Below are 57,671 nucleotides of genomic sequence, written 5' to 3' on the forward strand. Positions count from 1 at the left end.
CGAGTTGATCGCCACGTCCACGAAGCAGCTACGGCTGGCGATGGTGCCCTGGAACGCGATGCCCGAGGACAAGCAGAAGGACGTGCTGGGCCGGGTCCGCCAGGACTGCGAGAAGGCGGCCCGGTCCGCCCTGCGCACCTACGCCAGCGAGAACCGCACCAACTTCATGGCCTCCGTGGACGGGGTGGCGTTCAAGCCCAACGGGATCAAGGTCTCCCTCACGGTCGGCAAGAACGAGTACGCCCACCTGCTGGCCGACATGGCCGGCGACGAGGTGTTGATCGTCCTGCCCGAGAACTTCGACATGTACTCCGGCACCGGCTCGGCCATGCGCACCGACCCCGACCAGCGCGAACTGTTCGAGGCGGAGGCTTGAGCCATGGCCGGGAAAACCCTCTACACCGCCGGTTACGGCGCGGGCTGGACGCCCGAGACGCTCGACGCGGCCATGATCGAGCGCGGTGCCGTGCTGGTCGATATTCGCCGCCTCCCCTGGTCCACCCAATCGACCGAATGGACGCGGAGCAGGCTACTCGCCCGCTTCGGCAAAATGCGCTATGCCCACTTCAAGTCATTGGGCAACCTCAGCCGCAAGGGCGACCCGATAGCCCTGGTCGATGCCGACAACGGGATACGGAGCCTCGCGGCCATCCTCAACTGGCCGGGCATCGACGCCATGGTATTGCTGTGCGGCTGCCGGGACGTGCATACCTGCCACCGCAAAGTGGTCGCCGAACTCGCCGCCGAGCGGTTAGGGGACCGCTTCGCTCTCCGCATCGAACACCTGGAACCCACCTTGGCAACGGACCCGGACCACCATCAACGCGGGAAGAATCGCCGGGAACCATAGCCCCGGCTGGACTCACGCCCCGTTTACCGCCCTACCGAACCCAACAATCCTCCATCGAAAGACCAAACGCCATGCCTGAATTCCCACCCCGCTGCCTGCGCAAGTCCCAGGCACCCGCCTACCTGGGGATGTGCCCCCAGACCTTCGACGCCCTGGTGCGCCCCCATGTCACCGAAATACCCATCGGCAACAAAGGCATCGGCTTCGACCGGCTTGAACTGGACGAATGGTTCGACCAGCATAAACGGTGCAACGGGCGGAAAACTGGCAAAGGAGAACAACCATGGGAATCAAACCCTCGCCAGGGCTCCGCAAGCGCGGCGAAGTCTGGCATATCGAAAAGATCTACCGGGGAGTCCGAATTTACGAAAGCACTGGAACAGGCGACCTCGAAGAGGCGGAAAGGCACCTCCGCCGCCGGATCGAGCAAATCCGGGAGGAATCCATCCACGGCACCCGCCGACCCCGTACCTTCGAGGAAGCCGCCACCCGGTTCCTGCTTGAAAACAAGGACCAGCGGGCCATCGACCGGGCCGGATACGCCTTGAAGCGCATCATGCCCCACCTGGGGCGAGTTAACTTGGACCAAATCCACGGGAAAAGCCTGGAACCCTACATCGAAACGAGGCGGGCGGATGGCGTAGCGGCGGGCACAATCACGCGGGAAATCACCGTCGTCCGCCGCATCCTGAGCTTGGCGTCCAGGGTGTGGCGCGACGAACAAGGCCGTCCCTGGCTGGACACCCCTCCGCTGCTGTCCAACGCCAAGGGCGCAGCCAGGAAGCCCAGGCCCATCACCTGGGACGAGCAGGCCCGGCTATTCCGGGAATTGCCCGGCTACCTGGCTGAAATGGCCCTGTTCGCGGTCAACACGGGCTGCCGGCAGGAGGAGATTTGCGCCATGCGGTGGGAATGGGAATGCGAAGTCTCGGGTACCGACCACACCGTGTTCGTGTTGCCGGGCGAGATCACCAAGAACGCGCGGGAACGGATCGTACCGCTCAACGGCGTGGCCCGATCCATCGTCGAGGCGCGGCGCGGGAAGCATCCCGAGCATGTTTTCAGCTACGGGGGACACCGCCTGGACCGCATGACCAACAAGGCGTGGTACAAGGCCAGGGAGGCCGCTGAACTGCCCAGCGTGCGCGTCCACGACCTGCGGCACACCTTCGGGATGCGCCTGCGGGCCGCTGGCGTGTCGTTCGAGGATCGCCAGGATTTGCTGGGCCACCACGCGGGCAGGATCACCACCCACTACAGCCGCGCCGAAATCGCCCGGCTCATCGAGTGCGTGGAAAGGCTGTGCGCCACGGAGGGCGAGAGGAAGCCAGAAATGGCCCTGGTCCGCCGCCGGAAGTGAATCCGGCAAAATTCCGGCAAAATAAAAGCCGGGTTTTAGGCCCGGCTTTTAAGTCTTTGATTCGGAAAGTGAATTGGTGGGCGGTATAGGATTTGAACCTATGACCCCTGCCGTGTGAAAGCAGTGCTCTACCGCTGAGCTAACCGCCCAAGCCATCGACTTGAGCGGCGTAGAATGCCAGTGTATTCCGCTCCTGTCAAGCCCAGATTATGGCAAATCCCATCCCACCCGCCCGCATTGTCCAAACACAAGCCGGGTGGCGGATCGATCCCGCCTCGCCCGATTCCACAAAATTTTCAATATTTTGGGTCAATCCCGATTTAAGGCACAATATATAGATCATCATCCATCCAACCTACAAGGAGACCACCTATGCTGAACTGGGAAGACCCTTTGGCCACCTTCGCCTCCCGGACGCCACCGCCGCCTTTCCCGGTCCCCGTAGCCGAACCCACCCCGGCCCCATACAATCCCCGCCCGGCCCCGGCGGCGGCCGGACCCGGTGGCGCGACCGGACTCGAAAGCATCGAACTAGGGGCCAAGCGCATCCAGGTGGACGACAAGCGCATCATCAATTGCCGCGCCGACCTCAACCAACTCGTGCCATTCAAGTACAAATGGGCTTGGCAGAAATACCTGGATGCCTGCGCCAACCACTGGATGCCGCAGGAAATCAACATGAACGCCGACATCGCCCTCTGGAAAAGCCAGGACAGGCTGACCCCGGACGAGCGCATGATCATCAAGCGCAACCTGGGCTTCTTCTCCACCGCCGATTCCCTGGTGGCGAACAATCTGGTGCTGGCGGTCTACCGCCACATCACCAACCCCGAATGCCGCCAATACCTGCTGCGCCAAGCCTTCGAGGAAGCCCTGCACACCCACGCCTACCAGTACGTGGTGGAATCCCTGGCGATGGACGAGGGCGAGGTCTTCAACATGTACCGGGAGCTGCCCGCCGTGGCCCGCAAGGCCGAATGGGCGTTGCCCTTCACCCGCTCCCTGGGCGATCCCCAGTTCCACACCGGCACGCCCGAAGCCGATCAGCGCCTGCTGCGCGACCTCATCGCCTTCTATGTGATCTTCGAGGGCATCTTCTTCTATGTCGGCTTCACCCAGATATTGTCGATGGGCCGCCGCAACAAGATGACCGGGACCGCCGAGCAGTTCCAGTACATCCTGCGCGACGAATCGATGCACATGAATTTCGGCATCGACGTCATCAACCAGATCAAGCTCGAAAACCCGCACTTGTGGAGCCCATCCTTCCAACAGGAGATGTTGCAAACCATCCGCGAGGCGGTCGAGATCGAAATCCAGTACGCCTACGACACGATGCCGCGCGGCGTCCTCGGGTTGAACGCGCCGATGTTCGAGGACTACCTGAAATTCATCGCCAACCGCCGCTGCGCCCAGATCGGCCTGCCCGAGCAATATCCGGGGGCCGGCAATCCCTTCCCCTGGATGAGCGAAATCCTCGACCTCAAGAAGGAAAAGAACTTCTTCGAGACTCGGGTGACCGAATACCAGACCGGCGGCGCATTGAACTGGGATTGATCCCGGCGCGACACCCTTTCCAGCGGCCCGCAGGTTCCCGGAACCCGCGGGCTTTTTCATGCGCCCTCCCGCCATGGCCCGGCCCGGACCCGGCCACCCGGCTGGGCGACAACGGGTAACACTGTCCCGGAGTTAGATCAATTTCCAAGGACCGTGCAGGTCCACGCGAACAATAATATTTGCAGGCGAAGCGCCGGAAATCGCAACATTTTCTGTGCGAACCCCCTTGCATTGAGCAATATTTTATATTTCAACCATAATTTAAACGGATTTACCCACCATAATCACGGCAATCCCGTGAAAACACGTCCTGTTTTTGATACCCTATGGGCAGAACCCGCTTGGTTCATTACTCAGTATCGACCGCGGTATCCGAAATATGGAGAACAACATGAGCAAGCTTCCTTCCTTGACCCCGGCGGCGTTATTGATATATGCCACCTTGCACGCATCCGCCACTTGGGCGGCACCCATCCAGTTCTCGGGCGATTTCACCCAGGACAATGACGAACAATTCTTCACCTTCACACTCACCAGCGCAGCCGATCTCACCCTGACCACCACCTCCTATACCACGGGCGGCTTCGCGCCTTGGCTATATCTTTGGGATTCCACCGGCACCTACGTCGGCGAATCCGCGAACGGTTCCGGCGATTCGGAGGCTTCGATCAGCTTGACCGGCCAGCGGGCCGATACCTACTACGCCGCACTGGTCCAATGGCACAACACTCCCAACTCGTTGGATTTCCCCGGCGCCCCGGCCAGCTTCGACAGCGTGTTCGATCCCGCCTTGTTCACCCATTACGGTTCCGCTCCCACCGATACCAATTACACCGCGCTTGACACCGGTTGCGATGGGGGTGGCCTCGGGGTGGCTTATTTCTACGATGCCGATCCCCTCAGCTTCTGCGCCTCGCGCACCGGCCATTGGGCGCTTGACATCGAAAGTACCGCCCTCTCGGCGACCAGCCTCTATCCCGTCCCCGAACCGGCCACCCTGGCTTTGGTATTGACTGGCCTTGCGGGCTGCGCCCCCATCGCCCGCCGCCGTGCCGCGGCGTATAAGGCTTAAAAACAAACTCCGCACAGGCCAAAACCCAATGAAACTCCAATCGACCCCTTTGCGTGCCGTGCTGGCGCTCACGGGCTTCCTGCCAACCACCGCGGTCCATGCCTTCACCGCCCCCGTGGTGGCCGATACTTTTATCCAATCCAACAATCCCACCTCCACCGGCGGGACGGGCACCCTCCTCAAAGTGATCGCCTCGGGCGGCATCGTTAACAAAACGCTGCTCCGCTTCGACCTGTCCGGGCTGCCCGCCACCCTCACCTCCGCCGACATTGCCAAAGCCACCTTGGTACTGTTCGCCAACAACGCCACCACTTCCGGCCCGCTCGTGGTCGAACCGATCACCAGTTCCTGGAACGAAGCCACGGCGACCTACACCACCGCGCCCACCGTCGGTTCGGCCATCGGCACCACCACCAACCCCTCGACCAATGGCTATGTCACCTTGGACGTGACCGCCGAGGTCGGCAACTGGGTCGATGGCGTCGCCAACGACGGCCTGATGATCGAACCGGGCGCGGCCACCATGGGCGTCACCCTCGACAGCAAGGAAAGCACCGGCACCAGCCACCCGGCTTATATCGAAATCGCCCTGAAAAGCGGCGGTGTGACCAGCGTTGGTGCCACCGCCCCGCTCTCCGCCACCGGCTCCACCACCCCGACCATCGCCCTGACCGGGATCGTGGACGATACCCATGTGTCCGACAGCTTGACCCTCACCGGAGGCAGCATCGATAGCGTCGTGATCGGCGGCAGTGCCCAAGCGGCGGGCCATTTCACCACCTTGACCGCGACCGGCGGCTTCCTCAACGACGTCACCATCGGCAACGCCACCCCGGCGGCGGGCAGTTTCACCAGCCTGACGGCCAGCAGCGGCTTCCTCAACGGCGTCATCATCGGCGGCAGCACCCAAGCGGCCGGCAGCTTTACCACGCTGACCGCGACCGGCGGCTTCCTCAACGGCGTCACCATCGGCGGCAGTACCCAAGCGGCCGGCAGCTTTACCACGCTGACCGCGACCGGCGGCTTCCTCAACGGCGTCACCATCGGCAACGCCACCCCGGCGGCGGGCAGCTTCTCCAGCCTGGGCGTTGGCACCACCACGCCGGATGCCAGCGCCGCGTTGGAGATCGCCTCCACCACCAAGGGTCTCTTGCCCCCGCGCATGACCACTGCCCAGCGTACCGCCATCGCCACCCCGGCCACCGGCCTGGTGGTGTACGACACCGATCTGTCGGCGCTCCAACTCTATAACGGCTCGGCCTGGGCCGGACTCGGCGGCACCAGCGGTGTGACCAGTATCAACGTCAGTTCCCCCCTCACCAAAACCGGCAGCAGTACCGCCCCGACCATCGGCCTCGGCACCGTGGGCGTCACCAACGGCGGCACCGGCGCGACCAGCCTCACCGGCTATGTCAAGGGCAACGGCAGTGGGGCCATGACCGCCACCACCTCAATCTCCGGCTCCGATGTCAGCGGCAACATCTCCGGCAATGCCGCCAATGTCACCGGCACCGTCGCCGTCACCCACGGCGGTACCGGCGCGACCAGCCTCACCGGCTATGTCAAAGGCAACGGCAGCGGGGCCATGACCGCCGCCGCCTCAATCCCCGGCTCCGATGTCAGCGGCAACATCTCCGGCAACGCCGCCAATGTCACCGGCACCGTCGCCGTCACCAACGGCGGTACCGGGGCCAACACGGCGGCGGGAGCCAGGAGCAACCTCGGCCTGGGCAACGTGGCGACCCTGAATACCAATAGCTCGACCTCCCAGTTCCTGCGGGGTGATGGTTCTTGGGCGACACCGCCCAGCGGCGGTTCGTCGGCCACCTTCAGCAACCCCGGCGCCGTCTCGGCCAACGTCACCCTGGGCACCGGCATGACCGATATCGCGAGCTTCACGGTGGCCTCCAACGCCATCGTGACGATCACCTTGGCGACCACCATCAGCAACGTCGGCAGGGAAATCGCCATCACCGACAACAGCAACAACGTCATCACATCGCTCTGGATGGTGGGCACGCCGACCACGATTGACGGCAACGTTGCACTCACCGCGGTGCTGCCCTCATCCGGCACCACGACCTACAAGCTCAGGGGCTTCGCGGCCACCACCTCCAGCGTGACGGTGAGCAGCTACACCATCAGGAAAGTCGAGTTCTAAACCTCCCGCACGCACTTTGAAATCCGCCCGCCAGCCGCCGCCCTGGTGGACGCTTCTCCCTTCAACCGGCGGTAACCCTCAACTTCGGAGACATTTATGGATGGTTATATCGGACAAATCACCACTTTCGCGGGCACTTTCGCGCCACGCAATTGGCATTTTTGTGATGGAACAGTCCTACCAATACAGCAATACGCCGCGCTGTACTCCATAATAGGCACCACCTATGGTGGCGATGGCAGGAGCAACTTCGCCCTGCCCGACCTGAGGGGCCGGACGATAGTCGGTGCCGGCTCTGGCCCAGGGCTGTCCCCCCGCGTCCCGGGAACCAAAAGCGGTGCGGAAACCGTCACGCTGTCCATCGCCCAAATCCCGGCCCACACCCATGCCCTGACCGCCCAGGCCAACGTCTCCATCCCCGGCACCAAGGCGTCCACCAGTGCCGGCAACCAGTCGTCCCCGGCCGGTAACATCCTGTCCGTTCCCTCGGACGGTGGCGGCCTCGGCGTCCAACCCTATGCCCCGACCGCCACCGCCAACACCACGATGGGCGATTCCGCCAGCGCCACCGCCAGCTTCAGCAACGCGCCCACCACCGCCACCGGCGGCGGCGGCTCCCACGACAATATGCAACCCTACTTGGCCTTGAACTACATTATCTGCCTCACCGGCCTGTATCCAGCCCGGTCATAAGCCTGCCGCGGCCCATCCCAGAGTAGCGATGGGCGGGTGGTTTCCACCCGCCCATCCGCGGCTTCTCCCATAGCCATCGCCGGAAACCCATGCCCGACACCGCGGCCATCCTCGACGCCTTGCGCCACACCCTCCAACAAGACCCCGCCTTGCAAGACCGGCTGTTCGCCCTCGAAGACCCCGACGCATTCGCGGCGGCGCTGGCGCGGCTGGGCGGGGACACCGGCCAACCCATCGCCGTGGACGCGCTGCTGGAGGCGATGCGGCAAGGAAGGCGCGAATGGATCGAAAGGGACATGCCATGGTGAGTCCGCAAGACCCGCTGCGCGGCTGGATTCCGTTCTATCTCAAGCACGACCAGGTGCATTGGGGCTATATGGGGCGGGAACGCTTCGTCGAACCCTTCTGCCTGGACACCCTGCACAAACTGGCCGGGCGGCCTTTCAACCGGCTACTGCGCCAGCGCACCGGCCTGGAGACCTTACTGGAACGGGCGGCAAGCCATCCCGGCCTGCCGGTGCGCGGCTTGGTCTTCCATATGAGCCGTTGCGGTTCCACCCTCGCCGCCCAATCCCTGGCGACCCTGGACGATGCGGTCGTGCTGTCGGAGCCGCCGATCCTCGACACCTTGCTGCAATGGTTGGCCACCTCGCCCGAATTGGACGCCGCCCACGGCCCGGCTTTGCTGCGGGGGCTATTGTCCGCCCTCGGCCAACCCCGGCGGGCGGAAGACCGCCGGTTGTTCGTGAAAACCGACGGCTGGCACATGTGCCATGGCGAACGGCTACTCGCGGCCTTCCCCGGAACACCCTGGGTTTTCCTCCACCGCGACCCGGTGGAAGTGCTGGTTTCGCAAGCCCGGATGCTGAGCGCCTTCGCCGTGCCGGGCGGTTTGGTCCACCACGGCCTGCACCCGCCGATGGAATTGCCGAGCCAACCCCTGGAACACAGCGCCTGGGTGCTGGGCCAAATCCTACGCGCCGCCAGCGCCGCCCTGGACCAATACCCAGGCGGTTTGCTGCTCGGTTACGACCAACTGCCCGACGGCCTGGATACGCGGCTGGCGGAACATTTCGGCCTGGCGTTGGATGGAGCGGCGCTCGCCGCTTGGCAAGCCGTCCGCGCCCGCGACGCCAAGCTTCCGGGACAAAGTTTCCGGCCCGATTCCGCCGACAAACAAGCCAGCGCCACCCCGGCCATCCGCGCCGCGGCGGCCCGCTGGCTGGACGCGCCCTATGCCGAATTGCTGAGGCGCAAGGCACCCGCCGCTTGAAAACCAAGCCCGGCGCGGCGGATCGCCACCTGTTCTCGCCGCATCCCGGCGACAACCGGCATTGACGTGGGGCTGGCATACGGCGCAGCCGCTGGCGACAATGCCCGCCAGCCACCCGCTTCCAGAGGATGCCCCGTATGGACGACCCCGCCCGACCCGCCACCGCCCGGCCCATCGGCCACATCGTCCAAATCCACGGCCCGGTGGTCGATATCGAATGCGACCCGCCACCGCCGCTCCATCGCGCCCTGTACGCCGTCGCCGGTCCCGAACGCCCGGTGTTCGAGGTCCATCAACACCTCGCCCGGACTTTGGTCCGGGCCATCGCCCTGGGCCGCACCGCGGGACTCCGGCGCGGCATGGCGGTCCACGACAGCGGCGGGCCGCTCGGCGTGCCGGTCGCGCCGGAAGTCCTGGGGCGCTTGCTCGATGTGTTCGGCGCACCCCTGGACGACGGCCCGCCCCTGCCCCGCCAGGAATTCCGTCCGCTCCTCGCCCCGCCGCCCGCCTTGCACGAAGCCAGCCCGGCCCGTGGCCTCCTGCCCACCGGCATCAAGGTGATCGACCTTTTATGCCCGTTCGCGCGGGGCGGCAAAACCGGCTTGTTCGGCGGGGCGGGCGTGGGGAAGACCGTGCTGATCATGGAGTTCATGCACGCCATCGTGGCGCTGCACCAAGGGGTATCGGTGTTCGCGGGCGTGGGCGAGCGCATCCGCGAGGGCCATGAACTTTGGCACGGGATGCGCGATGCCGGGGTGCTGGACCACGCCGTGCTGGTGTTCGGGCAGATGGACCAAGCGCCGGGGGTGCGCTTCCGGGTGGCGCTGGCGGCCCTGGCCTACGCCGAATACCTGCGCGACGCCCTGGGCAAGGAGGTTTTGTTCTTGCTCGACAACGCCTTCCGCTTCGTGCAGGCGGGCAGCGAGGTGTCGGGCTTGCTGGGCCGGATGCCGGCCACGGTGGGCTATCAACCCACCCTCTTGGGCGAGGTCGCCGAATTGGAGGACCGCATCGTCTCCACCCGGAATGGCGATATCACCTCGGTGCAGGCCATCTACGTGCCCGCCGACGACATGACCGACCCCGCCGTCGGGGCCATCCTGGGCCACCTCGACACCCGCGTGATCCTGTCGCGGGCGCAGGCGGCCAGGGGCATCTATCCGGCGGTCGATCCCCTGGCCTCGGCCAGCACGCTGATGGACCGGCACATCCTGGGCGACCGCCATTACGCCGTGGCCGAAGGCGTGCGGGAACACCTGGCCCGCTACCAGGAGTTGGAGGATGTCATCACCATGCTGGGAATCGAGGAATTGTCCGAACAGGACCGGCTGACCGTGCGGCGGGCGCGGCGGCTACAGCGCTATCTCAGCCAGCCGTTCCATGGCGTGGCCGGACATACCGGCATCGCCGGGGTGTCGGTGCCCTTGGAACGGACCTTGGCGGATTGCGAAGGATTTTTACGCGGCGTCTACGACGATACGCCGGAGGAAGGCTGTTATATGCGGGGGGCGATGGGTCCGGCTTGATCTGGGTGGGAATCCACACCGCGTCAAAGCCAAGCGCCAATCCACAAGCCCAAACCCAAGGCCGCGCACAAGCCCGCCGCCACCGGCATCGCGCCCAACAACAAACTCCCGCTGATGAGCAGCGAACCCCCGGCGATCCCGGCCAGGTTCCGGCGCTGGTTGCGGCGCAATTCCTCCCGCAGCCCCGCCAATTCCCGCGAACGGAACTCCACCGCCAGCTTGCCGCCCACCACGTCGGCCAGCGCCCGATGCACCAGCATCGGCATTTCCGACCAATGCTCGGCCCATTGCGGCGCTTCGGTCTGCACCTTGCGCAGGGCGGCTTTCGGTCCCATTTCCTCCTTGAACCAGCGCTCCAGGAACGGCTTGGCGGTCTGCCACAGGTCCAGATCGGGATAGAGGTCGCGCCCGAGTCCTTCGATATTCAGCAGGGTTTTTTGCAGCAGTACCAATTGCGGCTGGATTTCCATATCGAAACGCCGCGCCACCTGGAACAGCCGTAGCAACAAATGCCCATAGGAAATCTCCTTCAAGGGCTTCTCGAAAATCGGCTCGCACACGGCGCGGATGGCCGATTCGAATTCCTCCACCCGGCTGTCCTTGGGAATCCAGCCCGATTCGATGTGCATTTCCGCCACCCGCCGGTAATCCCGGTTGAAGAAGGCGCGGAAATTCTCGGCCACATAATGCTTATCCTGGTGGGAAATACTGCCAACGATACCGAAATCGACCGCGATGTATTTGGCCTCCGGCGTCACGAAGATATTACCGGGGTGCATATCGGCGTGGAAAAAGCTATCGCGCAATACCTGGGTGAAGAAAATCTCCACCCCGCGCTCGGCTAATAGCTTCAGGTCCACGCCTTCCCGCTTGAGCCGGGCCACGTCGCCGACCGGAATCCCGGCAATCCGCTCCATCACCAGCACTTCGCGGCGGGTATAGGGCCAGTGGATTTTGGGGATGTAGAGCATCTCCGAATCTTCGAAATGGCGGCGCATTTCGGCGGCGTTGGCGGCTTCCCGCACCAAATCGAGTTCGTCCAGGATGGTTTTCTCGAATTCGGCCACCACTTCCACCGGGCGCAGGCGGCGGGCTTCGGGCCAGAAGCGTCGGGCCAGTTGCGCCACTTCCCGCAGCAGGGCGATATCGGCGTGGATTTGCTGTTCGATGTCCGGGCGCAGCACCTTGACGATGACTTGGGAACCCTCGTGCAAACGGGCGGCGTGGACCTGGGCCACCGAGGCCGAGGCCAGCGGCTCCGGGTCGAATTCCGCGAACAACTCGGACACCGGCTGGCCCAGCGCCTGTTCGACGATACGCTGGGCGGCTTCTCCTGGGAATGGCGGCACCCGGTCTTGCAGTTTCACCAATTCCTCGGCCACGTCGTCGGGCAGGAGATCACGGCGGGTGGAAAGCGTCTGACCGAATTTGACGAAGATCGGACCCAGGTCTTCCAGGGTGCGGCGGATGCGCACCGCCCGCGGTAAATCCCTGGATTCGCGCCAGGCGTCCGGCGCGAGTTTGCCGAAATGGCGCAGGGGACCGAGCAAATGAGTGGCTTCGAGGACTTCGTCCAGTCCGTGGCGGACCAGCACCCGTTGGATATGCAGCAGGCGGCGGATGAGTTTGGGATGGATCACGGGGGTTTTTAGTCTGGCGTGGGGAGGGTTTCGGGGACCGCGGCTTGCGATTCCAGGCGCTTGATCCGGGCTTCGAGCCGGTCGCGGTCGGAGCGCAGCCGGTCCACGGCCTTGAAGAAGGCATCGGCTTCGGCTTGGGCCGGGAGTTCGCGGGATTCTTCCTGCCAGAATTCGGCGAGATTGGCCTCGAAGCTGGCGGCGGTGTCGCGGGTCCAGTCGCGACCCGAGCGGAACAGGTCGAACAAAGTGGCGGCGGCGACCGCGCCGGTGTGGCGGGCCAGGAGTCCTTGCCAATCGATATCCAGCTTGCGGAACAGGGCTTGGAAACGGTGGGCGGTGTCGGTGCTGCCTTGCATCGCGATTTCCTGGGCGAACAGGCTCTGCTCCGCCGAACCGCCCAGCCCCAGCTTGGCGAACGCCAGCGGCGTACCCGACAGGGTGACATCCGGCATGGTGCTGGTTTCGGTCAGGATTTGCACGCCGCTTTCGGTGGGGCAGAAATACACGGTCGCACCGAAGGGCAAAATCCGCAAGGCCACCAGCTTGCCCGCGATGGGAGCCAGCAGCCGGTGGCTGTCGGGGTCCAGCGCCAGATAGCGGGCGATGGCGGTTTCCAGGGTTCCGGCCAGGACGGAGGCCAACCAGGGATGCGGGGCCATGGCTCAGACCTTATAGCCCCGGTGGATCGCAACCACGCCCTGGGTCAGGTTGAAATATTCGCAGCGCTCGAAACCGGCCTCGACCATCATGCCTTTCAAGGTTTCCTGGTTCGGGTGCATGCGGATCGATTCGGCCAGATAGCGGTAGCTTTCTTCGTCCCCGGCCACCAATTTGCCGATCAAGGGCAGCAACTTGAAAGAATAAAGATCGTAGGTTTTTTTGAACAACGCCCCTTGTGCCTCGGAGAATTCCAGCACGATCAAGCGGCCACCCGGTTTCAGCACGCGGTGCATGGATTTCAGGGCTTCATCCTTGTGGGTGACGTTGCGTAGGCCGAAGGCGATGCACACGCAATCGAAGGCGTTATCGGGGAACGGCAACTTTTCGGCGTCGATCTGGGCATAATCGACGCCCTCGGCCACGCCGTCGTCGATGAGGCGGTCACGCCCCCGCTTGAGCATCTCGGCGTTGATGTCGGACAGGATCACCCGGCCCTTGTCGCCGACCCGCTCGCGGAACAGGGCGGTCATGTCGCCGGTGCCGCCCGCGAGGTCCAGCACCTTTTCGCCGTAGCGCACATGGCTGAGCTGGAGGGCGATGCGTTTCCAGATGCGGTGGATGCCCATCGACATCAGGTCGTTCATCAGGTCGTATTTGCCCGCGACCGAATCGAACACGGAGCGGACGAGCTTGGCTTTTTCGTTGGTGGGGACTTCGCGGAAGCCGAAATGGGTGGTTGGGTCGGTCATGTTTATCTCTGATAACTGGGGCTATTTTTGATTCGGATTCGGAAGGGATAAAACTTAAAATTTAGCGCTACCTACGCCCACGATATTCAATTGTCCCGCTACTAATACCAAGGTCGGCGCGGACTGCGTTTAGGAGGGTTATTGCCAGCGAACGAATTTCATGCCAAGAAGGATTTTTGTTGTCATATATTATGTCAAGCAGTAAATCGATCAGTGCATCGAACCGGTCCATAACCTCTTGATGGGCAAGCATGGCTAGATAACCATATACTTGGAGTCGTTGCATTAAAAAGCGTTCGATAACTTCTTTCTGAACGATTTTTTCAGGGTTTATTGATGCTTGCTCAATTTCATGAAGAAAGTTGGATATTAGGTCTATCGATAATCTGTATATATTAATTTTGTCGTTATGGTGTTTTAAGTGCGTTTCTTTTTCTATGGTTAGCCAATGATCTATCTGAGCCAACTTGCTATCGGTTTGTATTTTTAAGTTCGCCTTGATTGATTCAAGCTCTTTTTCATGTTTCGCTCGTTCTTCTGCAAGAAGCTTGCTTGCCCAAAATTTGCCGAGCCAAGAAGATAAACCAAATAAAACAACGGCAGCACCTCCTAGAGACGTAATTATTGCTGCGGCAACTTCAAAAATATCGACTGGTCTCATGGATGAATTCCGAGAGAGAACTGGAATTAAGTGGCCTCCTGCTCAAACCGAACCACTTCCACATCAAGCCGCTCCCGTACCACATGTCGCCCTATTAGCAGCACATCGACGGCATCCAAAGCTTTGGCGTGGAAATACCGCTTGCCACATTCGCTGAAAATTTCAGTTTAATTCTTAGATTGCGGTTGAGTTTGTCGCTCGCGATTAATCAGCTTAGCAAGATGTTTTTTCTCACTTTCCTTAATCGCGGCCAATATGCGGTTCAAATCATTACCGTGTTTGGCAGCGTGGGCGATTCTAAAGCTGCGAATTTCCTCGACAATAGGATCATCTTTCATTGATTAACTCCTCTGGGGAACAGAGTATTGGGCTTTTATAATCGAACTGCCTGATTATTTTGGCGATTTTATCCCTGGTGTTGGCGTTATTAATGTGTTTGAAGTTCCAAGTCAGCAAAAAATCAATGTTTTGCACGGCGGCAATGGCGATGTGCAGCGCGTCTTCTGTGCTGGAGGCGGGAACCGCCTGTGCTGAAAGTAGTACTTCAGCTAGGGCTTTGGCTCTCTCTGTGGCCTCCAATATGGGTATATTCTCTACGATGGCTAAACGGTTATTTGCGGCGACGGTATCCCCGGATGCAATTTCCTGCAAGACCAATTCCGAAATAAATGTTTCGAACGAACTTTTATACTCATTCCACCATTCAATGGTAATGGCTTGTCTCGCTGCGACCACAATATCCCTACTTGGCCGGGCGGTGATATAACTGATGACCGAGGATTCTATATAAACCGATTGCATCACGGCCAGATTGAAAGTTTTGGGTTATTAAACCAATTAAATTCCAGTGGCCGCCAGCTTCGCCAAATACTCATCCCACAACTGCGCCTTATTTGCTCCCAGGTGATAAAGATATTCCCAGGTATAAATCCCGCTATTATGGCCGTCGCTGAAGGTCGGGCACACCGCGTAATTCCCCACCGGGCGGATTTCGGTAATCCCCACCGCCTGCTTGCCGACCTGCAATATCTCCTGCCCTGGGCCATGGCCCTGCACCTCGGCGGACGGCGAATAGACCCGCAAGAATTCGCAAGGCAATTCGAAACGGGCACCATCCTCGAAGCTAATTTCAAGGAAGCGGGATTTCTGGTGCAGTTTGATATCGGTGGGAATGGGAGCATTCATAAGGGACTTCCGGTGTGGCGGGCGGAGCGCGGAAAACCCATTTCCCGCGCCCAGCGGTTACAGGATATAGCGGCTCAAGTCTTCATCCTTGGCGAGTTCGCCCAAATGTTCTTCGACATATTTGGCGTCGATCTTCACGGTTTGGCCGGAATGGTCGGGCGCGTCGTAGGAGACGGTTTCCAACAGCCGTTCCAGCACGGTGTGCAGCCTCCTGGCACCGATGTTCTCGGTGCGCTCGTTGACTTCCCAGCTAATCTGGGCCAAGCGCTCGATGCCTTCGGCGGTGAATTCCAGCGTGACGCCCTCGGTTTGCAGCAGGGCCGAATATTGCTCGGTCAACGAGGCGTTGGGTTCGGTCAGGATACGCACGAAGTCGCCGACCTCCAGCGCGCTCAATTCCACCCGGATCGGGAAGCGGCCCTGCATTTCCGGGATCAGGTCCGAGGGCTTCGACAGATGGAACGCGCCCGAAGCGATAAACAGGATATGGTCGGTCTTGACCATGCCGTATTTGGTGCTGACGGTGCAGCCTTCAACCAGGGGCAGCAAATCGCGCTGCACGCCTTCGCGGGAGACATCGGGACCGCCGCTGTAGTCGCCGCGCTTGCAAATCTTGTCGATCTCGTCGAGGAACACGATGCCGTTCTGCTCGACCGACTCCACCGCCCGCAGCTTGATGTCCTCTTCGTTGATCATCTTGGCCGATTCCTCCTCCTGCAACACCTTGAAGGCGTCCTTGACCCGCAGCTTGCGGGTGCGGGTGCGGCCCGTGTTCATGCTTTGGAACAGGCTTTGCAGTTGGCTGCTCATTTCCTCCATGCCGGGCGGGGCCATGATTTCCACGCCGATGGAAGAATTGATCTCGATGTCGATTTCCTTCTCGTCCAACTCGCCATTGCGGAGTTTCTGGCGGAGCTTCTGCCGGGTCGGGGATTCGGCGCTGGCCTCGTCGCCGTTCCAGCCGGTCGCGCCGGGCAGCAGCACGTTGAGGATGCGTTCCTCGGCGGCTTGCTCGGCTCGTGATTGCACCTTGTTCATCTCGGTCTGGCGGGTCAGCTTGACCGCCGCGTCGATCAGGTCGCGGATGATGGATTCGACATCGCGGCCCACATAGCCCACCTCGGTGAACTTGGTGGCCTCGACCTTGATGAAGGGCGCGTTGGCGAGCTTGGCGAGACGGCGGGCGATTTCGGTTTTGCCGACGCCGGTGGGGCCGATCATCAGGATGTTCTTGGGGGTGATTTCTTCGCGCAAGGCGTCGTCCACCTGGGTGCGCCGCCAGCGGTTGCGCAGGGCGATGGCGACGGCGCGTTTGGCGGCGGCTTGGCCGACGATGTGCTTGTCCAGCTCGTGGACGATTTCTCGCGGGGTCATGGGGGTCATGGTTATTCTTGCAAGTCCGATTGCAGGTCGAGTTCTTCGATGGTGAGGTTGCGGTTGGTATAGATGCAGATGTCGGCGGCGATGTTCAGCGAGCGCTCGACGATGTCGCGGGCGTCGAGTTCGGTGTTCTCGTACAGGGCGCGGGCGGCAGCCTGGGCGAAGGGACCGCCGGAACCGATGGCGATCAAGCCGTTCTCGGGTTCGATCACGTCGCCGTTGCCGGAGATGATCAGCGAAGCCTTGCTGTCGGCGATGGCAAGCAAAGCTTCGAGACGGCGCAACATGCGGTCGGTGCGCCAGTCCTTGACCAATTCGACGGCGGCTTTGGTGAGATTGCCGCGCTGTTTTTCCAACTGCCCCTCGAAGCGCTCGAACAGGGTGAAGGCGTCGGCGGTGGCCCCGGCGAAGCCCGCCAGCACCCTGCCATGATAGAGGCGGCGGACCTTGCGGGCGTTGCCCTTCATGACCGTGTTGCCGAGGGTGACTTGACCGTCGCCGCCGATCACCACCTTATCGCCGCGGCGGACCGAGACGATGGTTGTTCCGTGAAATGTTTCCACGCTGTTTTCCATTAGAGAGCAAAGCGGCGATTGTACATGATTGGCCGGGGTTCAGCCTGGCCGGAGCCGGGCGATGTCCTCGGGGGCGGGGCCGGTTTTGGCGGCGATGGGAGCGTCGTCGAGCAGGCCGGATTTTCGGCCCGTAAGCCTTGCTACCCGCCCTGCCGGGCAGCTTTTGCCTCCGCTCGAACCTATCCGCCGCCGGGCCCCTAATTCCCGCCGACGAACAAATACCCCAGTAAAACCAGCCCCAGCACGGCCACCAGCAGGTTGGAAGCCATCCCGAGGCCGACCCGGTAGCCTTTGGGGATTTCCACCGGCTTCAGGCTCTTCAGGACCGTGCGGTATTGCAGGGTCGACCCCAGGCCGATCACGGCCCCGGCCAGGATAAAGACGATCCCCACCCAGAACGATATGCCCCGCGACCAAGGCCCGGTGTGGTCGCCCGCCACCAGCCGCATGAATAAACCGAAACGCTCGATGACGAAGCCGAACGCCATCCAGGCCAGGCTGGTGCGGTTCCAAGCCAGCAGGGTCCGCTCGGCGGCGAAGAAAACGCGGGGATCGTTCAGGTCGGACATGGGGTTCTCCAATCGGTGGATGGGCCGGGATGGCGGGGATGGCAGCGGCCCCGGCTGTGGTTTGTTAAACCAACTATGCTTGTTGCCAGCAGCACCCCCTCCCCATCGCGCACAGAATAAACCCATAAGGCACCGTCCCACGGCCCCACGGAATACCCCTATGCTCCCGCTCCGCGCCACCTGGAAACCCGGGCTCGCCGCCGCGTTGCTGGCCTTGCCCGCCGCCACCTCCGCCGATACGCCGACCTGGAGTTTCAAGGGGTTCGGCACACTCAGCGTCAGCGGCACCGACACCGACCTCATCCAGTTCCGCCGCGACACCACCCAGGGCAATGGCGTCACCCGCACCTGGGGCGTGGACCCGGATTCCCGGCTCGGCCTACAACTCGACGTGGATTTCGGCCCCTCCTGGCGGGCCGGGATACAATGGGTGGCCCGCAACCATGCCGGACAGTTCATCGAGCAGAACCTGGACTGGGCCTTCCTACGCTGGAGCCCGGAGGAAAACCTCGACTTCCGGGTCGGACGGCTGGGCTTCGATGTGTTCATGCTGTCCGACTACCGCAACGTCGGCTATGCCTATCCCTGGATGCGCCCGCCGCACGAGTTCTATGCCAGCCTCCCGACCTATCACTTCGACGGCATCGACCTGTCCCACAAAACCCCGCTCGGCGGCGGCTACCTGACCGCGAAGAGCTTCGTGGGCTATGCGTCCTATACCGTGCCCAGCTTTTTGTTCGACCTGGACCTGGGCGCGGTCATCGTGGGCGGCAGCCTCGGCTACGAGAGCGGCGACTGGCGGGCGCGGCTCGGCTACAACTACGCCAAGACCAAGACCGACCTGCCGATCCAACCGCTCTACGCCGCGCTGGACAATCCCTGGGTGAACACGGTCTGGCCGGGTGCCAACACCTATCCCGGCATGATTTCGCCCCAGAACAGGGACCTGCATTATATTTCCGCCGGCCTGGCCTACGACGACGGCGGGTGGCTGGCGCAACTGGAGGCGTCCTACACCGACTCCCAAGTGGTCAGTTTTCCTTCGGTGGCCAGTGGCTACCTGAGCCTGGGACGGCGGGCCGGTCCCGTCACGTTCTACACCCTGCTGGGCATTTCCGAGACCCTCCGCCACACGGCGACCCTCCCCCGGCCCTGGCTGGCGACGCCCGCGGTCGATCTGCTCTGGCGCGCGGCGGACAGCCTCATCAACGCCAATAGCGTGGACGAAAAATCGGTGTCCCTGGGACTGCGCTGGGATGTCTACGAAAACATCGACCTGAAAGCGCAATGGAGCCATTACTGGCTGGGACAGAACGGCGCCCAGCTCTGGGTGGAACCCGAGTTATCCGCTCCCACGCCCGGACAGGTCGATGTCTGGTCGCTGGGCGTGGACTTCGTGTTCTAGCCATGAAGGCCCCACTCGCCGCCCTGCTCGCCCTGGCCCTGGCGCCGACGGCTTCCGCCGAGCTGGCGGTCATCGCCAACCGCAAGAACGAACTCGCCCCCCTGGCCACGGAGGAGGTCCAGGATGTCTTCCTGGGCCGGACCCGCACCTTCCCCAACCATAGGTTCGCCCTGCCCTTCGACCAATCCTCCCCGCTCCGGGGCGAGTTCTATCAGAAGCTCACCGGCCGCCCCCTGGCCCAGATCGACGCCTATTGGGCCAGGATCGTGTTTTCCGGGCAAGGCTCGCCCCCGCCCAAACTGCCGGACGACGCGGCGATGTTGCAGATGGTGCGGGAAAACGAGGACGCCATCGGATACATTGATAAAATCCACACAGATAACACGATCAGGGTGCTGTTGATACTGCCTTAATGAATACCTCGACGCGACAACAACATTTGCATCTCAAGCTGGCGCGCGCGGTGTTTTGGACCGCCCTGTTATTGGCCTTGCTAACCTCGGTGGCGCTGTTCATGGCCGAATTCCAATGGGCCAGCGAAAAAACCGAAACCCGGCTCAACCAATTGCTGGACACGGTGGAAACCACCGCCGCCGTCGCCGCCTATTCCGGCAACTCCGCCATCGGCGCGGATGTGCTGGACGGCCTGCTGCGCAACGATATCGTCCACGAGGCCCGGTTGCTCAACGACCGCGGCCTCGACCTCCACCGGCTGCGCGAGACCGGCCATGCCAGGGTTCCCCCCGGTCCCGTCTTGGTGCGCGACCTGCATTCGCCCTTCGGCGAGCGCGAAGTGGTGGGGCGGCTGCTGGTGTTCCCGGAAGCCCGCGTCAACCTGCGGGAAGCCCGCCACGCCGCCCAGGTCGGGGCGCTGACTTCCTCCGTGCTGATCGGGCTGACCGCCTTGCTGGTGCTGGGCTTGGTGCGGTCTTCGCTGTCCTTGCCGCTGTCGGGGGTATCCGGTGCCTTGCACGCCATCCGGGCCGGGGAACAGGAGCGCCTGAAACCCTTGCCCCACCACCGCGACGACGAACTCGGCCAACTGGTGAACGATATCAATGGCCTGTTGGCGACCCTGGAGGAGAAATTCGCCGCCGAGCGGCTACTGCGGAAAGAAGTCCAGGTGGTGGAACGGCGGCTACGCGAGGTGTTCGAGAACACCAGCGCCGGTATCTTCCTACTGGACGGGCAAGGCCACCTGTGCATGGCCAACCCCACCCTCGGACGGGTGCTGGGCCTGCCGGGGCTGTCGCCGGAATCCCTGGTCGGGCAGGATTTCCCGGCCCTGGCCTTCGCCGACCCGGAGCAATTCCACCACCTTTTCCATCAGGCCGGGAGCCATTCCACCGCCATGGACCTCAAGCTCAGGCACCACGACGCGGGACCGGCCTGGGTACATTGCCTGCTGTCGCGCCAGACCGACGGCCAAGGCGAAACCCGTTACGAGGGCGTGGTGTACGACATCACCGAGCGCCGTGCCCTGGAACTCCGCACCCAACACGAGGCCGATCACGACCTCCTCACCGGCTTGTTGCGCCGCCACGCCGCCGAGCGCGAATTGCGGCGGCGGCTGGACGCCTCCTCCCACCAACCCCAGGCCGTGCTACTGCTGGACCTGGACCATTTCAAGGCGGTCAACGACACCCACGGCCACGCCGCCGGCGACCGCGTGTTACTGGAAACCGCCCAGCGCTTCAAGTCCTGCGTGCGCTCGGGCGATATCGTGGGCCGGCTGGGCGGCGACGAATTCCTGATCGCGCTGCTGGATTGCGCCTCGTTGGACCAAGCCCGGCGGGTCGCCCACGAGATCGTGGACCGGGTGGTACAGCCCATCGCGCTGGACCAGGGCATCGGCGTCACCATAGGCATCAGCATCGGCATCGCCCTCTCCCACGGCCAGGGGTTGGAGGATTTGCTGAGGGCGGCGGACCTCGCCATGTACGAGGTCAAGCGCTGGGGCCGCAACGGCTACGCCAGCCCGCTGCCCGAAGGCGCGATCCGGGTGGAACGGCGCGACACGGCGGGCGCATGGACCCAGGCCGACACCCTCCCGGCACCGAAATCCCCGGACGTATCCCAGGAATCCATCTCCGTGTGACAGGCTTGGTCGTTTTATGAAAGAATTGGGTATTTAATCCACAGCGGAGACCATGAAATGCGCGTGATCCTTCTGGGCAGCCCCGGTTCAGGAAAAGGCACACAGGCCAAGGCCATCACCGAGAAATACCACATCCCCCAAATCTCCACCGGCGATATGCTACGCGCCGCGGTACGCGAAGGAACGCCCCTGGGCCTGGCCGCGAAGCAGGTCATGGACGCCGGGCAATTGGTATCCGACGACATCATCCTGGGAATCATCAAAGAACGCATCGTCCAGCCCGACTGCGCCAACGGCTTCCTGCTGGATGGTTTTCCCCGTACCATCGCCCAAGCCGAGGGTCTCGAAGCCCTGGGCGTCGGCATCGACCGCGTGGTGGAGATCGTGGTGGACGACGAGGAAATCGTCGGCCGCATCACCGGCCGCCGGGTCCACCCCGGCTCGGGCCGCATCTACCATGTGACATTCCATCCGCCCCAGGCCGAGGGACTCGACGATATCACCGGCGAACCCTTGATCCAGCGCGACGACGACAAAGAAGACACCGTCCGCAAACGCCTGGACATCTACCACACCCAGACCCAGCCCCTGGTCGATTACTACCGCGCCCAGGCCACGGCGGGCGGGCTGAAGTTCGCCAGCATGGACGGCGTCGGCAGCGTGGACACCATCACCGCACGGCTGTTTCTCGCCCTGGAATAAGGACCGTTCCCCAGGCCGGGACCGACCCCCGGCCTGCCACCGCACGGCTCCAAGATTCGCCAAGAAATCGCGCCGCGCATCCTTCCCAACCCCTAACCTCGAGCATCCAGCGCCCATGGCCGGCAAAACCCTTTTCGACAAGTTATGGGACAGCCACTTGGTCTGTTCCGAAGCGGACGGTTCCGCCCTGATCTACATCGACCGCCAATTGATCCACGAAGTCACCTCGGCCCAGGCTTTCGAGGGCATGCGGCTCGCGGGACGCAAGCCCTGGCGGACGGCGGCCAACCTCGCGACCGCCGACCACAACGTGCCCACGGCGGGCCGCGCCCAGGGCATCGCCGATCCGGTCTCCCGCCTGCAAGTGGAAACCCTGGACAACAATTGCGCCGAGTTCGGCATCACCGAATTCGACATGGCCGACCCGCGCCAGGGCGTGGTGCATGTGATGGGGCCGGAACAGGGCGCGACCCTGCCCGGCATGACCATCGTCTGCGGCGATTCCCACACCGCGACCCATGGCGCGTTCGGGGCGCTGGCCTTCGGCATCGGCACTTCCGAAGTGGAGCATGTGCTGGCGACCCAGTGTTTGGTGCAATCCAAGGCCAAGAACATGCTGGTCACGGTCGAGGGCGAAGTCGGCCCCGGCGTCACCGCCAAGGATATCGTCCTCGCCATCATTGGCCGGATCGGCACGGCGGGCGGCACCGGCTACAGCATCGAATTCGCCGGTTCGGCGATCCGGGCGCTGTCGATGGAAGGCCGCATGACCGTGTGCAATATGGCCATCGAGGCTGGTGCCCGCGCCGGTCTGGTGGCGGCGGATGCCACCACCTTCGCCTATCTGCAAGGCCGTCCCTACGCCCCGAGCGGCGAACTGTGGGAACAAGCCGTGGCTGCTTGGGGCGAATTACACAGCGATGCCGACGCGGTGTTCGACGCCGTGATCGAAATCGACGCCGCCGCCATCCAGCCGCAAGTGACCTGGGGCACCTCCCCGGAAATGGTGCTGCCGGTCGATGCCTGCGTGCCCAATCCCGAAGCCGAAACCGACGCGGTCAAGCGCGAGAGCATGAAACGCGCCCTGGCCTATATGGATTTGCAGCCCGGCACGCCGCTAACCCAAATCCCGGTGGATAAAGTCTTCATCGGCTCCTGCACCAATGGCCGCATCGAGGATTTCCGCGCCGCCGCCGCCGTGGTCAAGGGCCGCCAGCGGGCCGCGAACGTGAAATTGGCGCTGGCGGTGCCGGGCTCGGGTCCGGTCAAACGGCAGGCCGAAGCAGAAGGCTTGGACCAGATTTTCATCGAGGCCGGTTTTGAATGGCGCGACCCCGGTTGCTCCATGTGCCTCGCCATGAACGCCGACCGGCTGGAACCGGGCGAACGCTGCGCCTCCACCTCCAACCGCAATTTCGAGGGCCGTCAAGGCTACGGGGGCCGCACCCATCTGGTCAGCCCGGCCATGGCCGCCGCCGCCGCGGTGTTCGGCCATTTCGTGGATGTCCGCACGCTCCCGGCGGACGCCCTGTAAAGCCCCATCACGAGGAAACCGATGAAAGCCTTCCACCGCATCAGTTCCAGGGTCGTGCCCCTGGACCGCGCCAATATCGACACCGACGCGATCATCCCCAAGCAATTCCTGAAATCGATCCGCCGCACCGGCTTCGGCCCGTTCCTGTTCGACGAATGGCGCTATCTGGACCGGGGCGAACCCGAGATGGATTGCACCCACCGCCCCTTGAACCCGGATTTCGTGCTGAACCAGCCCTGCTATTACGGGGCGCAAATCCTCCTCACCCGCGAGAACTTCGGCTGCGGTTCCTCCCGCGAACACGCGCCCTGGGCCTTGGACAACTACGGTTTCCGGGTCATCATCGCGCCCAGCTTCGCCGATATCTTCTACAACAACTGCTTCAAGAACGGCCTGCTGCCCATCGTGCTGGCCACGGCGGCGGTGGACCGTTTATTCGCGGAACTGACACCCGGCGATAACCTCACGGTCGATTTGGAGAGCCAGACTATTACCGATAAGTACGGCGAAAAATTCCATTTCGAGATCGACCCTTCCCGCAAGCACCGTTTGCTGAAAGGCTTGGACGATATCGGCCTGACCCTGCAACGCGCCGACCTGATCCGGGCCTATGAAGCCCAACGCCGGGCCGAAGCGCCCTGGCTGTTCCCGGACGCGGCCTGAAGCCCCAGCGGCGGACGGGGTTCCCCCCAGCCCGCCACCGCCGCCCCCATGGGCGGCAACGCCCACCCGAAGAAAATCACCATTACCCACAGCACCCATGACCCAAAAAATCGCAGTATTGCCGGGCGACGGCATTGGACCCGAAATCGTCGCCGAAGCCCTCAAAGTCATCGACTGCCTGAACCAGGATTTCGGCCTCGCCCTCGAAACCGAAGCGGCCTTGATCGGCGGCGCGGCCTACGATGTCCACGGCACGCCCTTCCCCGAGGCCACCCTGGCCCTGGCCCGCGCCGCCGATTCGGTGCTGCTGGGCGCGGTCGGCGGCCCGAAATGGGAACCGCTGAATTATGCGCTGCGCCCGGAACGCGGCTTGTTGGGTCTCCGCGCCGAACTGGAACTGTTCGCCAACCTGCGCCCGGCCCTCTTGTATCCGCAATTGGAAGCGGCGTCCACCCTGCGCCCGGAAGTGGTCTCGGGCCTTGATATCGTCATCATCCGCGAACTGACCGGCGGCATTTATTTCGGCCAGCCGCGCGGTCGCCGCGTCAATGACAAGGGCGAGCGCGAAGGTTTCAACACCTTGATCTACAGCGAATCGGAAATCCGCCGCATCGCCCACATCGGTTTCCAAACCGCCCAGAAGCGCAATAAGCGCCTGTGTTCGGTGGATAAGGCCAATGTGCTGGAATGCACCGAGCTGTGGCGCGAAATTATGATCGAAGTCGGCCAGGAATACCCCGACGTGGCCCTGTCCCACATGTACGTGGATAACGCCGCCATGCAGTTGGTCCGCGCCCCCAAGCAATTCGACGTGATGGTGACTGACAACATGTTCGGCGACATCCTGTCCGACTGCGCCGCGATGCTGACCGGCTCCATCGGCATGTTGCCCTCGGCCTCGCTGGACAAGAACGGCAAAGGCATGTACGAACCGATCCACGGTTCCGCGCCCGATATTTCCGGCAAGGGTGTCGCCAACCCCATCGCCACCGTGCTGTCCCTGGCGATGATGCTGCGCTATAGCTTCGACGACGCCGCTTCCGCCGACCGCATCGAACAAGCCGTCACCGCCGCCCTGGACGCAGGCTACCGCACCGCCGATATCCACTCGGAAGGCACCCGCAAGGTCGGCACCGCCGAAATGGGCGATGCCATCGTCGCGGCCCTGCGGGCGTCCCGCTGATCGACCCTTTTCAGGAGGCTCCCATGAGCAAAACCTACAATGTCGCCGTCCTGGGCGCGACCGGCGCGGTCGGCGAAGCCCTGTTCTCCATCCTGGAAGAACGCGATTTCCCCGTGGGCGAGGTCTACGCCCTCGCCAGCGAGCGCTCGGCGGGCAAGCAGGTGGAATTCAAAGGCCAAACCCTGACCGTGCGGGACGTGGCCGGTTTCGATTTCTCGCTGGCCGATATCGGGCTGTTCTCGGCGGGCGCGTCGGTCTCGGAACTCTACGCACCCAAGGCGGCGGCGGCGGGCTGCGTGGTGATCGACAACACCTCGCAATTCCGCTACGACGACGACATCCCCCTGGTGGTGCCGGAAGTCAACCCGGCAGCCATCGCCCAGTACAAAACCCGCGGCATCATCGCCAACCCCAATTGCTCGACCATCCAAATGCTGGTGGCCCTGAAACCCATCCACGACGCGGTGGGCATCGAGCGCATCAACGTCTGCACCTATCAAGCGGTGTCGGGCACCGGCAAGGAAGCCATCGAGGAACTGGCGGCGCAGACGGCGGCCCTGCTCAACGGCAAGCCGATCAGCCCCGAGGTCTACCCCAAGCAAATCGCCTTCAACGTGCTGCCGCAGATCGACGTGTTCCTAGCCAACGGCTACACCAAGGAAGAAATGAAAATGGTCTGGGAAACCCGCAAGATCATGGGTGACGACCGCATCCAGGTGAATCCCACCGCAGTGCGGGTGCCGGTGTTCTACGGCCACTCGGAAGCAGTGCATATCGAGACCCGCGAAAAAATCACCGCCGAGCGGGCGCTGGAACTTTTGCGAAGTGCGGAAGGCGTCACAGTTTTGGACGAACGCAAACCGGGAGGATACCCGACGGCGGTCACCGAAGCCGCCGGGAAAGACCCCGTCTACGTGGGCCGGGTGCGCGAGGATATCTCCCACCCCAGGGGTTTGAACCTCTGGGTAGTGGCGGATAATGTCCGCAAAGGGGCCGCGCTCAATAGCGTCCAAATTGCCGAAATTTTGGCAAAAACTTACATCTAGTCTAATCTTTTCAGGGCTGTGGGCCCGAATCGGGCCTAGGGCGGGCGCTGCCAGCGATTGGAAATAAGGAGCCAAACAGTGCATAAAATCTCGAGAACCGTGGCGTTGATAGGTCTGTTAAGTCCGATGGGGGTCAACGCGCTAGGTATTGGCGATATCCATTTGCACTCCGCTCTGGACCAAGCGCTGGTCGCAGAAATCCCGTTGGTACTGTCCGGCAATGATACGCTTGCCGATGTCAAGGTCAGCCTCGCCTCGCCCGAAGCTTTCGCCAAGGCGGGGTTGGACCGCCAATATTTCCTCACCAAGCTGCGCTTCACGCCCACCCAAACCGCCAACGGCAATTACATCATCCAAGTCAGCTCCCGCGAGGCCATCACCGAACCCTTCATGGATTTCCTGGTCGAGGTCAACTGGCCGCAAGGGCGTTTGCTGCGCGAGTTCACCGTACTGCTGGACCCGCCCTCCAGCCTGCAAGAACGGGTCGCGGCCGAAATAGACTCCCCGGCCATGCAACGCCCCGGTCCCCGCACCTACGAACGGGTCGCCGAAATCCGCCGCGCTGGCGAATCCGCGCCCCGGCCCGCCCGACCCGCGCCCCGCCCCGCCGCCGCCCCGCCGCCCCCGCCCAGCGCAGACCAGCTCACCGACCAAGCCTATGGCCCGGTGCGCCGCGACGAAACCCTATGGAGCATCGCCCGCGCCCTGAACCAAGACCCCGGCGTCTCCCAGGAACAAATGATGCTGGCCCTGTTCCGAGCCAATCCGCAAGCCTTCTCCGGCTACCGTATGAACGGGCTCAAGGCCGGCGCGGTGCTGCGCCTGCCCAACCGCGATTTCATCGCCCGGCTCGCACCCGGCCAAGCCCGCTCCGAATTCGCCCGCCAGCAAGCCCAGGGTAGCGGAACATCGGCCTACGACACCGGCGGTCCCCAGCTCAAGCTCACCCCGCCACCCGAGGCCCGGCCCAGGAACCCGGGCGGGCTTCCCGGCGGCGACACCCCCGCCAGCCGGGCCAAGAGCGAACAGGCGCTGGAAGTCGCCGAATCCGCCAAGCAGGAAACCGAAGACCTAAGATCGCAACTGGCCCAGCTCCGGCAGCAACTCGGCGATATCCAACGCCTGCTGACCTTCAAGGATGAGCAAATCGCCAGCCTACAGGCCCAGCGCGGCGCACCGGCCACGCCGCCGCCCAAGGCCACCGGCGCGGAAACCCCGGTCCAGCCAGCGCCAGTCTCCAAACCCGAACCCGCCACCACCGCGAATCCGCCGTCGACCGCCAAACCCGAGCCCACCGCCACCGCGCCCACACCGCCACCGGCAGCGGTGCAACCGCCGCCCAAGCCCAGTGTACCCCCGGTCGCCAAACCCACCGCGCCCGCCAAACCGGCCACGCCCCCGGCTCCGGTCCACGTGGCGGAAACCCCGTTCGACTTCAGCCCCTACCTTTACGGGGGTGCCGCCCTGGGCCTGGTCGGCTTCGGTGCCATGCTGCTCATCCGCTGGCGCAACGCCAAGATCGCGGCCACCGAGAGCATCCTGCTTGCCGCCGAACGCGAAGGCAATCCACAACACACCCCGCTCCCCACCCTCAAGGCGCTGGAAGAAACCCCGGAACCGGTCATCACCACCAAGAGTTCGTTCCTCAGCGAATTCACCCCCAGCGATTTCGACGCGCTAGGCAGCGAGACCGACGAGGTCGATCCGGTGTCGGAAGCCGATGTCTACCTCGCCTATGGCCGCTACAAGCAGGCCGAGGAACTGATCCGCCACGCCATACAGCAGCATCCCGACCGCGACGAGTGCAAGCTCAAGCTGCTGGAAATCTACTACGCCACCGAAAACCGCGCGGCCTTCGAGAACTATGCCCGCGAACTCAAGGGCCAGCGCAAACACCAGCAAGAGAATTTCTGGAGCAAGGTCGAGGAAATGGGCCGCGAACTCCTGGCCAACAGCGACCTGTTCAAAGCCGCCCCCCCAACTCCTTCCCGCAGCATAGGAGGGGCCGACCCCGCCAAATCCTCGGTCCCCGCGTCCAGCCCGCTTGGCTCCCTGGACCTGTCCGACGAGTTGATCGACGATCTGAAGCGCTTCGAAATCGAATTCATGGAAGACGGGCCGGAGGCCGGGGACGACGCCGAACTTGGCTTCCTCTCCCTGGACGGGCTGGACACCGACGACACCGCGGCGACGCCAACCCCCGCCCGCGCCGCCGAAGCGAAAACCCCCGCGCCCGCCGCCAAAGAGCCGGAACAAGCCCTGTTCGACGCCCTGGAATTCGACCTCGATTTCCTGAAGGCGGCGGACGCCGAACCCGAGGCCACCCCGCGGCGGGACACCGGGTCGATGGAGGAACTGGAGAACCTGATCCCCTTTAGCCTCGATCTGGAACCCGCCTCCGAACCGGAAGAATCCCTGCTGGCGGACAACGGTCCCGCCGACAAAACCATCGACGACATCCTACGCGAACTCACCGGCCAGATCGGCCAGGAACCGGCGGCAACCTCCGAGGCCGGTCCGGCGGCGGAGCGCACCCCGCTGGGCCGCTTCGATTTCGACCTGGACCTGTTGGAACCCGCGCCCGCCATCGACGAGATCGAAGCATTCCAAGCCCCCGCCCCGACCGACCTCGAACCCGAACTCCAGGCACAGGAAGAAGATTTGTTCGCCGGATTGACCGACATGGATCAATTCGAGACCAAGCTGGATTTGGCCAAAGCCTACGCCGACATGGAGGACGAGGATTCGGCCAGGGAAATCCTCCTGGAAGTCGCCACCCACGGCAACGACCGCCAAAAAGCCGAAGCCACCGCGTTGCTGGACAAACTGGACGGTCACAACGCCAACCTTTCCCTCGCGGGGCAACAGGGCAGGCGGGTATAGCCATCGCCCGTGGGCGGTCCGGGAGCGCCCCCTAAAACAAATCCTTGATTCCCGCTTCCCCGCCCGCCGCCTCCGGCACCCCGCCACCGCAGGCGGACGACCGCCCCGGTACCGAACCGGCCACGAAGGGGAAACGCGCAGCCCCAGGGCAACCTTCGTCGGTACGCCCCCCGGTTTCCCGGTCAATCCAGGCCCATTCCAGATTATCCGGCGGGTCCAAGGCCAGGGGTTCGTGGCTGACGGCCCCAAGGGTCGCGGCCCAAACCTTCAAAGCCCCTTGCGCCCCGGTCAATTGGGCCGGTTGGTTATCGTCCCGTCCCACCCACACCACGCCCAGATAATCCCCCGTGAACCCGGCGAACCAGCTATCGCGCAGTTCGTTGGTGGTGCCGGTCTTGCCCGCCGCGTCCAGGGTGGACGGCAGGTAGGCATAGGCCGGCCGGCCCGTGCCCTCGCGCAACACCGACCGCAAGGCAATATCGACCAGATAGACCGAAGTGGCGTCCAGCGATTGCTTCACGCTCAAGCCGTAGCGGCGCAGGGTCTTGCCATCCTGGGCCACCACCGCCTGGATGGCCCGCAGCGGGGTGATGAACCCCTCGCTGGCCAGGGTCTGGTACATCCCCGCCACCTCGAACGGCGTCAGCGCCAGGGTGCCCAGCAACAAGGCCGGTACCTGATCGACCGGCTTGTCCACCCCTAATTTACGCAGGGTCTTCACCGTGTTGCCGACCCCGAGGCTCATCCCCAGCCGGATGGTAGCGAGGTTGTAGGAATGCGCCAAGGCCCGGTACAAGGGCACCGCGCCATGCTCGCGGTTATCGTAGTTCTTGGGCAGCCAGACCGGGCTGCCGGGGCTTTTGACCCGGACGGCGCTGTCCTGCAAGGGCGTGGTCAGGGTGTATTTGCGGGGGCTGGCCAGGGCGGTCAGATACACCACCGGCTTGTACAAGGAACCGATCTGGCGCTCGGCGTCCAAGGCCCGGTTGAAACCCGCCGCCCCCGGATCGCGCCCCCCCATCAGGGCCGCGATTTCGCCATTGGCGCGGCGGGTGACGATGGCGGCGGTTTCCAATTGGGTGGAACGGGTCTGGATGTCCAGCTTCTTGAGGATGGCGGTGGTGGCTTGCTCCAGATGGCGCTGCACGTTCACATCCAGGGTAGTGAAGATGCGCAAGCCCTCCGAGGTCAGGTCTTCGGGCCGGTATTCCCGCTGCAATTGGCGGCGTACCAAATCCAGGAACGCCGGATAGCGGCTGATGGCCTGGTGTGGATTCTGGATCACGTCCAAGGGCCGTGCCTGGGCGGTCGCGGCCTGCTTGGCGTTGATATAACCCTGCTCCACCATCTCGTCCAACACCAGATCGCGGCGCTTGTGGGTCTTGTCGGGGGATTTGAAAGGATCGTAGACCGAAGGGCCGCGCACCAGTGCCACCAGCAAAGCCACATGGTGCAACTCCAATTCGTCCAGCGAGCGGCTGAAGTAATAGCGGCTGGCCAGCCCGAAGCCATGGATGGCGCGGGCCCCGTCCTGGCCCAGGTAGATTTCGTTGAGATAGGCTTCGAGGATTTCCTCCTTGGAATAGCGGGCCTCCAGGATCAAGGCCATGAAGATTTCGTTGAGCTTGCGCCACCAAGTGCGTTCGGAGGTGAGGAAGAAATTCTTCACCAACTGCTGGGTCAGGGTGCTGCCGCCCTGGACGAGGGCACCCGCCCGGATATCGGCGACGATGGCCCTGAGAATGCCCCGCGCCGACACGCCATGATGTTGGTAGAACTCGCGGTCCTCGGTCGAGAACAGGGCTTTCAGCAACAAATCGGGGGCTTGCCTGAGCTTGATGAGTACCCGGTCCTCCTTGAGGGCCGGATAGAAACTGCCGATCTGGATCGGCTCCATCCGCAGCAAGGGCAAGGACTGGCCGCGCTCCATGTCCATCAATTCCGCCACCCCGCCCCCGGCGAAGCGTACCCGGACTTCCCGCGCAGGCTCGGCCTTGTCCCAAAACCTGAATTCGCGGGTTTTGAGGACGATGCCGTCGCGGACACGGTAATACGCGCCTTGCGAGGACAGTCCGGCATCTTCGCGGTATTTCAGCTCATCCAGCAGCCAGAGCAATTGCGCCGCATCCCAATGCGCCCCCGCGTACAACTCGGCGGGGTCGGCGTAGACCCGCGCCGGCAAGGCCCAGCGCTTGCCCTCGAATTGCTCGCGCACCGTGTAGTCGAGATAGGCGATATAGGCCATGAAACCGGCGATGAGGAAGGGCGCGGCCAGGATGAGGAGGCGGCGGAAGCCACCCGACGGGCGGCGGCGGGCGGGTCGCACGGGGCGTCTGGGACGACCCCGGCCTGGAGGGCGTGTGGGGGTGGGCATCGCGGTGGGGTAATCCGTCCGGGGCGGGCTGGGGAGATGACGGATATTCTACATGGCGCGGGCGGTGGGCTTGGGGATGGCGGGACGGATCGCACCCGCCCGCCCTACCGGGTTACAGCGCGGCCATCGCGATATCGGCCAGCAATTTGGCATGTTCCGGCCCATCGTTCAGGGCCGGGATCATCCGATAACTTTCCCCGCCCGCCTGCATGAACACCTCTTTGTTGGTGATGGCGATTTCCTCCAGGGTTTCGAGGCAATCCACCGCGAAGCCGGGACAGACCACATCCACCGCCTTCACGCCCCGCGATGGCAGTTCCTTCAGCACTTCCACGCAATAGGGCTGCAACCACTTCGCAGGCCCGAAGCGCGATTGGAACACCAGTTGCCAAGCGCCCTCCTGCAAGCCCAGGCGCTCCACGATCAAGCGCGTGGTGGTCTGGCAATGCTGGTCATAAGGATCGCCCAGTTCGCGGCTGCGCTCCGGCAAGCCATGGAAGGAAAACAGCAGGAAACCGCTGCGCCCGTGTTCCCGCCAATGGCGTTCGATGCTGTCCGCCACCGCCGCGATATAGCGCGGATGGTCGTGGTAATCGCGCACGAAGCGTAGTTCCGGCACCGCCCGCCAGCGCTTGAAGGTGTCGGCCACGGCGTCGAACGCGGTGGCCGTGGTGGACGCGGCGTATTGCGGATACAAGGGCAAGACCAGGAAACGCTCGCAGCCCTGGGCGCGGAGCGCCTCCAACTGCCCGGCGATGGACGGCTGGCCGTAGCGCATGGCGAGTTCGACCACCACCTCCGCGCCCAGCCGTTCGGCCAATTCCCGCCGCACCGCGTCGGTCAACTTGCGGCTATACACCAGCAGCGGCGAGCCTTCCGGGGTCCAGATCGACGCATAGGCATGGGCCGATTTGCGCGGCCTGACCCGCAGGATGATCCCGTGCAAGATCAGCCACCAAACCGGCCTGGGGATTTCCACCACGCGGGGGTCCATCAGGAACTCGGCCAGATATTTCCTTACGGCGGCGGGGGTCGGCGCGGCCGGCGTCCCCAGGTTGACGAGCAGCACGGCGCACCGGCGGCCCTGGATGTTGTCGCTAGCCGTCATTGGCGTGGCCCCGGCGTCAGCGGCTGATGAGGTTGAGGAATTCGGAACGGGTGCTGATTTCCTTGCGGAACAGCCCCAGCATGGAGGAAGTGGTCATCACCGAATTCTGCTTCTCGACGCCGCGCATCATCATGCACAGATGCTTGGCCTCGATCACCACCGCCACGCCCTTGGGATCGACGGCGGTTTGCAGGGCGGTGGCGATCTGCTTGGTGAGACGCTCCTGGATTTGCAGGCGGCGGGCGTACATCTCGACGATGCGGGCGATCTTGGACAGCCCCACCACCTTGCCCCTGGGCAAGTAGGCGACGTGGCATTTGCCGATGAAGGGCAAGAGATGATGTTCGCACAGGGAATAAAGCTCGATGTCTTTGACGATCACCATGTCCTCGGTGTCGGCCTCGAAGATCGCGTTGTTCAATACCTTGTCGAGGTCCATGTGATAGCCGCTGTTGAGGTAGCGGAACGCGGCGGCGGCGCGTTTGGGCGTATCGACCAGACCCTCGCGGGTCACGTCCTCGCCCAGTTCCTGGATGATCTGGGAAAACAGGTTTTCCATGGCGGCATTTTGCATTATTTATCACCTTGATAAGGGGTGGGTCAGTATAACGTGGGCGGTCGGGATCGTGTTGGCGGACGGTTCTGGGACCGTCCAAACCAAAGAACCCTCCCGGCCTCAATCGAGGCCGAAAGCCCCATCGCTCTTATCCGCGCCCAGCTCGACGCCTTGGGCATCCTTGAGGACCACCCGGACCTTGGCCCGGTCGCTGGGTTTGGACAGGGTCGGCACGGTCCAAGCGAAACTGCCGGTGTTATCGTAGACATCGGCGATCTTCTTCCAGTTATCCTGGCCGTTGCGGGAATAGAACAGCGAAACCTTGGCCACCGGCCTGTGGGTGGCCTGGGTGGTCCAGGCGATGGTTTGGACCTGGCCCGCACCCCATTGCTCGCCGCCATTGGGCGCGGTCAGCTTCAGCACCTCGATCATGGGACGGCCATCGGACAGGTCGTGGCCCAAGGGCTTGCCATTGAAATAGCCGACCACCCTCAACCGGACGTGCTGGTTGCCGAGGGTGGCCGGGACCGTCCAGGGATAGGAATCGCCTTCCACATCCTTGGCGATCCGGGTCCAGGTGATGGCCCCGTCCTGCGAATAGAACAGGGAAAACTTGAGCGTATCCCCGTTCCGCGCCCCCTGGACCTGCCATTGGAGGGTGTATGCCGAACCCGCCGCCAGGGTTTCGCCGCCATTGGGGGACAACAGGACCAGCGTGCCGGGATAGCTGATCTTGACCGCGGTTTGGGCCGACACCTTGGCCAGGGTCGAGCCGCCGTTATCCCAGCTCAGGGTGGCGGTGTTGACGGGCTTGCCCAATCCGGCCGCGGTCGCCGTCACAGTGACATTGACCACCGCCCCGGCCTTGATTTCGCCCAGTTCGCATTGGGCGGTATTGGACTCGACCGCGCAGGAACCGGCGTCGCTGGTGGCGGAAACCAAGGTCAGGCTGGCGGGCAGTTTGTCTTTCAAGGTGGCGGTCTTGGCGCTGGCGCTGCCTTTGTTGGTGACGCGCAGGGTATAGGTCACGGTCTCGCCGACCTCGGCGCGGAGGGGCTGGGCCGTCATGCCCAAGCTGAGCTTGGCGCTGGCCGGGGCCAGCGGCACCAGCGTCCCGAAGATGGCGGATTTGCCGGAACTGGTCCCGGCCCAGACCGCGTAGGCATCGCCCGCGGCGGGACGGACAATCAGCGCGGGCCGGCTGGTGGTGGTGTCGGCGGAAATGAAAAAGCCCGCGCCCACGGCGGCCAAGCCCGCCTTGAACAAGCGCCCCCGGATGAACCCGACCTTGGCGGAGGCGGAATTATTGACGCCCCAGGCCACGAGGTAATTGCCGGTCACGGGAGAATACACCGGGCGCGGAGCCAAGGCGGCGGGGGCGAGTTTGACATTGCCGCCCTTCAAACCGCCGCTATCGCCGAGCAATTGACCGTAGGCGGCGGCGGGCAGCGTACTGTCGCGGGCATCGGTCCAGGTCACCAGGAATTGGTTGGTCTGGCTGTTGAAAGCCACACCGGGCGTGGTCTGCGCCCCGGCGGCGGTGGCGAGGGCGATCTGGGTGCCGGAACTGCCATCGGCGGCGATCATGAAGCCGAGGATATCCGACACGCTGCCGCTGGCGGCTTCGTAGGCCAGCAAGAAGCGCCGCGAGGACGGGCTGAAAGCCAAGGCTGGATTCTTGGCCCCGGACGGGGCGAACACCGCCGATTGTCCCAAGGCCGCACCCGCGCCATCGAAGAATTGCCCAATGATGCCCTGGTCGCTGGTCCAGACCATTAGATAATCATCCGCCACCGGATCGTAGGCGACGCGGACACTGCCCTGTCCGCTGCCGGATGAAAGGGTGATTTCATCGCCCAACAGCAAGCCCTCGGCGCTGACGCGCTGGGCGTAGAGGCCGGGTTCGGCGCTACCGTCGTAAGCGCGGTCGTACACCACCAGGAATTCGCCGCGCTTGCTGTTATAGGCCACGGCGGGACGGCTGCCACCCAAGGTCGGGGCGCTCAACACCCGGTCGGAAATCAGGAACACCGTGCCCACCGGCTGGCCCGAAGCATCGATGCGGCGGCCCACCACCTGGTCATACGCCCCGCTCTCGATGGCGCTGGACGGGGTGGTGTCGTACCAAACCGCCAATAATTCCCCGTTGCCGGTATTGACCGCCACCACCGGCAAGGATTCGACGCCGGGACCGACGGCCAGGGTCGTCACCGCCCCGGCGGGATGCCACAGGCACCACAGCAGCCATAAACACCACACCAAAACGCCGGGCCAAGCCCGCATCCCGCGCCGGTTCATAGCGACCTCCCGCTAGTTCTTGTTCAGATTGAGCAAGGCATATTCCAAGCTGTCGGACATGGCCCGCCAACTGGCTTCGATGATATTGGGGCTGGCCCCCACCGTACTCCAGCGCCGCGCCCCGTCCTTGGTGTCGATCAAAACCCGCACCACGGCATCGGTGCCGGTCTCGCTGTCGAGGATGCGGACCTTGTAGTCGTCCAGCCGCACCGGGTCCAAATCCGGGTAGACCTCGCGCAACGCTTTCCGCAGCGCGGTATCGAGGGCGCTGACCGGACCCATGCCCTCGGCGGCGGTATGGATGACCTGTTCGCCCACCCGCACCTTGACCATGGCGTCGGTCAGAATCCCCCGGCCCTGGCGATGCTCGACCATCACCACGAAATCGATCAACTCGAACGGCGGCTCATACGTCGGCTGCAAACGGTGCATCATCACATCGACCGAACCTTCCGCGCTCTCGAAGGAAAAGCCCTGCGCCTCCAGTTCCTTGATCTGGTTCAGCATTTCGCCGGCCTGCTCGCCGCTGCAATCGAGGCCCAGCTTCTGCGAGCGCTCCAACAAGTTGCCGCGCCCGGACAATTCCGAAATCACCGTGCGGCGCTGGTTGCCGACCAAGGCCGGATCGATGATTTGATACGAGGCGGGATTGCGCAGCATGGCGGCGGCGTGGACCCCGCCCTTATGGGCGAAGGCGCTGCTGCCCACATAGGGCAGATGCTTTTCCGGCGGCAGGTTGGCGACCTCGGCCACGTAGCGCGACAACTCGGTCAAGCGGGCCAGATTCGCGGGCGGCAGGACCGACTTGCCCATGCGCAATTGCAGATCGGGGATGATGGAACACAGGTTGGCGTTGCCGACCCGTTCGCCATAGCCGTTGATGGTGCCCTGGACATGCACCGCCCCCGCCCGCACCGCCGCCAGGGCGTTGGCGACCGCGCAGCCGCTGTCCTCGTGGGTGTGGATGCCGATGGGCGTGGAAAGCTCGGCCCGCACGGCGCGGATGGCGTCTTCAATCTCCCAGGGCAGGGTGCCGCCATTGGTGTCGCACAGCACCAGCACATCGGCCCCCGCCTCCGCCGCCGCCCGCAAGGTGGCCAACGCATAGCCGGGATTGGCCCGATAGCCATCGAAGAAATGCTCGGCATCGTAGACCACCTCGCGGCCATGGGCCTTCATGAAGGCCACGCTCTTCTGGATCATGGCGAGGTTTTCTTCCAGCGTCGTGACCAACACATCGGTCACTTGCAAATCCCAGCTTTTGCCGAACAAGGTGATGACCGGGGTTCCGGCGGCGAGCAGGGTTTGCAGGTTGGTGTCGTCCTGCGGCTCGGTGTTCTTGCGGAGGGTGGAACCGAAGGCGGCGATCTTGGCGTGCTTGAGCCCCAGCGACTTGACCCGCTCGAAAAACGCCGCGTCCTTGGGATTGGAACCCGGCCAGCCGCCTTCGATGTAATGCACGCCAAAGGCGTCGAGTTGCTGGGCCAGCTTCAGCTTGTCCTCGACCGAGTAGGAGATGCCTTCGCGCTGGGAGCCATCGCGGAGGGTGGTGTCGTAGATGAAAACATCGGGGGTCATGGCAGTTCCGGTAATAATCGTGCTGGGGATGGGTCGGCCCGCCGGGGCCGGGGCTTGTGCTCTGGGCGCAAAGCGTAACCGATAGGCTATCGGACTAGCTAAAGTCCCAATTGATTTCATTCTGTCCGGGGCATCTCGCAATTCCTAAAAAATCAGTGACTTATATCGTCTCAACTTGTCCTGCCCGCTACAGCTAGCTCTGTTAATCTCATAGTATCATGCACTATAGCAGGCACTACGGTACGGGGGCGGTATGGGCGCATTTTCGGATCGGAGCATCAAAGCTCTGGTGGTCACAGGACAGAATTACCGAAAGCATGAAGGTGGAAGCGATCCGGGGTTCGGTATCCAGGTTACAGCCCAGGGCACTAAAACATTCTTCTATCAGTACACCCACCAAGGCAAGCGCCGTTTCCTCCGCTTAGGCATCTATCCCGATACCTCCCTGGCCGAAGCTCGGAAAAAGGCCAGGGCGGCTTACGCCTTGGTCAATCAAGGTATTGATCCCCAAGAGGAGGCCCAAAGCAAGGCCCAGGCCGCTCGGCGGCTAGGCACCGTCCGGCAGATGCAAGAAGCTTATATTGCCCATCTTGAATCCAAAGGTACCCGCTCGGTGGGAGAGATCAAGCGGGCCTTGGATAAAGACGCCCTCCCACTGATTGGCGATTGCCCAGCTTGCGATGTCGCCGCGGAGCATATCAAGCAAGTCCTTTACCGCCTTATCAGCCGGGATGCCGAGGTTGGCGCGAACCGGTTGCGGTCCTACCTGCATAGCCTGTTCACCTTCGGCATCCAACACGACAATGATCCACGCAGCGTCGGTGCGACGGTGCTGTTTGGCCTCAACATCAACCCGGTTGACGCGGTACCCCGCAATGCGGCGGCGGAATCGGTGGGCGAGCGCGTGTTGTCCTGGGAAGAAATCCGCATCGTCTGGAACGCCACTACATTACACCTGCCACAACGTTTGGCTGTAAGGTTGTTGCTGGCGACCGGCGGGCAGCGCCCTGGTGAAGTCACCCGCGCCCATTGGTCGGAATTCGACCTGGATGCCCGCGTATGGTGGCTACCGGCGGCACGGGCGAAAAACAAGCATGATCACGGCATCCCTTTGACGCCGCTGGCTTTGTCGGTGCTGGAGGAAATTCGGCAGGTTTATCCCTGCGTGGAATATATATTTCCGGCGCGGAACAGCCCAGAGGGCAAGAAACCTTGGAGCGCAAGCACTCTACCCCAAGGAGTGCAGGAATTCTGCCGGGCATCCGGGATGGAGCCATGGGTACCCAAGGATATCCGGCGCACAGTGAAAACCCGCATGGGAGAGGTGGGTATCCCGAAGCTCTACCGGGACATGGTACAGAACCATATCCAGAACGATGTTTCGACCCGGCATTACGACCGCTACGACTATTTGCCCGAGAAGCGGGCGGCGCTGGAAAAGTGGTGTGCCCGGCTTGAGGAGGAAGTTAAAACATCACCACCGTCACCGTCACCGAATCCAACGCCGGGGCCTCGCCCCTGACCTCCCCGGCCTGGACGAAGGTGTTCGCTCCGACCCGACCATGGCCCCCTCCTCCCCGCTATTCCCCGCCTCCCGGCTACCATGGTTTGCTATTGGCGGCGCTGGAAGGCCGCGTTACCCTGGTCGCCAACGTGCCCCTCGTCATCGAGCACGAGGCGACCTGCCTGTGGAAGGAACACGCCCTCGCCGCCGGCCGGGCGAGGCGGAAGTCCGGCAATTCCTGGACGGCGTCGCGGTGCTGGTCGAACCCGTGGGAACCTATTTCTTATGGCGTCCACGTTTGCGCGACCCGGCGGATGAAATGGTCCTGGAAGCGGCGGTCAATGGCCGGGCGGACGCCATCGTGACCTTCAACCAGCGCGATTATGGCCGGACACCCGGCGAATTCGGCATCGAAGCGCTTAAACCCTCCGATGCCTTGAGAAGGCTAACCCCATGAGCAACGTCAACACCTACCCACTCCGGTTGCCCACCTCGGTCAAGGCGGCCGCCGAAAAACTCGCCAGGGAAGATGGCGTCAGCCTGAACCAATTCGTCGCCACCGCCATCGCCGAAAAACTGGCGGCGACACGGCGGCGTTTTTCGCGGAACGGAAGGAGCGGGCCGATTTGGCGGCATTCCGGGCCATCCTGACCCGGCAGGGCGGCGATCCCCCCCAGGGAAGGCGACGAGTTTGCCTGAACCTGTGCAGGGTGGCGCAACGCGCCAGCCCCGCCCCGATTACGCTGCGCTAACCTACAAGCCCTGTTCCCCGATCCCTTCCCGGCCCCTTGGGCGGGCCGCAGCCACAAACCGCCATCCCCCGCCAAATCGGGGTTTGAGCGCAGGATTCAGGCCCGTTCCCAATCTTCGCCAAGAAATCGATACATAATCCCAACTGGACAGGCCGGGTAGCCGCATTGCCGGGCATGGATGGTGAATTTCATGTGGCGCTGACGAGGGCAATCTCCATAGAATTCGGCCAAGAACTCCAACAACATCAATCCACATTCACCGCCATGAACACATCCGCTTCCGATCAGAGCATTGTTTGGCTGCACCTGTCCGATTTGCACTTAAAGGACATTAAATCCGCCGGGGTTTACCGAACCCAACTTGAAACCGACTTGCTCAACGAGCTGAACGTGCCCAGGTTGGACTATTTAGTCATTTCAGGGGATATAGGCGATTATGCCGAGAAAGCGGAGTATGCCGCCGCTTTCGACTTGGTCGATGGACTCATGAAGCGGTTTGGACTCACGCACGATCAATTGGTAATCGTACCGGGAAATCATGACTTGAATTGGAAGTTGTCGGAAAAATCTTATGCATTTATACCAAAAAGCAAAACTCCAGACCCCTTGCTCAAGGAATATTTACCAGCCGGTGAAGCAGGCTCCCTCAAGCGGAGCGAACCCAAGTATCAAAAACGCTTTTCTGTTTTCAATGACCACTTTTATAAAAAGCTCCTTGCCTTGGACTATCCATTGCAATATGAGGAGCAATTTGCTTGGATTGAACAGCCCGAACACCGGTTGTTATTCGTTGGGTTCAATTCCGCATGGGAAATAGACCATCATTACAAGCAAAGATCGGGCATTAACCCTCAAGCTTTGGCGCAAGCGATTAACCGCCTACATGATGGTAATTACGCTGGCTGGCTAAAAATCGCCGTATGGCATCATCCCGTCACCGGCCCCGAAGCCATGGAAGACGCTTTCCTGCAACAATTAACCACCAATGGTTTTCAGGTATGTATGCATGGGCATATCCACAAAGCCCAGGAAAATTTTTACAAGTATGATGACGCCCGAGGAATCCATATTATCGGTGCAGGTACTTTCGGGGCACCCGCCAAGGATCAAGTTCCTGGCATCCCCCTGCAATATAACCTGATAAAATTTGATCCTTATTCCGCTACGCTTACGGTTTATACCCGCAAAAAGGAAGAACCTAACGGCGCGTGGTCAGCGGATGCCCGTTGGGGAGATAAGAACGCCCCTAAATCCTGGTACAACTTTAAAGTTCCGAGATATAAAAGCGGCGACCAGATCAACCACGGACCTGGGCCAGCGCCCAATCCAGGCACGGTATGCGACGCCATCCGGTCGGAAATCAGGGAAGCCATCAAGAAACTACTCGGCAAACCCGCCTTGCAAGAAGTCCGCAAGGCTTTGATAAACGCGCAAGCGGAACCTCGCCTTGATCCAGAGGCTTGGCTGGTTCCCTGCGGGGCGGGGCCGTTTCCCATCGAGGAGAAAATCGACACCCTGCACGATGCCGTCCGCGATGGCCTGCAAGCTGTGAAGGAAGGACAGCCGCATCTTCTGAAACCCGCCCGCGATGATGCCAAGGAAGCCCTGGAAAGGCTGCTGGTCCTGGCGGTGCCCGACGCCTGGGCGCAGATCGGAACCCAACACCTCGGGAGCGGACAGCGCAAAGTGGATATCCCGGAAAAGCTGCCGCTCTGGGCGGAAGTGGCCCAAGGGCGGGTCAATGGGAACTGTCCGCAGTTGGCGCTGAAGGAAGACGGCATCGGGGTATTCGCGCCCAACCACCTGGACCACGACGAACTGGAGCGGGGACTGACCCACCAGGACGCGCTGGTGGAAACCCTGCGCTTGATCTGGCTCAAGGTCCAGAAGTGCGAGCCGCCCACCGATCTGAACTGGCAGCGGCAATTGTCGAAGACCCTGGTGCGTAGGGCCAAGGACGGGGAGCGCTACCACATCACCATACCGCACGACCGCTATGCGGCCATTTCCGCCAATCCCGTCTGGGCCGAGAAGTTGGGCGACACCCTGGCCCATTTCGGTATTTTCGTATACGCCACGGGCGTGGGCGATCCGGTTCTGATCGTGCCGGAGGACGACTTGCTGGTCGCCATCCGCGAATATCTCCGCTTGCTGAGGAAATACGAATGACCCTGCACTCCTACCCCGAGAAACTCGACCTCCCCAAACTCGGCTCCTGGCCCGAATCCGTCCACCAGTTCGAGCCGGACGCCATCCACGCCTTGCAGGCAGCGGAAGCGGCGGGCCGCCCCTTGCTGGTCCGGGGCGAACCGGGCATGGGCAAGAGCCAGTTGGCGCGGGCGGCGGCGGTGGCGACCGGGCGCTTGTTCCTGGCGGTGGTGGTCAACGCCCGCACCGAATGCCAGGACTTGCAATGGCGGTTCGATGCGGTGGCGCGGCTGGGCGAGGCGCAAATCCTCGCGGGCGCGGACGGCAGCGAGCGGCTGTCCCGCTTGCAGCCTGCACGCTTCCTCGGCCCCGGCCCGTTGTGGTGGGCGCTGGATTTCGAGTCGGCCTTGGCGCAGTGGCAGCAATGCCACAACCCCGCCGAGCCGATTCCCGAGCAACCCAAGGATTGGACCCCGGCAAAGGGCAGCGTGGTATTGATCGACGAGATCGACAAGGCCGATTCCGACCTGCCCAACAGCCTGCTGGAAACCCTGGGCAACGGCGATTTCAGCGTGCCCTACCTGGGCGGGTCGGTGCGCCGGGCGTCCTTGGTGCCGCCGCCCTTGGTGGTCATCACCACCAACGAGGAACGGGAACTGCCCGCCGCCTTCCTGCGCCGCTGCTTGGTGTTGCCCTTGTCCCTGCCGGAGGACGTGGCCGGTTTCCTGTGCGGGCGGGGCGCGGCGCATTTCCCGGAGGACCATCGGGACGAGAACCAGCGCAGTACCAAAGCCGTCCGGGAAGCCGCCGCCCGGCTCTTGATCGAAGACCGGCAAACGGCCCTCGACCAGGGCTGGCCGCCGCCCGGTCAGGCCGAATATCTGGACCTGCTGCGGGCGGTGTGCGCGATGAAGCCGGGGGATGAGGCCGGACAACTCGGATTGCTCGACATCCTGCGGCGTTTCGTGCTGAGGAAATCCCCCGGCCAGGGGCTTTGACATGCGGCCCCAGATTGGCCGGGCGGATTTGCTGCGTTGCCTGCACGGCCAAGACCCGGAAGCCTTGGACGCGCTGGCGGCGGCGGTGGGTTATGAACCTCGCGTCGTTATCGAACCGAAGCCTGTCTTGGCGACTATGAATCTCACCCTCGACGATTTCGTAGTCAAAGTCGAGACAACCATCACGCCACCTCCCGCCCGGACACCCCAAGCCCAATTCCTCCGCCCCCTCAGCCGTCGCCGCCTGACGGCGGAGGAAGCCGTCCACGAAGTGCCGTCCTGGTACGAGGAGGCCGAACCTTTCGCCGAAGACGATCCCGAAATCTCCGCGCCCAAGGGTGCCCGTCCGCCGCGCCCGCCGCCCTTGATGCCCTGGCCGAGGCTGTGGCCGTTCCTCAAACTGGCGCTGGGGGAGGTCTTGGAATCGCACCGCCCGGACCTGCCCAAGCTGGTGGACGCGGTGTCCCAAGGGCGTTGGCTGCGGCGCTTGCCGCGCCAGCGCTGGGCGGGCTGGGCGCGGGATTGCCAGTTGCTCATCGACTTCGCCGAGCCGTTGCGGCCCTTCTGGGGCGATTTCAACGAGTTAAAGGCGCGGCTGCCGGTACTGCGCGGACGGGCGGGATTGGGGGTGGCGGCTTTCCCGGAAGGCGACCCGCTGGGGCCGTGCTGGCTGGACGGGGCGCAGGGCTGGGAACGGGAGCGCGATTACCGCTTGCCGCCGCCCGGTACGCCGGTGCTGGTGTTGAGCGACCTGGGCGGCTACGACGCCACCGGGCAGCGCCGCCGCCGTTGGTTGCGCTTCGGGCTGCGGTTGAAGGCGGCGGGCTGCCGTCCGGTGGCGCTGATGCCCTGCCCGCCGCACCGCTGGGATGCCGAGCTGGCCCGGCTGTTCCGGCCCGCTGGCTGGGATCGCAACGCCCGCCCGCCGCGCCGTCTGGGCCGGTTGCCGCCGTTGGTCGGGGGTGGCGATGCCGACGCCGTGGAGCGCTTGCTAGGCCTGTTGTCGCCCGCCATCCGGGTGGAACCGGCCTTGTTGCGCTGTGCCCGCTGGCTGCTCCCGGCGGGACAGGCCGATGTGGGCGCTGAGGCGGAGGCGTGGAACCATCCCGACGCGCACGCCACCCTGGCGGCGTTCTACTACGAGCCGGGCACGGCGGCCCGCCACCGGGAGCGCTTCCGGGCCGAACCGGAGCCGCTCCGGTCGGGCATGGCGCGGCTGATCCGGGAGCATCATGTCCATTTATCCCCGGCTATCGCCTTGGAGGAGGCGCGGGTTTTGGCGCTGTTGTTGGAGCGGGCAGCATTGGAACCGGATGAAGCGGAACCAGCGCGGCGGTTCGTGGAGCGCTTGGCGAAGACTTGCGGCGTGGATTCGGGCGGACTGGGCGGTTCGGCGCGTAGCTGGATCGCCCGCGTGGGCGAGCGGGAACAGCCCGCCGAGTTTTGGGCGCGGACTCCTGGGCTGGAAGCCGGTTGGGTGCTGGCCCACCGGGAGCGGCTGCTACGCGGCGAAATCCAGCCTCCGCCGGGATTACAGCCTTTGCGGGTTTCCTGGGCATTGGGTGGCGCGGGAAAACCGGAAGCCTGGGCCTTGTGGCAGCGGGGTCCGGCCCTGATTGCCAAACCCAGCGGGGTAAATGCGCAAGGCTCTTTAATAGCCACCTTGGAAACCGGCGTGTCCCTTTTGCTGGTTTCCGATCCGGGGGAACCCGACGCGCCCGAACGTCCCGTTCCCCTGGCCGGGCCGATTCCGCTCGTTGAATTGCCCGACCGTTTCCGGCTACGCACCGACCGGGAGGAATGGGAGTTCGATCTGGTGACCAAACCGGATTGGGCGAGAAAAATGGGCCGGGATCGGCAAGGGTTATGGGTGGAAGTCGAAACAGCACCGGAAATCTTGCGCCTGTATTGGCGTCCACCGGGGACGAAAGCGGGTGAAAGTGGCCGGAGCAAGGGAACTTGGGGCTGTTTCTCGGCGTTAGGCAGGGACGAATATGGCCTTTATGCCGACCTAAAAGTCGACTCCGTGGAGTATGCGAATGTTAATACGCCGGTTAACGAACCACTTGCCACGTTCAAAGAAATCATCCAGCGCTTCCGGTGGATCGCGCCGGGCACTTTCCTGATGGGATCGCCCGAGGATGAACCAGAGCGAAGGGAAAACGAAAGCCCGCGCCACGCGGTGACGCTAACGCGGGGTTTCTGGCTGGCGGACACGGCCTGCCCGCAAGCGCTATGGGAGGCGGTGATGGGCAACAACCCCAGCCGTTTCCAAGACCCCGAGCGCCCGGTGGAACAAGTGACCTGGCACGACGCGCAAGCGTTCCTGCGCAAGCTGGAAGGACTGCTGCCGGGCGTGCGAGCGGACCTGCCGACGGAGGCGGAATGGGAATATGCCTGCCGGGCCGGAACGGAGACGGCGCTTTACAGCGGGCCTATCGAGATATTGGGCGAGAACAATGCCCCGGCGCTGGACCCGATCGCGTGGTACGGGGGGAATAGCGGGGTGGGATTCGACCTCGCCAACGGTTACGGCTCGACGGGCTGGCCGGGAAAGCAATATCCCGACTCTCCATCTGGGACGCATCCGGTGAGGCGGAAGCGGGCGAATCCATGGGGCCTGTACGACATGCTGGGGAATGTCTGGGAATGGTGCGCGGACGGGCCGCGCGATTATGGCACCGAACCCGTGGTGGATACTATCGGCCCGCAGGAGGCAGAGCGGGCGCGCGCCGTGCGCGGCGGCTCCTGGCTCGGCAACGCCAGGTGGCTGCGCTCCGCCTACCGCTACGCCTTCGACCCCGGCCGCGCCTTCGACTCCCTGGGCTTCCGCCCGTGCCTGAGGTCCATCAAGCCCGGCTAGGCCGGTCCGGCGGGACGCCGGGCGGGTTGCCCGGAGGGCAAGGGGATTTTCCGCCCTCCCGGAGGGACGGAGGGAGGGCGGCGGGCGCGGAGCGCCCGCCGCGCCAAACTTCACTTTCGTACCATAATGGGGTGCAAACCCCTGCCCCGGCTCAATCCCCTTTCCCCGCCAGCCGCCGCACGCACAAATTCACAATCTCGGGAATCATGCCCACCGGCACCAGTTGGCCCACGGCGGCACTCATGTCCTTGGGGTTGTGCGGGTCGAGGACGGTGGCGGACTCGGGCAGGGGCGTCACCCGGACCGGCCCGCCGAACGAGACCAGATAGCGGCGCTCGTGCAGGGCGTAGACGCACAGGCCATCGGCGATCTTGTCGCGGAGTTCGCCGAGCTTGGGCAGGGGTTGGCCGCTGCGGGCGGCGTCGAGGCAGGCTTGGATGAACTGGTTGACCGCCGCCACCGCCTCGATGCCGTAGTCGAAGTCGGTGAAAATCCGCTCGCTGATCCGGGCGGCGGGTTCGGGCGGGGGTGGCAGGGCTGCGGCGGCGTGGGCCTTGCGCTCGCATTCGATGAAATAACAGCGCACTTCATGGCCCTTGTCGTTCCGCTCCATCATGCCGATATGCTTGGCGGTTTCGAGGGTGAGGTGATAGTCGATGCGATGCTTCGTTCCGCTGGGAAGCTGCTCCCCCGTTTGGGTGAGCAGGTAGTCCTGATCCTGGATAAAGCCGCCATCCTTCAGACGCTTCTTGATCCAGGTGGAAAAGTCGCGGGCGACTTCCAGGAAGCCATAAAGATCACGGGCATTGACGAGTTGGACGGGCTGTCCGTTGAGTTCGCCGGTGAAAACCGGCACGAGATTTTGATCGTTCATGGTCTTACGATTCCTTACGAGGGAATTGGCGCACTACGAATGTAGGGCGTCGGGAGCTCGTAACCGTCGTAAGGCGGCGGGCGTATTTCGGGCGTACCCGTGTTGTATTAGCCGCACTCCCGGCATAGAAACCGGAGTTCAGCCCGGATTTCGGGCGTAAAAATACCGCAGACTGACGGGCGCGGCGATCCGCTTACGATAAAGGTGTTACGAGCACCTGCCCGGAAGCATAGCGACCCCCTGGAATTTTTGTCAAACCCCAACCCACGCAGGAGACCCGACCATGGCCCCACCCTCCCCGCTGTTCCCCGATCCCTTCCCGGCCCCTTGGGCGGACGAATGGTTTGAGGACGAATACGGCCTGGGGATGGTGCTGGCGCTGGGCGAGGCGCGGCAGTGCTTCCGGTGGATTCCACCGGGGCGGTTTTTGATGGGGTCGCCGGAGGATGAGCCGGAGCGGTTTGATAACGAAACCCAGCATGTTGTCATCCTTTCACGGGGATATTGGCTAGCGGATACAAGTTGCACTCAAAACCTATGGCAGGCAGTGGTTGGCAGCAACAATAGTCGCTTTAGAAATGATTTTACTAAACCCGTAGAAAGAGTTAGCTGGGAAGAAGTTAAAACTTTTATTTCTAAACTGAACCAGATCGTACCAAATTTAGTGGCACGCTTGCCAACCGAATCAGAATGGGAATATGCCTGCCGCGCTGGAACAAGCACATCATTTACGTTCGGTAATAATATTACTCCAGAAGAAGTTAACTATAACGGGAAATTCCCCTATGCGGGTGGAGGAGAAGGAATGTTTCGAGATAAAACCGTACCAGTAAAGTCTTTACCCCCAAATATATGGGGACTTTATGAAATGCACGGCAACATTTGGGAATGGTGCGCGGATTGGTATAGCAATTATCCCAATGGCGAGATAATTGATCCTTTTGGTCCCCCTCAAGGAACCCATCGTACACTGCGCGGTGGCTCTTGGATTGATGATGGCGGCCATGCGCGTTCTGCCTGCCGGGGTAAAAACCTTCCCGGCGATCACAGCGATCTTATTGGTTTCCGGCTGGCCCTAGGTTGAAATTCATCTAAGCCCACATAGCCCATGTAGCTCCGATTAGCGCAGCGTAATCGGAGGCGAGCCCAGGATGGGCACATACCCATGCCCACCCCTTCCGAACATTGCGACGGGCCGGGAATACCGGCCCGCCCGGCTAAAACACCACCACCGTCACCGAATCCAACGCCGGGGCTTCCCCCCTGACCTCCCCGGCTTGGATAAAAGCGTTCGCCCCAACCCCCACGCCCTGTCCCCGCACCCGCAACACCGCCCCGCCCGGCAGCTCCACCGTGCTGGTCCCATCGGCGTTGTGGAACAACACCTTCCCCACCCACAGCGGCGCTTGCGGCGCCAGCAGGGTTTTCAACTGGACGAACGGGTTAGCCGACATAGTGGCGCTCCAGGGTCACGGTCTGGTGGATGATTAGCCCGCCGTCGCCCTGCCATTGCGCGGCCACCGAGAAGGCCGTCACCAGCCCCTTCCAGGCGGGCGAGTCCGCGACCTGGACCAGCTGCCCCGGCGCGAGGATGCCGATCTCCGGGAACACGGCCAGGGCGGCGTTATAGCTTTCCTGGTTGCCGGTGTCGGCCAGGATCGCTTCGCCCCGCGCCCGATTGGCCCCGACCTGGGTGATGAGCGGATCGACCACCATCGGCGCGAGGTTGGCCCCGTCCGTGCCGTCGCGCTTCACCCAAGCCAACACGCCGTGGTTCTGGCCGGACACGTAGACCGCATTGTAGCCGGGCTTTTCGGTCCAGTCCGAACCCAGCGATTCGATGACATCGGGCGGCAGGATGATATCCGGCGGGGCGGTGTCCCAGTGCCAGGGCAGGACGGCGTAGCGCGGCAGGGCGCGCAGGATCATGGCCGAGCGGTCGGTTTGCAGGAAGCCGCCGCCGGCTTCGACCAGACGCTTGATGGCGTCGATGGGCGCGGCCTGGGCGAGGCTGTACGCCCCCGGCGGGATCAACCAGTCCACCATTTGCCAATCCAAGGCCCAGCCGGTGCCGTCCAGTTCCCCGGCGGCGAGGGCCTGGGCGTAGGCGGCTCCGGCGTTGGTGCGGGTGGCGAGCGGGGCGTAGGGCGCGGCCAGGACGGCGGAGGTCGAGACGGCCTCGAAGCCGAGCGAGTCCTGGCCGAACTGGCGGGCGGGCCGCACCGATTTGACCAGGGCGCGGAACACCACGCCGTTCAGGCCGATTTCGATCTCGACCGGCCCGCCCGCTTGCGCGAGTTTGTCCCGCTCGGACGGGAACGATTGCCCCGAGAACCGCAGCGACCAGGAATCCCGGTCGCCGCCGATGGCGAGGGACTGGCACTGGATCGGCGCGTCGTCCGACACGCGCTTGACGTAGGCGGTATTGGCCACGGCGTAGAACTCCAAGGTCGGCAGGCGCAGCGCCGGTTTGCGGCGGCGGAAAACCAGATGGGTATGCCCATCGGCGCGGTCGGCGCGGTCGAAGACCAGGTGCCAACCGCCCCGCCAGGGTGGGCGCGCGGGCACGCCGGGGGCGGCGGGCACCGGGGCGACGTAGACCGGCCGATGGCCCCGCCCGAACCAAAAGTCGAGGGCGTCGGCCAGTGCGTGGCCCGGATCGAGGCGGAGGGCAACGCCGATATCGATGGGCAGCCCGTCCGTGCGGACGATGCGGGCCAAAGCCTCCACCCGGACGCCGCGCCGCCAGGCCGCGCCCCATCCCCGCAGGGCGCGCGTTTTGGTGGCGTACACGAACGCCGTCATTTGCCGGAGGCGTTGGGTGATGTCCAGGACGATGCGCGGGGACGCTTGGCATCGCACGCCCGGGCCGACACCGTGGAGGATGCCCCGCGCCATGGCATCGGCCCGGCCTATTATCAGCCCGGTGGTGCCGACCCGCCCCCGGCCCGGATCGAGGGCCAGATCGACGGCGTGGAGGGCGTGGGTACCCAGGGGTGCCCCGGCGCGGGCGGCGCGGACGGCAGGCAGGCCGCGCCCCCAGGCGCAGGACGCCCCGGCCACCAAGCCGCGCTTGATGGCCGGGGTGTGCAGGGTGTTGAACGGGACCGAGTTGAGAGGGGCGAGGCCGATCATGTGGGACACCCGCTCACAGCAGCCGGGTAGCCTTCAACGCGCCACCCTTGGCAAGCACGGTGCCGGTGCCCGAGAGAGCGGCCTGTAGGGTGATGATCAACGGAGTATCGTAGGTTTCATTAGGCACGGACCCCCCTATGAGGGCATTACAGGTGAGTAGCCGATATTCACCAACTGATTGGGTATTCGACGCCAACGAACTCATCCAAAGAGCCCCACGCACTATCGTATTTGCGGTAGTGCTGGTCGGGACAATAAACTCGATGCCCTTGAGGTTCGCGCTTATGGAGTAAGGAAGGGATATATTGAGCTTGAACAGGCATTTTTGGTTGGCCGAACTAGGGCTAAACCATAAAAGCGCCTGCGCTTCATAGCCGAACGAGCCTCCAATAGCCGCCTGTGGTAAAGATAAGGTGGCTCCGGGAATATCGGCGAACACGCCACCTGCGCCACCAGACCAATCGGGGTGGAATGCCGCTGTTCCGGTCCCACCGACGACGTTCAAACCGCCCCCCGATCCGCCAGCGCCCGCGGGAACCGCGTTCCACTCCGCCCCGTCCCAATAAACCGGCGCGGCCAGCGTGGAACTCCAGGCCCAGCACTGGCCGGCGCCGGGGTTGGGCGTAGTGGCCCCGTCCGCCACCGCCAGGACCGGCAGGCTTAAAAGCTGCCCCTGGACCTTCATCCGATGATGACCGCGTTGAGCTGGTTCGAGGTCGGCGCGACGGCGAACTTCAAGCGCACCGTGTTCACGTCCGGCATTTGCACTTCGCAGTCCCAGACATCGTAGGGGCTGCCGTTGCGGTAGACCGCGACCTGCACGTCCCGCGTCCCGTAGTTGTGGGTGAAATCGTACTGGGTGTTGCTGCCGTCCCCGAACGTCGCGGTGAACTTCCGCTTGGCCCAGGCCGACCCGGCCAGGGTGGCGGGTGTCACCGCCTTGTTGGCGTCGGTGCCGGTGTTGACCTCGGTCTGGGTGGCGAGTTGGACGGTGCCGGACGAGGATGTGGTAGCGGCGGATGCCCCGGTGCCGAAGGCGGTCCAGGTGACGGCATCGGTGCCCAGTGTCGCGAGGGTGGTGGTCTGGCGGAAGGCCTTCCCGGCGTCCGTCCCGTTCTGCACGGCCACGACCGCGTTGGTCAATTCGGCGGCGCTGTTGGCGTCGGAGGCGCGGGTCATGGCGCTGGACGCGCCGTTCCAGAGGTAGAGGCCGTTCTCGCTGGCGGTGGTCTGGAACCGCAGCAGCACCGAACCCAGCGCCCGGCTGCCCGAGGCCGGGGTCTGGCCGTCAATCGTCGCGCCGGGGCTGGACAGATTGACGTTGCCCTGGGCGGCCACGAACACCGATTCCTTGTTCTTCAAGCCCTCGATGGCGGCGTTGAGGTCGGCCAGGCGGGCCGGTTCGTCGGTGTTGGCCGGGGCCGGGAGGTTGCGGAGGCGGGAGGCCGATCCGAAATCCAGATCGCAGGCGACTGATCTTGCCATGTTCTACTCGCAGCGGGCCGTGCCCGCGAAAGGGGTGGAGAAGTGGATATAAAGCAGGTCGGTGGAGGCGTTGACCACTTCCGCCTCGATTGCCGCGCCGCCCTCGTCGAACACGGTCACGGACGGCCAATAGCCCAGGTTGTGGGCCACGGTCCAGGGGGTGGCGGGCGTGGCCTGGGTGTGGACATGGACATGGGGCGCGGCGGCCGCGGCGATGAGTTGGAGGATGTCCTCCATCATCCGGCGGCAGGGCATGGCCGCGACCGCGCTGCCCGCGTTCCAGTCGCCGGGGATGGATTCACAGGCGAAGGTATTGCCGGTCCGGCCGAGCAGTTGGATATCCACATTGCGGGCGTTCGAGCCGATGCGGACATAGAGATAGTCGCCGCTCTCGAACGCCGGAACCTGGGAGGCGTCCGCCACCGAAAAATGCGTATCGCCGTCCTGGACATCGTGCAGCAGCGTGGTCAGGAAGTTGTCGACGAAGATTTGCCGGGCCATCACACCTCCGCGTAGACCCAATCCGACACCACCGCGTTGTAGACGGCGGCGCGGTCGTCGGCCAGCAGCAGGAAAGGGATATCGGTGCGGAGGTCCGGGAAGGCGTAGGCTCCGGTCGCGGGATCGGCGATGGCGCTGCGCACCACCCGCAGCGAGCGCCGGTCCAGCAGCGACACCCGCCGGGCGATGGGCCGCTCGGGCGTGCCGTCCGGGTCGATGACGGCCAGGGTGTCGGCGATATGGCCCGGCCCGCCGTAGTCGAAGTCCAGCGCGGTCCACCGCCCGGAGGCCCGCGCCACCGCCGCGCCCTGCGGGGCCGCGCCCGCCCGGTTGATGGCGATCCCGCCCCAACTCGATCCGTCGATCAGCGCCATCACGGCCCCCATGGCCCGTCGATATCCAAGCCCACCGGATAGGCCTGCGACCCATAGCCGCACCCCACCAACAGGATGCGCCGCCCCGGCAGGTGGGGCATGTTCTGGAGGATGTCCAGGTGGCTGCGGTTCTGGCAGTTCACCAAGTCCCACAGCCCCGGCATGAAGCCGCGCACCGGCGTCCCGGTGTTGGTGGTCCCTTCCGAAATGGCGATCGGCCCCCAGGCGTCGTTGGCGTTGTCCACCGGGTTCGGGTCCGGGTAGGTGCCGCCGCCGAGCATGCTTTCGAAGGCCATGCCGGTCTTTTGGAACGGCATCGCGCTGCCGACCTGGGCGTAGCCGCGTTGCAGGTATTGCCCTACTTGGCTGGCCCCGGATTTAAAGTGGAACCCGTGGTTGTAGCCGGGCCATAGCACGGTGTTAACGGTACTGCCGGTGATGATACCGGGAAAGGCGTCCGCCGCCCGCCGGGTGAGGCACGCGCCCGCATAGAACGGGTCGTGCTGGGTCGGATAGCTGGAATACCACGCGATAAACAGGTACAGCCCGCCCGCCCAGAACACCAGGACGAACGGGCGGTCGTCGTCGCCACTGCTGTTGGTCTTGCGCCAGATCAGGCCGGGTCCGCCGACCTGGAGGGTGGTGGGACACAGCCCGATCATGGTGCCGAATTCCAACGGATCGACGGCGCTCTCGGCCAGCCGGGCGGCGGCGTATTGGGCCTGGGAGTCGTCCAGCAGCAGGTAGCCGGGCATGAGATTGGTATCGCGGAACTGGTAGACGGCCTGGTCGTCGACCAAGGACAGCCGGGTCATCCCCGCCGGAGCCCGCTTGAGCGTGACCGGGCCGGTACAGGTGGCGGGCAGGCCGGGATCGACGTTGAAGGTGCAGGTGGTGGAGCCCGGCGGGGCCGAAAGTTCGTATTGCCCGTTCCAGCCGTTGGTGCTGCCGGATATCTCGATGCGGTGCGGCATCCCGTTGATGCCGTCCGCCAGTTGCAGGCCCGCTGAGCAACTGGCCGTCGCCACGCCATCGACGTGGGACAGGTCGTCCAGGGTCTTCTCGCCGAAGCCGGTCACGCCGCAGGCGTGGATCAGGGCGTTCAGCGCCCCCGCCCCGCCGTTGGCCGGGAGTTGCGGGATGTTGGGCATCCCGGAGTGGAATACATGGATTGGCAGCGTCATCAGATGTCCCCCATGAATTCGAGGGTGAAGTGGTCGAGGTCCACGGTATGGGTGCCCGCCTGGATCGTGAGGGCGATTTCCACCGGGAACGCCGCGCCGACCACATCGAAGCGCAGGACGTTCCCCGGTTGCCAGCCCACGCCCCAACCCGCCGAGTAGACCGTCCATTCGGGCTTGTTCGTCACATGGTTGAACAGGGTGTAATCGGCACCGAGGGCGATATCGCGGGCCAGGATGCCACGGGCCTTGCTGACGACCTGGAAGGTGCTGGCGGTTTGGAACACCAGGGCGTAGCGGTCCTTGGTGCTGTGGTTGCTCACCAGGATGGGGGCATCGACCTGGTTGTATTGGGCATCCGGCGAACCGCCCACGACCACATCGCTCCACACCCCTTCCCAGATCGATTGCGAAAAAATCCGTTCGACATGGCCTTGTAGGTCGCCGGTTTCCAGCACGGTGGAAAACAGCGAACCCGCCGGGAAATCGTGGGGCAGCGGCAATTGCAACACGATGGCCCCGTCGATGGTGACATCGGAGACGTAGGTCTTATGCATGATGCGGTGGTGGACCGTCAGCGGCGGGGTGTAGCCCGCCAACGGTAGGGGCGCGGCCCAGGTCAAGGTGCCGGCGTCGAGGTCCGCCGTGTAGCGGTCGCCCGGCACCCGCTGGCCGTTGGCGTCCCGGACCCAGAGGCGTTCCAGGTCGGCGCGGCCCAGGTCCACCGTCGCGCCCGCTGTGGGCGACGGGACCGTGACGGTGCCGGTATGGTGGACGAGTGCGAGATTGCCCGCCTCGACGAACGGCACCTGCCCGGTCGAGGGCAGCCGGGCCACATCCAGCCCGAGCCGGGTCGAATCGACGGGCAGGTAGCTGGTGGTGACGCAGTTGTAGCGGATGGAGTCGGCCAGCACCCAGCGGGGTTTCCAGATTTGCCCGCCCACCACCAGGGCGGGGCTATACCAGGGCTGGTCCTCGTTCCCGGCCGCCACCACCATATCGCCGAACCGCACCTGCCCCACCCCCGCCTTGTAGTTGAACCGCCCCGCCACGCCGGAAGCGGCGATGAGGCCGGTATTGTCCGAGGTGGCGGTAACGGTGTTGCCCGCCGTATCGGTGGCGGTCAGGGTCACGCTGCCGACCTGGACCGGGGCGCCAGGGGCGCGGAAGGCGATCTCGTCCACCACCACCGGGCCGATGCGGGTGGCCAAGCCCGACAGGGAGGGCGCGTTGGCTCCGCTGGACCAGTCGGTCAAGGTGGCGCGGCCACTGCCATAGTCGAGGCTACCCGCCCCCGTGAGTTCGCCCGTGTTCGGGTTGTAGATCGAAATGGACCCGGCCAGGTCGACATAGGTTTTATCCCCCAGGACCAGGCGCAAGGAGCCGGGCACGATGGCTTCCATCGTACTCGGGGTCAAGTCCAGGGAGAGTTCCGATACCGTGAAGGTTTCGACGGCGGGCGATCCCGGCGCGCCATAGGTGTAATAGACATCGATCCGGGCACCGTCTGGAATCCGGGCGGTGATATCCTCGACACTGCCCTCCACCATCACGAACCGGCCATCGTCCCGCAATACCCAGTGGGGTTTCCACCAGGGCCGGGCCGATAGGGGATTGGTCAGGCCGAGGGTGCCGCCGACATAGTTGATGGCGCTGTCCAGGTCTGGAAATATCCCATTGCCGTTGTCGTAGAAGCCCAGCCGGGCGGTTTCGTCCAAACCATAACCCAGCGGAGCTTCCCAATCCGGGCGGACGGTGAGGTACAGATAGATCGAGCCGGGGATGATGTTGCCATGGGCCAGGGCCAGGGCGATGTTGCCCCCGCTGTCGACCTGGGCGGTCAGGGTTTCGTGGGCATTGATATGCGGCGTGATGGTGGCCGTGATCTCCATATCGGACGGCGGCAATGAACCGAACTGGAGGATGATCCGGTTCGCCCCGTATTGGACCGCGCCGGTCGCGCCGCCGACCAGGCCGCCGTGGCCATCGTCCTGGGCGGTGGCACCGCCCCCCGCCCAGGACAGCGCCACCGCGCCGGGCGCGAGGTCGTGGACGGTATCGAGGATGACGCTGGCCTTGGGGAGCGTGGTCCCCGCCAGGCTATGCGTATGCGAGGCGTCGCCGTAGGTGACGACGATCCAGGTATCGACATCGGGCAGGACGGTCAGGCTGAGGGTGAACGAGCGGGTGGCGAAGCGGATCTGCGCCACGCCGTAGGAGCTATCCACGCCCACCAACACGCCGTCGCCGGGGTCGGCCAGTTCGTACCACCGCCCCTGCGCCCGGTAGGCGATGCGGGCGGTGCCGGGCAGCGGCGGGGTCGGCAGGATGCCAGTATAGACCAGGAATTGGGTGTTCGCCGCGACCTTGATCGCATGGCTTTGCTGCGGGGTGGTCAGGGGGGCGGCGGGTTTGAAGCGGGCGGTTTTCAGCCCCGGATAAGGCGGGCAGGCGATGGAGCCGGTGATCTTGCCCTCCGGGTAGTTCACGGTGCCGACCGCCGTGGTGCCGCTGTAGAGCGTGCCCTTGCCATCGGTCAGCGTGGTCGTGCCCGCCTGGATCGACAGGCTGCCGATCTGGAGGGGCGAACCCAGCGACAGGGTGATGCCCGCGCCGAAGTTGGCGTAGAGGGCCACGCTGACCACGCCGTTGTCCGCCGGGACCAGGGTGGTATCGACCGCGTTCGGGTTCAGGTCGAGATGCGGCACCGGCATAGTCGAGGCCGGCACCAACTGGACGAACGGGGTATCGACCACGACGACCTGGGCGTTTTGGTCGGCGGCGGCCACCAAGGACTTGGTGCCGTAATACTGGGCCGCGCCCGCCGCCGTGGTCTGCCGCAGGATGGCCTTGGTGCCGTCCGCCGATGGATCGACCCTGGACACGTCCGGGCCGGTGAAGCTGTGGTTCAGCCGTTCGGAAATCGTCATCGTGACGATGGCCTTGGTGTAGTCCCCCAGCGTATCGGTGAAGGTGCCGATCCGTTTGGCGACATTGGTGCATAGCACATACTGCTCGATCTGGGCCGCGCCGCCCTCGTCCTGGATCAGCACATAGGTCGTCCCCACCTCGGGCAGGGCCGCGGTCTCGCGCTGCCAGATTTCCACGGCGCGGGCCCCTTTGACCTGGGTGCCGTAGACATAGCCATTCCATTTGCCCGCCGGGACGTAATACGCCTCGATGTAGGCGGCGTGGGCCGCGTGTCGGTCGAAATAATCGCGGGTCGAGAACAGGGTGGCGAACACCCTGTCATCCGCCGGGATTTCGGTCAGGGCCAGATGGCCGCGCTGGAGGCGGTCCTGGGTATCGGTATCGACCCCGGCGAATAACTTGCGGATTTTGACCCGCCCGCCCACCTCGTCGAGTTGGGCGCGGGCGTCGAACAGGTTGTGGAGCGCCCCGTCGACGATCTCGGCGGCGGTCTGCATCCCGCCGCCCGAGTCGAAATCGGAATCCTCCTGGGAATGGAACAGCTTCAAATCGGCTTCGGTGATGGCCATATCAGGTTTCGACGGTGATGAATTTGAGGGTGGGCAGCCAAACCTCGTCGGCGGCGCGGGCGCTGAAGCCGGTCAGGGGATTGGCCTTGATGGGATCGGGATAGAGCCAGCGCACGGCGTAGGCGTCGCCATCGGCGAAGGTCAGGGTCATGCGCTTGGCGGGATCGTCGGTCCAGGCCCGCAGGGCCAGCAGGTCGGCGCGGAGCATCGCCCCCCAGAAGCCGTCCGGCGGGGCCAGGGTGATGGGACGGCCCGCGATCTTCACGGAGGTCTGCCGCACCACCGCGCCGCCCAGGGCGCGGGCGTCCTGGGCCGCGACCGCCGTCCAGGCCAGTTCGTCGGTCCAGACCAGGGCGTCCGGCAGGAGGATTTCGGTCGCGCCGTCGTTGAGGGTCATGCGCCGTACCCGTAGGATGAGAGTTGTTGCATCAGGGTGGTGAGGTTCGACAAGCTGGACGGGGTGCCCTGGGCGGTGGAGGTCGTGCCGTTCGGCAGCATGAGGACCAGGGTGAGGGTGCCGCCGGACGCGCCGCCACTGGACGGCGCGGACGTGGCCGCAGGCGTATAGCCGCCGCCGGCGGTGAATTGCGCCAGTTCGGTCTGGACGCGGGACTTGGTGGTGGAGGCCGCGCTGGACAGGCCGGAATAGTCCGCCCCCGAACCCGAACCGGAGCCGGAGCCGGAGCCGGAACCGCCGGGGGTGGAATTCGAGCCATGGGAATAACTGGCGGTGGGGGTGACGCCGTGGCTTTTCTGCCAGTCCGGGTTTTGCGAGTAATACCCGTAGCTGTTCGTCGCCTGGTTCTCATGCGCCTGATTGGACTGGTCCATCCTCGCGTCCCATTGCGCGGCCTCGGCGGGATGGGCCTTGCGCCAGGCCTCGGACAGCGAACCCCGCAGCCGGACGATCTGGTCGGCCTGGGCGATCATCACGTCGTATTGGGGGTCCAGCTTCCCGGCGATTAAATCCTTGAGGAACTGGCCGGGGTCGGCGACTTCCTCGGGGCTGCCGCCTTG

At 63.9% G+C, this 57,671-nt stretch carries 52 protein-coding genes and 1 tRNA gene (2 of these 53 cut by a window edge); 26 read left to right on the forward strand and 27 right to left on the reverse strand.

Going from position 1 to position 57,671, the window contains the following annotated elements; translation table 11 throughout:
* The 3 genes from B9N93_RS14530 to B9N93_RS14545 all read left to right on the forward strand — a co-directional run.
* Window positions 1–376: the 3' end of a hypothetical protein gene (locus B9N93_RS14530; RefSeq protein ID WP_085214850.1), read on the forward strand. 908 nt of this gene lie to the left of the window's left edge; only the last 376 of its 1,284 coding nucleotides appear in the window; the start codon falls outside the window, past its left edge; the stop codon is at window positions 374–376.
* Window positions 377–379: 3 nt separating this feature from the next.
* A complete protein-coding gene (locus B9N93_RS14535) occupies window positions 380–850 on the forward strand; it encodes a DUF488 family protein (RefSeq protein WP_085214852.1) in 471 nt (156 codons plus the stop codon).
* 283 nt (window positions 851–1,133) lie between these two features.
* A complete protein-coding gene (locus B9N93_RS14545) occupies window positions 1,134–2,210 on the forward strand; it encodes a tyrosine-type recombinase/integrase (protein ID WP_085214854.1) in 1,077 nt (358 codons plus the stop codon).
* 74 nt (window positions 2,211–2,284) lie between these two features.
* Here B9N93_RS14545 and B9N93_RS14550 read toward each other — a convergent pair.
* Window positions 2,285–2,359: transfer RNA gene (locus tag B9N93_RS14550), tRNA-Val, on the reverse strand.
* Window positions 2,360–2,582: 223 nt separating this feature from the next.
* Here B9N93_RS14550 and B9N93_RS14555 point away from each other — a divergent pair.
* The 7 genes from B9N93_RS14555 (at window position 2,583) to atpD (ending at window position 10,492) form a co-directional block, all read left to right on the forward strand.
* Window positions 2,583–3,767, forward strand: coding sequence for a ribonucleotide-diphosphate reductase subunit beta (locus tag B9N93_RS14555; RefSeq protein WP_085214856.1), 1,185 nt, complete (start codon window positions 2,583–2,585; stop codon window positions 3,765–3,767).
* Window positions 3,768–4,158: 391 nt separating this feature from the next.
* Window positions 4,159–4,839: a DVUA0089 family protein gene (locus B9N93_RS14560; protein ID WP_085214858.1), complete on the forward strand. Its 681-nt coding sequence runs from the start codon at window positions 4,159–4,161 to the stop codon at window positions 4,837–4,839.
* Window positions 4,840–4,867: 28 nt separating this feature from the next.
* Window positions 4,868–7,000, forward strand: coding sequence for a beta strand repeat-containing protein (locus B9N93_RS14565; protein ID WP_085214860.1), 2,133 nt, complete (start codon window positions 4,868–4,870; stop codon window positions 6,998–7,000).
* A gap of 96 nt (window positions 7,001–7,096) precedes the next feature.
* Window positions 7,097–7,693 carry a phage tail protein gene (locus tag B9N93_RS14570; protein WP_085214862.1) on the forward strand — a complete coding sequence of 199 codons (597 nt, stop codon included), beginning with the start codon at window positions 7,097–7,099 and terminating at the stop codon, window positions 7,691–7,693.
* An 89-nt stretch (window positions 7,694–7,782) separates the two neighbouring features.
* A complete protein-coding gene (locus tag B9N93_RS14575) occupies window positions 7,783–8,001 on the forward strand; it encodes a Nif11 family protein (RefSeq protein WP_085214864.1) in 219 nt (72 codons plus the stop codon).
* Complete coding sequence (locus B9N93_RS14580; protein ID WP_254899398.1) at window positions 7,974–8,966, forward strand: sulfotransferase; 993 nt, start codon at window positions 7,974–7,976, stop codon at window positions 8,964–8,966. The genes B9N93_RS14575 and B9N93_RS14580 overlap by 28 nt, the downstream gene beginning before the upstream one ends.
* A gap of 137 nt (window positions 8,967–9,103) precedes the next feature.
* Window positions 9,104–10,492, forward strand: a complete 1,389-nt coding sequence (atpD, locus tag B9N93_RS14585; protein ID WP_085214868.1) for a F0F1 ATP synthase subunit beta — start codon at window positions 9,104–9,106, stop codon at window positions 10,490–10,492.
* Window positions 10,493–10,515: 23 nt separating this feature from the next.
* On the opposite strand, the gene ubiB is transcribed toward atpD, so the two are convergent.
* From ubiB to B9N93_RS14625, 10 genes are all read right to left on the reverse strand, one after another.
* Window positions 10,516–12,132: a ubiquinone biosynthesis regulatory protein kinase UbiB gene (gene ubiB, locus B9N93_RS14590; RefSeq protein ID WP_085214870.1), complete on the reverse strand. Its 1,617-nt coding sequence runs from the start codon at window positions 12,130–12,132 to the stop codon at window positions 10,516–10,518.
* An 8-nt stretch (window positions 12,133–12,140) separates the two neighbouring features.
* Window positions 12,141–12,791 (reverse strand): ubiquinone biosynthesis accessory factor UbiJ, encoded by a 651-nt coding sequence (locus B9N93_RS14595; RefSeq protein ID WP_085214871.1) that lies wholly within the window; start codon window positions 12,789–12,791, stop codon window positions 12,141–12,143.
* A gap of 3 nt (window positions 12,792–12,794) precedes the next feature.
* Window positions 12,795–13,541, reverse strand: coding sequence for a bifunctional demethylmenaquinone methyltransferase/2-methoxy-6-polyprenyl-1,4-benzoquinol methylase UbiE (ubiE, locus tag B9N93_RS14600; protein WP_085214874.1), 747 nt, complete (start codon window positions 13,539–13,541; stop codon window positions 12,795–12,797).
* Window positions 13,542–13,608: 67 nt separating this feature from the next.
* Window positions 13,609–14,202, reverse strand: coding sequence for a hypothetical protein (locus B9N93_RS24800; protein WP_125469000.1), 594 nt, complete (start codon window positions 14,200–14,202; stop codon window positions 13,609–13,611).
* Between the two features lie 167 nt (window positions 14,203–14,369).
* A complete protein-coding gene (locus tag B9N93_RS25575; RefSeq protein WP_176225267.1) occupies window positions 14,370–14,540 on the reverse strand; it encodes a hypothetical protein in 171 nt (56 codons plus the stop codon).
* Window positions 14,530–15,006 (reverse strand): type II toxin-antitoxin system VapC family toxin, encoded by a 477-nt coding sequence (locus tag B9N93_RS14605; protein ID WP_217807306.1) that lies wholly within the window; start codon window positions 15,004–15,006, stop codon window positions 14,530–14,532. The genes B9N93_RS25575 and B9N93_RS14605 overlap by 11 nt, the downstream gene beginning before the upstream one ends.
* A gap of 33 nt (window positions 15,007–15,039) precedes the next feature.
* Window positions 15,040–15,387: a gamma-butyrobetaine hydroxylase family protein gene (locus tag B9N93_RS14610; protein WP_085214878.1), complete on the reverse strand. Its 348-nt coding sequence runs from the start codon at window positions 15,385–15,387 to the stop codon at window positions 15,040–15,042.
* 57 nt (window positions 15,388–15,444) lie between these two features.
* Window positions 15,445–16,770 carry an ATP-dependent protease ATPase subunit HslU gene (gene hslU, locus B9N93_RS14615; protein WP_085214880.1) on the reverse strand — a complete coding sequence of 442 codons (1,326 nt, stop codon included), beginning with the start codon at window positions 16,768–16,770 and terminating at the stop codon, window positions 15,445–15,447.
* 2 nt (window positions 16,771–16,772) lie between these two features.
* Window positions 16,773–17,330 (reverse strand): ATP-dependent protease subunit HslV, encoded by a 558-nt coding sequence (gene hslV, locus B9N93_RS14620; RefSeq protein ID WP_085216286.1) that lies wholly within the window; start codon window positions 17,328–17,330, stop codon window positions 16,773–16,775.
* Between the two features lie 209 nt (window positions 17,331–17,539).
* Window positions 17,540–17,911 (reverse strand): YidH family protein, encoded by a 372-nt coding sequence (locus B9N93_RS14625; RefSeq protein WP_085214882.1) that lies wholly within the window; start codon window positions 17,909–17,911, stop codon window positions 17,540–17,542.
* A gap of 160 nt (window positions 17,912–18,071) precedes the next feature.
* Between B9N93_RS14625 and B9N93_RS14630 the strand changes: the two genes are divergently transcribed.
* The 9 genes from B9N93_RS14630 (at window position 18,072) to B9N93_RS26730 (ending at window position 29,425) form a co-directional block, all read left to right on the forward strand.
* On the forward strand, window positions 18,072–19,316 hold the full coding sequence (locus B9N93_RS14630; protein ID WP_085214884.1) for a porin: 1,245 nt from the start codon (window positions 18,072–18,074) through the stop codon (window positions 19,314–19,316).
* Window positions 19,317–19,318: 2 nt separating this feature from the next.
* The gene (locus B9N93_RS14635; RefSeq protein ID WP_085214885.1) at window positions 19,319–19,729 is read left to right on the forward strand and encodes a hypothetical protein; all 411 of its coding nucleotides are present in this window, start codon (window positions 19,319–19,321) and stop codon (window positions 19,727–19,729) included.
* Entirely contained in the window at window positions 19,729–21,414 is a 1,686-nt protein-coding gene (locus B9N93_RS14640) for a sensor domain-containing diguanylate cyclase (protein ID WP_085214887.1), read from the forward strand. Before B9N93_RS14635 ends, B9N93_RS14640 begins: the two co-directional genes overlap by 1 nt.
* A gap of 57 nt (window positions 21,415–21,471) precedes the next feature.
* A complete protein-coding gene (gene adk / locus B9N93_RS14645; protein WP_085214889.1) occupies window positions 21,472–22,116 on the forward strand; it encodes an adenylate kinase in 645 nt (214 codons plus the stop codon).
* Between the two features lie 115 nt (window positions 22,117–22,231).
* Window positions 22,232–23,650, forward strand: coding sequence for a 3-isopropylmalate dehydratase large subunit (leuC, locus tag B9N93_RS14650; RefSeq protein WP_085214891.1), 1,419 nt, complete (start codon window positions 22,232–22,234; stop codon window positions 23,648–23,650).
* 21 nt (window positions 23,651–23,671) lie between these two features.
* A complete protein-coding gene (gene leuD / locus B9N93_RS14655; protein WP_085214893.1) occupies window positions 23,672–24,313 on the forward strand; it encodes a 3-isopropylmalate dehydratase small subunit in 642 nt (213 codons plus the stop codon).
* 97 nt (window positions 24,314–24,410) lie between these two features.
* On the forward strand, window positions 24,411–25,496 hold the full coding sequence (gene leuB, locus B9N93_RS14660) for a 3-isopropylmalate dehydrogenase (RefSeq protein WP_085214895.1): 1,086 nt from the start codon (window positions 24,411–24,413) through the stop codon (window positions 25,494–25,496).
* Between the two features lie 23 nt (window positions 25,497–25,519).
* A complete protein-coding gene (locus B9N93_RS14665) occupies window positions 25,520–26,542 on the forward strand; it encodes an aspartate-semialdehyde dehydrogenase (RefSeq protein ID WP_085214897.1) in 1,023 nt (340 codons plus the stop codon).
* Between the two features lie 162 nt (window positions 26,543–26,704).
* The gene (locus B9N93_RS26730; protein ID WP_125469002.1) at window positions 26,705–29,425 is read left to right on the forward strand and encodes a motility hub landmark protein FimV; all 2,721 of its coding nucleotides are present in this window, start codon (window positions 26,705–26,707) and stop codon (window positions 29,423–29,425) included.
* Between the two features lie 31 nt (window positions 29,426–29,456).
* On the opposite strand, the gene mrcB is transcribed toward B9N93_RS26730, so the two are convergent.
* The 5 genes from mrcB to cimA all read right to left on the reverse strand — a co-directional run bounded on the left by mrcB (window position 29,457) and on the right by cimA (window position 37,339).
* Window positions 29,457–31,751 carry a penicillin-binding protein 1B gene (mrcB, locus tag B9N93_RS14675; protein ID WP_254899400.1) on the reverse strand — a complete coding sequence of 765 codons (2,295 nt, stop codon included), beginning with the start codon at window positions 31,749–31,751 and terminating at the stop codon, window positions 29,457–29,459.
* 160 nt (window positions 31,752–31,911) lie between these two features.
* A complete protein-coding gene (gene hemH / locus B9N93_RS14680) occupies window positions 31,912–32,907 on the reverse strand; it encodes a ferrochelatase (protein WP_085214903.1) in 996 nt (331 codons plus the stop codon).
* Window positions 32,908–32,923: 16 nt separating this feature from the next.
* Complete coding sequence (gene folE / locus B9N93_RS14685) at window positions 32,924–33,466, reverse strand: GTP cyclohydrolase I FolE (protein WP_085216287.1); 543 nt, start codon at window positions 33,464–33,466, stop codon at window positions 32,924–32,926.
* A gap of 117 nt (window positions 33,467–33,583) precedes the next feature.
* Window positions 33,584–35,761: a DUF11 domain-containing protein gene (locus B9N93_RS14690; RefSeq protein ID WP_085214905.1), complete on the reverse strand. Its 2,178-nt coding sequence runs from the start codon at window positions 35,759–35,761 to the stop codon at window positions 33,584–33,586.
* 12 nt (window positions 35,762–35,773) lie between these two features.
* Window positions 35,774–37,339 (reverse strand): citramalate synthase, encoded by a 1,566-nt coding sequence (gene cimA / locus B9N93_RS14695; RefSeq protein WP_085214907.1) that lies wholly within the window; start codon window positions 37,337–37,339, stop codon window positions 35,774–35,776.
* A gap of 253 nt (window positions 37,340–37,592) precedes the next feature.
* On the opposite strand from cimA, the gene B9N93_RS14700 reads away from it, so the two are divergent.
* The 6 genes from B9N93_RS14700 to B9N93_RS26060 all read left to right on the forward strand — a co-directional run bounded on the left by B9N93_RS14700 (window position 37,593) and on the right by B9N93_RS26060 (window position 45,604).
* Complete coding sequence (locus B9N93_RS14700; RefSeq protein WP_085214909.1) at window positions 37,593–38,861, forward strand: tyrosine-type recombinase/integrase; 1,269 nt, start codon at window positions 37,593–37,595, stop codon at window positions 38,859–38,861.
* Window positions 38,862–39,027: 166 nt separating this feature from the next.
* Window positions 39,028–39,300 (forward strand): PIN domain-containing protein, encoded by a 273-nt coding sequence (locus B9N93_RS14705; protein WP_217807307.1) that lies wholly within the window; start codon window positions 39,028–39,030, stop codon window positions 39,298–39,300.
* Complete coding sequence (locus B9N93_RS14710) at window positions 39,297–39,494, forward strand: YlcI/YnfO family protein (RefSeq protein ID WP_217807308.1); 198 nt, start codon at window positions 39,297–39,299, stop codon at window positions 39,492–39,494. The genes B9N93_RS14705 and B9N93_RS14710 overlap by 4 nt, the downstream gene beginning before the upstream one ends.
* Before the next feature lie 275 nt (window positions 39,495–39,769).
* Entirely contained in the window at window positions 39,770–41,764 is a 1,995-nt protein-coding gene (locus B9N93_RS14715; protein ID WP_085214911.1) for a metallophosphoesterase family protein, read from the forward strand.
* Entirely contained in the window at window positions 41,761–42,741 is a 981-nt protein-coding gene (locus tag B9N93_RS14720) for an AAA family ATPase (protein WP_085214913.1), read from the forward strand. The genes B9N93_RS14715 and B9N93_RS14720 overlap by 4 nt, the downstream gene beginning before the upstream one ends.
* Window position 42,742: 1 nt before the next feature.
* Entirely contained in the window at window positions 42,743–45,604 is a 2,862-nt protein-coding gene (locus B9N93_RS26060; RefSeq protein WP_217807309.1) for a formylglycine-generating enzyme family protein, read from the forward strand.
* Window positions 45,605–45,755: 151 nt separating this feature from the next.
* Here the strand turns inward: B9N93_RS26060 and B9N93_RS14730 are convergent, their stop codons facing one another.
* Window positions 45,756–46,478 (reverse strand): antA/AntB antirepressor family protein, encoded by a 723-nt coding sequence (locus tag B9N93_RS14730; RefSeq protein ID WP_085214915.1) that lies wholly within the window; start codon window positions 46,476–46,478, stop codon window positions 45,756–45,758.
* Between the two features lie 283 nt (window positions 46,479–46,761).
* Between B9N93_RS14730 and B9N93_RS14735 the strand changes: the two genes are divergently transcribed.
* Window positions 46,762–47,562, forward strand: a complete 801-nt coding sequence (locus tag B9N93_RS14735) for a formylglycine-generating enzyme family protein (protein ID WP_085214917.1) — start codon at window positions 46,762–46,764, stop codon at window positions 47,560–47,562.
* A gap of 133 nt (window positions 47,563–47,695) precedes the next feature.
* Here B9N93_RS14735 and B9N93_RS14740 read toward each other — a convergent pair whose 3' ends face one another.
* From B9N93_RS14740 to B9N93_RS14785, 10 genes are all read right to left on the reverse strand, one after another.
* A complete protein-coding gene (locus B9N93_RS14740) occupies window positions 47,696–47,932 on the reverse strand; it encodes a hypothetical protein (protein WP_085214919.1) in 237 nt (78 codons plus the stop codon).
* Window positions 47,922–49,613 (reverse strand): hypothetical protein, encoded by a 1,692-nt coding sequence (locus B9N93_RS14745; RefSeq protein ID WP_085214921.1) that lies wholly within the window; start codon window positions 49,611–49,613, stop codon window positions 47,922–47,924. Before B9N93_RS14745 ends, B9N93_RS14740 begins: the two co-directional genes overlap by 11 nt.
* Window positions 49,614–49,626: 13 nt before the next feature.
* Window positions 49,627–50,118, reverse strand: a complete 492-nt coding sequence (locus B9N93_RS14750; RefSeq protein WP_125469003.1) for a hypothetical protein — start codon at window positions 50,116–50,118, stop codon at window positions 49,627–49,629.
* A 176-nt stretch (window positions 50,119–50,294) separates the two neighbouring features.
* The gene (locus B9N93_RS14755; protein ID WP_085214925.1) at window positions 50,295–51,098 is read right to left on the reverse strand and encodes a hypothetical protein; all 804 of its coding nucleotides are present in this window, start codon (window positions 51,096–51,098) and stop codon (window positions 50,295–50,297) included.
* 3 nt (window positions 51,099–51,101) lie between these two features.
* Window positions 51,102–51,599 carry a hypothetical protein gene (locus B9N93_RS14760; protein WP_085214927.1) on the reverse strand — a complete coding sequence of 166 codons (498 nt, stop codon included), beginning with the start codon at window positions 51,597–51,599 and terminating at the stop codon, window positions 51,102–51,104.
* Window positions 51,599–51,973: a hypothetical protein gene (locus B9N93_RS14765; RefSeq protein WP_125469004.1), complete on the reverse strand. Its 375-nt coding sequence runs from the start codon at window positions 51,971–51,973 to the stop codon at window positions 51,599–51,601. Before B9N93_RS14765 ends, B9N93_RS14760 begins: the two co-directional genes overlap by 1 nt.
* Window positions 51,973–53,157 (reverse strand): hypothetical protein, encoded by a 1,185-nt coding sequence (locus B9N93_RS14770; protein ID WP_085214931.1) that lies wholly within the window; start codon window positions 53,155–53,157, stop codon window positions 51,973–51,975. Before B9N93_RS14770 ends, B9N93_RS14765 begins: the two co-directional genes overlap by 1 nt.
* On the reverse strand, window positions 53,157–56,654 hold the full coding sequence (locus tag B9N93_RS14775) for a hypothetical protein (RefSeq protein WP_085214934.1): 3,498 nt from the start codon (window positions 56,652–56,654) through the stop codon (window positions 53,157–53,159). The genes B9N93_RS14770 and B9N93_RS14775 overlap by 1 nt, the downstream gene beginning before the upstream one ends.
* Window position 56,655: 1 nt before the next feature.
* Window positions 56,656–57,051 (reverse strand): hypothetical protein, encoded by a 396-nt coding sequence (locus B9N93_RS14780; RefSeq protein ID WP_085214936.1) that lies wholly within the window; start codon window positions 57,049–57,051, stop codon window positions 56,656–56,658.
* A protein-coding gene (locus tag B9N93_RS14785) for a phage tail tape measure protein (RefSeq protein WP_085214937.1) crosses the window boundary here: on the reverse strand, window positions 57,048–57,671 show its final stretch. Its footprint extends 4,341 nt past the window's final position; 624 of the gene's 4,965 nt are visible here — the last part of the coding sequence; its start codon lies beyond the right edge, outside the window — the gene reads right to left on this strand; it ends in the stop codon at window positions 57,048–57,050. The genes B9N93_RS14780 and B9N93_RS14785 overlap by 4 nt, the downstream gene beginning before the upstream one ends.

The sequence above is a fragment of the Methylomagnum ishizawai genome, assembly GCF_900155475.1.
GTDB lineage: Bacteria > Pseudomonadota > Gammaproteobacteria > Methylococcales > Methylococcaceae > Methylomagnum > Methylomagnum ishizawai_A.

Coding starts and splice junctions, on each gene's coding strand:
- hslU (WP_085214880.1), bottom strand. CDS start 16,770: ATGACCCCCATGACCCCGCGAGAAATCGTCCACGAGCTGGACAAGCAC.
- ubiE (WP_085214874.1), bottom strand. CDS start 13,541: ATGACCGACCCAACCACCCATTTCGGCTTCCGCGAAGTCCCCACCAAC.
- B9N93_RS14710 (WP_217807308.1), top strand. CDS start 39,297: ATGAGCAACGTCAACACCTACCCACTCCGGTTGCCCACCTCGGTCAAG.
- adk (WP_085214889.1), top strand. CDS start 21,472: ATGCGCGTGATCCTTCTGGGCAGCCCCGGTTCAGGAAAAGGCACACAG.
- B9N93_RS14745 (WP_085214921.1), bottom strand. CDS start 49,613: ATGATCGGCCTCGCCCCTCTCAACTCGGTCCCGTTCAACACCCTGCAC.
- B9N93_RS14575 (WP_085214864.1), top strand. CDS start 7,783: ATGCCCGACACCGCGGCCATCCTCGACGCCTTGCGCCACACCCTCCAA.
- B9N93_RS26060 (WP_217807309.1), top strand. CDS start 42,743: ATGCGGCCCCAGATTGGCCGGGCGGATTTGCTGCGTTGCCTGCACGGC.
- B9N93_RS14535 (WP_085214852.1), top strand. CDS start 380: ATGGCCGGGAAAACCCTCTACACCGCCGGTTACGGCGCGGGCTGGACG.
- B9N93_RS14735 (WP_085214917.1), top strand. CDS start 46,762: ATGGCCCCACCCTCCCCGCTGTTCCCCGATCCCTTCCCGGCCCCTTGG.
- B9N93_RS24800 (WP_125469000.1), bottom strand. CDS start 14,202: ATGAGACCAGTCGATATTTTTGAAGTTGCCGCAGCAATAATTACGTCT.
- B9N93_RS14665 (WP_085214897.1), top strand. CDS start 25,520: ATGAGCAAAACCTACAATGTCGCCGTCCTGGGCGCGACCGGCGCGGTC.
- B9N93_RS14570 (WP_085214862.1), top strand. CDS start 7,097: ATGGATGGTTATATCGGACAAATCACCACTTTCGCGGGCACTTTCGCG.
- B9N93_RS14690 (WP_085214905.1), bottom strand. CDS start 35,761: ATGAACCGGCGCGGGATGCGGGCTTGGCCCGGCGTTTTGGTGTGGTGT.
- B9N93_RS14760 (WP_085214927.1), bottom strand. CDS start 51,599: ATGGCCCGGCAAATCTTCGTCGACAACTTCCTGACCACGCTGCTGCAC.
- B9N93_RS14780 (WP_085214936.1), bottom strand. CDS start 57,051: ATGACCCTCAACGACGGCGCGACCGAAATCCTCCTGCCGGACGCCCTG.
- B9N93_RS14730 (WP_085214915.1), bottom strand. CDS start 46,478: ATGAACGATCAAAATCTCGTGCCGGTTTTCACCGGCGAACTCAACGGA.
- B9N93_RS14630 (WP_085214884.1), top strand. CDS start 18,072: ATGCTCCCGCTCCGCGCCACCTGGAAACCCGGGCTCGCCGCCGCGTTG.
- B9N93_RS14565 (WP_085214860.1), top strand. CDS start 4,868: ATGAAACTCCAATCGACCCCTTTGCGTGCCGTGCTGGCGCTCACGGGC.
- folE (WP_085216287.1), bottom strand. CDS start 33,466: ATGGAAAACCTGTTTTCCCAGATCATCCAGGAACTGGGCGAGGACGTG.
- B9N93_RS14625 (WP_085214882.1), bottom strand. CDS start 17,911: ATGTCCGACCTGAACGATCCCCGCGTTTTCTTCGCCGCCGAGCGGACC.
- B9N93_RS14635 (WP_085214885.1), top strand. CDS start 19,319: ATGAAGGCCCCACTCGCCGCCCTGCTCGCCCTGGCCCTGGCGCCGACG.
- B9N93_RS14555 (WP_085214856.1), top strand. CDS start 2,583: ATGCTGAACTGGGAAGACCCTTTGGCCACCTTCGCCTCCCGGACGCCA.
- B9N93_RS14545 (WP_085214854.1), top strand. CDS start 1,134: ATGGGAATCAAACCCTCGCCAGGGCTCCGCAAGCGCGGCGAAGTCTGG.
- B9N93_RS14715 (WP_085214911.1), top strand. CDS start 39,770: ATGGATGGTGAATTTCATGTGGCGCTGACGAGGGCAATCTCCATAGAA.
- B9N93_RS14775 (WP_085214934.1), bottom strand. CDS start 56,654: ATGGCCATCACCGAAGCCGATTTGAAGCTGTTCCATTCCCAGGAGGAT.
- atpD (WP_085214868.1), top strand. CDS start 9,104: ATGGACGACCCCGCCCGACCCGCCACCGCCCGGCCCATCGGCCACATC.
- cimA (WP_085214907.1), bottom strand. CDS start 37,339: ATGACCCCCGATGTTTTCATCTACGACACCACCCTCCGCGATGGCTCC.
- B9N93_RS14765 (WP_125469004.1), bottom strand. CDS start 51,973: ATGGCGCTGATCGACGGATCGAGTTGGGGCGGGATCGCCATCAACCGG.
- B9N93_RS14640 (WP_085214887.1), top strand. CDS start 19,729: ATGAATACCTCGACGCGACAACAACATTTGCATCTCAAGCTGGCGCGC.
- hemH (WP_085214903.1), bottom strand. CDS start 32,907: ATGACGGCTAGCGACAACATCCAGGGCCGCCGGTGCGCCGTGCTGCTC.
- B9N93_RS14580 (WP_254899398.1), top strand. CDS start 7,974: ATGGATCGAAAGGGACATGCCATGGTGAGTCCGCAAGACCCGCTGCGC.
- leuC (WP_085214891.1), top strand. CDS start 22,232: ATGGCCGGCAAAACCCTTTTCGACAAGTTATGGGACAGCCACTTGGTC.
- leuB (WP_085214895.1), top strand. CDS start 24,411: ATGACCCAAAAAATCGCAGTATTGCCGGGCGACGGCATTGGACCCGAA.
- leuD (WP_085214893.1), top strand. CDS start 23,672: ATGAAAGCCTTCCACCGCATCAGTTCCAGGGTCGTGCCCCTGGACCGC.
- B9N93_RS25575 (WP_176225267.1), bottom strand. CDS start 14,540: ATGAAAGATGATCCTATTGTCGAGGAAATTCGCAGCTTTAGAATCGCC.
- B9N93_RS14595 (WP_085214871.1), bottom strand. CDS start 12,791: ATGGCCCCGCATCCCTGGTTGGCCTCCGTCCTGGCCGGAACCCTGGAA.
- B9N93_RS14700 (WP_085214909.1), top strand. CDS start 37,593: ATGGGCGCATTTTCGGATCGGAGCATCAAAGCTCTGGTGGTCACAGGA.
- B9N93_RS14560 (WP_085214858.1), top strand. CDS start 4,159: ATGAGCAAGCTTCCTTCCTTGACCCCGGCGGCGTTATTGATATATGCC.
- B9N93_RS14610 (WP_085214878.1), bottom strand. CDS start 15,387: ATGAATGCTCCCATTCCCACCGATATCAAACTGCACCAGAAATCCCGC.
- B9N93_RS14770 (WP_085214931.1), bottom strand. CDS start 53,157: ATGACGCTGCCAATCCATGTATTCCACTCCGGGATGCCCAACATCCCG.
- B9N93_RS14720 (WP_085214913.1), top strand. CDS start 41,761: ATGACCCTGCACTCCTACCCCGAGAAACTCGACCTCCCCAAACTCGGC.
- B9N93_RS14755 (WP_085214925.1), bottom strand. CDS start 51,098: ATGGCAAGATCAGTCGCCTGCGATCTGGATTTCGGATCGGCCTCCCGC.
- B9N93_RS14740 (WP_085214919.1), bottom strand. CDS start 47,932: ATGTCGGCTAACCCGTTCGTCCAGTTGAAAACCCTGCTGGCGCCGCAA.